The 57671-nt window shown below is 46.0% G+C and carries 53 protein-coding genes and 1 other annotated feature (2 of these 54 cut by a window edge); of the genes, 50 read left to right on the top strand and 3 right to left on the bottom strand.

Annotation, left to right across the window (positions count from 1 at the left end):
* Positions 1 to 638: the final stretch of a PhoH family protein gene (locus tag AC3WU2_RS01480; RefSeq protein ID WP_492450662.1), read on the top strand. The gene continues 694 nt to the left of window position 1, outside the view; 638 of the gene's 1332 nt are visible here — the last part of the coding sequence; the start codon falls outside the window, past its left edge; the stop codon is at positions 636 to 638.
* Positions 639 to 764: 126 nt separating this feature from the next.
* Positions 765 to 2051, top strand: a complete 1287-nt coding sequence (locus AC3WU2_RS01485) for an extracellular solute-binding protein (protein ID WP_492450664.1) — start codon at positions 765 to 767, stop codon at positions 2049 to 2051.
* 26 nt (positions 2052 to 2077) lie between these two features.
* On the opposite strand, the gene AC3WU2_RS01490 is transcribed toward AC3WU2_RS01485, so the two are convergent.
* Complete coding sequence (locus AC3WU2_RS01490; RefSeq protein WP_492450666.1) at positions 2078 to 3160, bottom strand: coiled-coil domain-containing protein; 1083 nt, start codon at positions 3158 to 3160, stop codon at positions 2078 to 2080.
* 101 nt (positions 3161 to 3261) lie between these two features.
* Between AC3WU2_RS01490 and AC3WU2_RS01495 the strand changes: the two genes are divergently transcribed.
* A complete protein-coding gene (locus tag AC3WU2_RS01495) occupies positions 3262 to 4416 on the top strand; it encodes a class I SAM-dependent methyltransferase (RefSeq protein ID WP_492450668.1) in 1155 nt (384 codons plus the stop codon).
* 80 nt (positions 4417 to 4496) lie between these two features.
* On the opposite strand, the gene AC3WU2_RS01500 is transcribed toward AC3WU2_RS01495, so the two are convergent.
* Positions 4497 to 4733: a DUF2626 domain-containing protein gene (locus AC3WU2_RS01500; RefSeq protein ID WP_018756700.1), complete on the bottom strand. Its 237-nt coding sequence runs from the start codon at positions 4731 to 4733 to the stop codon at positions 4497 to 4499.
* Positions 4734 to 5062: 329 nt separating this feature from the next.
* Here AC3WU2_RS01500 and AC3WU2_RS01505 point away from each other — a divergent pair, with 329 nt between their 5' ends.
* The 39 genes from AC3WU2_RS01505 (at position 5063) to AC3WU2_RS01695 (ending at position 48075) form a co-directional block, all read left to right on the top strand.
* Positions 5063 to 5719: an RsfA family transcriptional regulator gene (locus AC3WU2_RS01505; RefSeq protein ID WP_018756699.1), complete on the top strand. Its 657-nt coding sequence runs from the start codon at positions 5063 to 5065 to the stop codon at positions 5717 to 5719.
* A gap of 122 nt (positions 5720 to 5841) precedes the next feature.
* On the top strand, positions 5842 to 6789 hold the full coding sequence (locus AC3WU2_RS01510) for a ketopantoate reductase family protein (protein WP_492450671.1): 948 nt from the start codon (positions 5842 to 5844) through the stop codon (positions 6787 to 6789).
* Between the two features lie 32 nt (positions 6790 to 6821).
* Entirely contained in the window at positions 6822 to 7208 is a 387-nt protein-coding gene (locus AC3WU2_RS01515) for a DUF3397 domain-containing protein (RefSeq protein ID WP_018756697.1), read from the top strand.
* 91 nt (positions 7209 to 7299) lie between these two features.
* On the top strand, positions 7300 to 8979 hold the full coding sequence (locus tag AC3WU2_RS01520) for a peptide ABC transporter substrate-binding protein (RefSeq protein WP_492450673.1): 1680 nt from the start codon (positions 7300 to 7302) through the stop codon (positions 8977 to 8979).
* Between the two features lie 202 nt (positions 8980 to 9181).
* Positions 9182 to 10114 (top strand): ABC transporter permease, encoded by a 933-nt coding sequence (locus AC3WU2_RS01525; RefSeq protein WP_018756695.1) that lies wholly within the window; start codon positions 9182 to 9184, stop codon positions 10112 to 10114.
* Between the two features lie 2 nt (positions 10115 to 10116).
* Positions 10117 to 11064 carry an ABC transporter permease gene (locus AC3WU2_RS01530; RefSeq protein WP_492450676.1) on the top strand — a complete coding sequence of 316 codons (948 nt, stop codon included), beginning with the start codon at positions 10117 to 10119 and terminating at the stop codon, positions 11062 to 11064.
* Between the two features lie 13 nt (positions 11065 to 11077).
* Entirely contained in the window at positions 11078 to 12070 is a 993-nt protein-coding gene (locus AC3WU2_RS01535) for an ABC transporter ATP-binding protein (RefSeq protein WP_492450678.1), read from the top strand.
* Complete coding sequence (locus tag AC3WU2_RS01540) at positions 12067 to 13026, top strand: ABC transporter ATP-binding protein (protein WP_492450680.1); 960 nt, start codon at positions 12067 to 12069, stop codon at positions 13024 to 13026. Before AC3WU2_RS01535 ends, AC3WU2_RS01540 begins: the two co-directional genes overlap by 4 nt.
* Positions 13027 to 13212: 186 nt before the next feature.
* A complete protein-coding gene (gene bshC, locus AC3WU2_RS01545) occupies positions 13213 to 14841 on the top strand; it encodes a bacillithiol biosynthesis cysteine-adding enzyme BshC (protein WP_492450682.1) in 1629 nt (542 codons plus the stop codon).
* 40 nt (positions 14842 to 14881) lie between these two features.
* Positions 14882 to 16150: an adenosylhomocysteinase gene (locus AC3WU2_RS01550; protein WP_492450684.1), complete on the top strand. Its 1269-nt coding sequence runs from the start codon at positions 14882 to 14884 to the stop codon at positions 16148 to 16150.
* A 115-nt stretch (positions 16151 to 16265) separates the two neighbouring features.
* A complete protein-coding gene (locus AC3WU2_RS01555; protein WP_492450686.1) occupies positions 16266 to 17210 on the top strand; it encodes a DUF4349 domain-containing protein in 945 nt (314 codons plus the stop codon).
* Positions 17211 to 17353: 143 nt separating this feature from the next.
* The gene (gene mraZ / locus AC3WU2_RS01560) at positions 17354 to 17785 is read left to right on the top strand and encodes a division/cell wall cluster transcriptional repressor MraZ (protein ID WP_018756688.1); all 432 of its coding nucleotides are present in this window, start codon (positions 17354 to 17356) and stop codon (positions 17783 to 17785) included.
* A gap of 34 nt (positions 17786 to 17819) precedes the next feature.
* Positions 17820 to 18773, top strand: coding sequence for a 16S rRNA (cytosine(1402)-N(4))-methyltransferase RsmH (gene rsmH / locus AC3WU2_RS01565; RefSeq protein ID WP_018756687.1), 954 nt, complete (start codon positions 17820 to 17822; stop codon positions 18771 to 18773).
* Between the two features lie 19 nt (positions 18774 to 18792).
* Complete coding sequence (gene ftsL / locus AC3WU2_RS01570) at positions 18793 to 19152, top strand: cell division protein FtsL (protein WP_018756686.1); 360 nt, start codon at positions 18793 to 18795, stop codon at positions 19150 to 19152.
* Between the two features lie 50 nt (positions 19153 to 19202).
* A complete protein-coding gene (locus tag AC3WU2_RS01575) occupies positions 19203 to 21404 on the top strand; it encodes a penicillin-binding protein (RefSeq protein ID WP_492450690.1) in 2202 nt (733 codons plus the stop codon).
* 73 nt (positions 21405 to 21477) lie between these two features.
* Complete coding sequence (locus AC3WU2_RS01580; protein WP_492450692.1) at positions 21478 to 23415, top strand: stage V sporulation protein D; 1938 nt, start codon at positions 21478 to 21480, stop codon at positions 23413 to 23415.
* Positions 23416 to 23485: 70 nt separating this feature from the next.
* The gene (locus AC3WU2_RS01585) at positions 23486 to 24967 is read left to right on the top strand and encodes a UDP-N-acetylmuramoyl-L-alanyl-D-glutamate--2,6-diaminopimelate ligase (RefSeq protein ID WP_492450694.1); all 1482 of its coding nucleotides are present in this window, start codon (positions 23486 to 23488) and stop codon (positions 24965 to 24967) included.
* 1 nt (position 24968) lies between these two features.
* Positions 24969 to 26369, top strand: a complete 1401-nt coding sequence (locus tag AC3WU2_RS01590; RefSeq protein WP_492450696.1) for a UDP-N-acetylmuramoyl-tripeptide--D-alanyl-D-alanine ligase — start codon at positions 24969 to 24971, stop codon at positions 26367 to 26369.
* A gap of 79 nt (positions 26370 to 26448) precedes the next feature.
* On the top strand, positions 26449 to 27411 hold the full coding sequence (mraY, locus tag AC3WU2_RS01595; RefSeq protein ID WP_018756681.1) for a phospho-N-acetylmuramoyl-pentapeptide-transferase: 963 nt from the start codon (positions 26449 to 26451) through the stop codon (positions 27409 to 27411).
* Positions 27412 to 27415: 4 nt separating this feature from the next.
* On the top strand, positions 27416 to 28849 hold the full coding sequence (murD, locus tag AC3WU2_RS01600) for a UDP-N-acetylmuramoyl-L-alanine--D-glutamate ligase (protein WP_492450699.1): 1434 nt from the start codon (positions 27416 to 27418) through the stop codon (positions 28847 to 28849).
* A gap of 50 nt (positions 28850 to 28899) precedes the next feature.
* Positions 28900 to 29997, top strand: a complete 1098-nt coding sequence (gene spoVE / locus AC3WU2_RS01605; protein ID WP_018756679.1) for a stage V sporulation protein E — start codon at positions 28900 to 28902, stop codon at positions 29995 to 29997.
* Between the two features lie 5 nt (positions 29998 to 30002).
* On the top strand, positions 30003 to 31115 hold the full coding sequence (gene murG, locus AC3WU2_RS01610; protein WP_492450701.1) for an undecaprenyldiphospho-muramoylpentapeptide beta-N-acetylglucosaminyltransferase: 1113 nt from the start codon (positions 30003 to 30005) through the stop codon (positions 31113 to 31115).
* Between the two features lie 187 nt (positions 31116 to 31302).
* The gene (gene murB, locus AC3WU2_RS01615) at positions 31303 to 32208 is read left to right on the top strand and encodes a UDP-N-acetylmuramate dehydrogenase (RefSeq protein WP_379342659.1); all 906 of its coding nucleotides are present in this window, start codon (positions 31303 to 31305) and stop codon (positions 32206 to 32208) included.
* Between the two features lie 16 nt (positions 32209 to 32224).
* Positions 32225 to 33508 (top strand): UDP-N-acetylglucosamine 1-carboxyvinyltransferase, encoded by a 1284-nt coding sequence (murA, locus tag AC3WU2_RS01620; RefSeq protein ID WP_018756676.1) that lies wholly within the window; start codon positions 32225 to 32227, stop codon positions 33506 to 33508.
* A 60-nt stretch (positions 33509 to 33568) separates the two neighbouring features.
* Positions 33569 to 34333 (top strand): cell division protein FtsQ/DivIB, encoded by a 765-nt coding sequence (locus AC3WU2_RS01625; RefSeq protein ID WP_018756675.1) that lies wholly within the window; start codon positions 33569 to 33571, stop codon positions 34331 to 34333.
* 177 nt (positions 34334 to 34510) lie between these two features.
* Positions 34511 to 35755 carry a cell division protein FtsA gene (gene ftsA, locus AC3WU2_RS01630; RefSeq protein ID WP_018756674.1) on the top strand — a complete coding sequence of 415 codons (1245 nt, stop codon included), beginning with the start codon at positions 34511 to 34513 and terminating at the stop codon, positions 35753 to 35755.
* 58 nt (positions 35756 to 35813) lie between these two features.
* The gene (gene ftsZ / locus AC3WU2_RS01635; protein ID WP_018756673.1) at positions 35814 to 36929 is read left to right on the top strand and encodes a cell division protein FtsZ; all 1116 of its coding nucleotides are present in this window, start codon (positions 35814 to 35816) and stop codon (positions 36927 to 36929) included.
* Positions 36930 to 37120: 191 nt separating this feature from the next.
* Positions 37121 to 38050 carry a sigma-E processing peptidase SpoIIGA gene (spoIIGA, locus tag AC3WU2_RS01640; protein ID WP_492450706.1) on the top strand — a complete coding sequence of 310 codons (930 nt, stop codon included), beginning with the start codon at positions 37121 to 37123 and terminating at the stop codon, positions 38048 to 38050.
* An 18-nt stretch (positions 38051 to 38068) separates the two neighbouring features.
* Positions 38069 to 38791 carry an RNA polymerase sporulation sigma factor SigE gene (sigE, locus tag AC3WU2_RS01645; RefSeq protein WP_018756671.1) on the top strand — a complete coding sequence of 241 codons (723 nt, stop codon included), beginning with the start codon at positions 38069 to 38071 and terminating at the stop codon, positions 38789 to 38791.
* 129 nt (positions 38792 to 38920) lie between these two features.
* Entirely contained in the window at positions 38921 to 39703 is a 783-nt protein-coding gene (gene sigG, locus AC3WU2_RS01650) for an RNA polymerase sporulation sigma factor SigG (protein WP_018756670.1), read from the top strand.
* 168 nt (positions 39704 to 39871) lie between these two features.
* Complete coding sequence (locus AC3WU2_RS01655; RefSeq protein WP_379342672.1) at positions 39872 to 40198, top strand: YlmC/YmxH family sporulation protein; 327 nt, start codon at positions 39872 to 39874, stop codon at positions 40196 to 40198.
* A 224-nt stretch (positions 40199 to 40422) separates the two neighbouring features.
* Positions 40423 to 41271: a peptidoglycan editing factor PgeF gene (gene pgeF, locus AC3WU2_RS01660; protein ID WP_492450710.1), complete on the top strand. Its 849-nt coding sequence runs from the start codon at positions 40423 to 40425 to the stop codon at positions 41269 to 41271.
* Positions 41272 to 41278: 7 nt separating this feature from the next.
* On the top strand, positions 41279 to 41971 hold the full coding sequence (locus AC3WU2_RS01665; RefSeq protein WP_379342676.1) for a YggS family pyridoxal phosphate-dependent enzyme: 693 nt from the start codon (positions 41279 to 41281) through the stop codon (positions 41969 to 41971).
* Entirely contained in the window at positions 41971 to 42411 is a 441-nt protein-coding gene (locus tag AC3WU2_RS01670) for a cell division protein SepF (protein ID WP_018756666.1), read from the top strand. The genes AC3WU2_RS01665 and AC3WU2_RS01670 overlap by 1 nt, the downstream gene beginning before the upstream one ends.
* 42 nt (positions 42412 to 42453) lie before the next feature.
* Positions 42454 to 42699, top strand: a complete 246-nt coding sequence (locus AC3WU2_RS01675) for a YggT family protein (RefSeq protein ID WP_040674986.1) — start codon at positions 42454 to 42456, stop codon at positions 42697 to 42699.
* Between the two features lie 7 nt (positions 42700 to 42706).
* Complete coding sequence (locus tag AC3WU2_RS01680; RefSeq protein WP_492450714.1) at positions 42707 to 43486, top strand: YlmH family RNA-binding protein; 780 nt, start codon at positions 42707 to 42709, stop codon at positions 43484 to 43486.
* Between the two features lie 86 nt (positions 43487 to 43572).
* Positions 43573 to 44088, top strand: a complete 516-nt coding sequence (locus tag AC3WU2_RS01685; RefSeq protein ID WP_379342682.1) for a DivIVA domain-containing protein — start codon at positions 43573 to 43575, stop codon at positions 44086 to 44088.
* A gap of 88 nt (positions 44089 to 44176) precedes the next feature.
* Positions 44177 to 44456: a binding site (T-box leader), on the top strand.
* A 61-nt stretch (positions 44457 to 44517) separates the two neighbouring features.
* Positions 44518 to 47613 (top strand): isoleucine--tRNA ligase, encoded by a 3096-nt coding sequence (gene ileS / locus AC3WU2_RS01690; protein ID WP_492450717.1) that lies wholly within the window; start codon positions 44518 to 44520, stop codon positions 47611 to 47613.
* Positions 47614 to 47799: 186 nt separating this feature from the next.
* Complete coding sequence (locus tag AC3WU2_RS01695) at positions 47800 to 48075, top strand: DUF5665 domain-containing protein (protein ID WP_245583798.1); 276 nt, start codon at positions 47800 to 47802, stop codon at positions 48073 to 48075.
* Positions 48076 to 48095: 20 nt separating this feature from the next.
* On the opposite strand, the gene AC3WU2_RS01700 is transcribed toward AC3WU2_RS01695, so the two are convergent.
* Entirely contained in the window at positions 48096 to 48839 is a 744-nt protein-coding gene (locus AC3WU2_RS01700; protein ID WP_018756660.1) for a TraR/DksA C4-type zinc finger protein, read from the bottom strand.
* Positions 48840 to 49050: 211 nt separating this feature from the next.
* On the opposite strand from AC3WU2_RS01700, the gene lspA reads away from it, so the two are divergent.
* The 8 genes from lspA to carB form a co-directional block, all read left to right on the top strand.
* Complete coding sequence (gene lspA, locus AC3WU2_RS01705) at positions 49051 to 49542, top strand: signal peptidase II (RefSeq protein WP_026263894.1); 492 nt, start codon at positions 49051 to 49053, stop codon at positions 49540 to 49542.
* Entirely contained in the window at positions 49539 to 50486 is a 948-nt protein-coding gene (locus AC3WU2_RS01710) for an RluA family pseudouridine synthase (protein WP_492450721.1), read from the top strand. The genes lspA and AC3WU2_RS01710 overlap by 4 nt, the downstream gene beginning before the upstream one ends.
* 122 nt (positions 50487 to 50608) lie before the next feature.
* Positions 50609 to 51862: an LL-diaminopimelate aminotransferase gene (locus tag AC3WU2_RS01715; protein ID WP_492452149.1), complete on the top strand. Its 1254-nt coding sequence runs from the start codon at positions 50609 to 50611 to the stop codon at positions 51860 to 51862.
* Positions 51863 to 52327: 465 nt separating this feature from the next.
* Positions 52328 to 52906 carry a bifunctional pyr operon transcriptional regulator/uracil phosphoribosyltransferase PyrR gene (gene pyrR, locus AC3WU2_RS01720; RefSeq protein WP_492450724.1) on the top strand — a complete coding sequence of 193 codons (579 nt, stop codon included), beginning with the start codon at positions 52328 to 52330 and terminating at the stop codon, positions 52904 to 52906.
* Positions 52903 to 53814 carry an aspartate carbamoyltransferase catalytic subunit gene (locus AC3WU2_RS01725; RefSeq protein WP_492450727.1) on the top strand — a complete coding sequence of 304 codons (912 nt, stop codon included), beginning with the start codon at positions 52903 to 52905 and terminating at the stop codon, positions 53812 to 53814. The genes pyrR and AC3WU2_RS01725 overlap by 4 nt, the downstream gene beginning before the upstream one ends.
* Before the next feature lie 23 nt (positions 53815 to 53837).
* Positions 53838 to 55118 (top strand): dihydroorotase, encoded by a 1281-nt coding sequence (pyrC, locus tag AC3WU2_RS01730; RefSeq protein ID WP_492450730.1) that lies wholly within the window; start codon positions 53838 to 53840, stop codon positions 55116 to 55118.
* 104 nt (positions 55119 to 55222) lie between these two features.
* Positions 55223 to 56353, top strand: coding sequence for a carbamoyl phosphate synthase small subunit (locus tag AC3WU2_RS01735; RefSeq protein WP_379342699.1), 1131 nt, complete (start codon positions 55223 to 55225; stop codon positions 56351 to 56353).
* Position 56354: 1 nt separating this feature from the next.
* Positions 56355 to 57671, top strand: partial view of a carbamoyl-phosphate synthase large subunit gene (gene carB / locus AC3WU2_RS01740; protein WP_492450734.1) — the start only. It continues 1905 nt past the right edge of the window; 1317 of the gene's 3222 nt are visible here — the first part of the coding sequence; its start codon is at positions 56355 to 56357; the stop codon falls past the right edge of the window.

Consider the following 57671-nt stretch of genomic DNA (forward strand, 5'->3'; position numbering starts at 1 on the left):
GGGGCATCAGTGCTCGGAATGCGCAACAGCGAATGGCACTCGAACTGCTGCTCAATGATGACATTCCCCTTGTAACGATTACAGGGAAGGCTGGTACAGGTAAGACGTTGCTCGCACTTGCAGCAGGATTGATGAAAGTGGAAGATGAGCACAAATACAAGAAGCTGCTAATAGCTAGACCTGTCGTTCCTATGGGCAAAGATATCGGGTTTTTACCAGGGGAGAAAGATGAGAAGCTTCGCCCATGGATGCAGCCGATCTATGATAATTTGGAATACCTTTTCGACACGAAGAAAGCAGGGGATATTGATAAAATATTAGTCGGGCTTGGAAGTATTCAGGTCGAAGCATTGACTTATATCCGTGGGCGCTCGATTCCAGGTCAATTCATCATTATTGATGAGGCGCAGAACTTATCGAAGCATGAGGTGAAGACGATTGTCTCCCGGGTCGGGGAAGGTAGTAAAATCATTCTGATGGGCGATCCAGAGCAAATTGACCATCCTTATCTGGATGCGGCGAGCAATGGGCTGACTTATATCGTAGAACGATTTAAGCAAGAAGGGATTAGCGGTCATATTACGCTCGAAAAAGGTGAACGTTCGAAGCTCGCGCAATTGGCTGCTGATTTATTGTAAGGGTAGGGTGATATGATTGAAGTCTCTAAAAGTCTGCCTCGATTTTGAGGCAGGCTTTTTTGTAGGCGACAAATGCGTATAACCTTGCTAGAATAAAAGCATGAAAGTGGGGGCGGTGGAGAGTTCATGTCTAACAAAAGAAATACAATTATGCTCTTTGTTATGTTGCTCTTAATTCTTCTTCTATTAACCCCTATGAATGGTGTTACACCGAATCGAAATACGGAGAAGCGGGAGCAAGATACGAACCAAATTGCGGTTGAGCCATCTGGGGATCCGACAGAACGCGAAGAGAAATTATCGGTTTCGGTGAATCTGGAGCCTGATCAATTTGCGGTGCTGCAGACGATGAATCAGCAATATATGCGTGAACACCAGGTGGTTGTTGAACTTTCAAATACATATCCAGAAGATGCGTACCAACGATATGCAGAACAAGCTATGCTCGGAGATGCCACAGATGTTATGCTGCTGCAGAGTGAATGGGTGAACAAATTTGCTGTCTCAGGATATTTGCTGCCGGTAGACTCTTATTTCTCGGGAGTAGCAGCTTCTGAGCCATTAGATTGGATTATGAATCAAGTGAAGTGGAATGGATACATATGGGGGATCCCCAAAGACGTTGATCCTTATATTCTAGTATGGAACCCTAAGTTATTGAGGGAATTATCGATGGATCAGCTACCGAGCGAGAAGGAGGGATGGATCAACCTTGAGCGCCATTTCGCCAAATTGCCCAATGGTCCATATCTTATGGCGGCAGATCAGAATGATGGATATCAGATATTATCTTTATTGCGAAGATTAGGGAGTACGGGGGACATGTCAACATTGTTGGAGTCACTCCGTCCTCATCTCTATATGACGAAAGATTCGACAACGTTATGGGAAATGATGGCGCGCGGAGAGGTGCTGGCGATAGTATCAACGTTTTCCGCATGGCAGCAGCATCATCATGGAGAACTCAGCATCGAAGCTGTCAATCCGGCGCAAAATGGGAAAAGTTATTGGGCTCGGAGTCAGAGCTTCGTTATTTCTTCAAAAACACGATTGGAGAAGGAAGCGAAGGATTGGATTCAAGCGATGACAACTTCCAAAGCGCAAGAAGAAGTATTTCAAGAGTCAAGGATGCTTCCATCTTTGAAATATATGTATACGCCATCCTCGCTTCCTGCTTTACCAGGAGCAATTCGTGACAGGCTCGCTCAAGTGACAGATTTGGGAATAAAGAACTCACCATCACACGTTCAAGAGATGAAGAAACTGGGGCATGTCTTCGGTCAATACGTTCAGAACCTCGTTCCTATACAAACGCTTGCGATGCAATTGGAGTCGCTTGAGATGGACACGATTAAAAGTGTTGATCCACATGATGAGATTGAAAAGGGGACATCGACTATGGTTAATCCGTAGAAGGTGCCCCCGATTATGTATAACACTTATAAGCTCATTTTCAGTTTGACTTCCAAGGTGCCATCCTCGATCTTTACGCTTGTCGCTTGGATGAAGGAGACGAGTTTGGCAGGATAGAACCCAAGATCGAATTCTTTCTCTAGCGCTTGACGCGTCGTATCTGGAAGTTCAAGACCATTGAATAAAAGATGATCCACATGAAACAGGATGCAATTCTCTGGCGTACTCTCGACGGTATAATGTCCCTTAATTTCGACTTTGATCGCATTGCGTTCACCGTATGCGACGAGCTGGTCTTTCTCGAATCGAAATGCGAAATTTTTGAACATCTCATTTTTATTACGCAAGAATTGATTCAGATCCTCTTCTCGCAGATTGATGGTGTAATTGAGTCCATTAATGACAAGGCTGCCTTCGGTATTCTTAATGAGACTTGGCAAGTCCTGCATTGCATCCGAGAGGGCCTTGAAGTAAGATCGTACTTCATACATACCAATGTTCTGCCAGAAGCTTGTGAGTTCATCAATTAATTTCTTTAACTGCTCCGAGTCCGTACTGTGTGCGAGCTGATCATTTACTTCATTTTGAAGCGCTAATACGCGGGTACGCTGTTTGGTCAGATTCTCGAGAACTTCGGATAGTTTGGTCTGCTTCTCTTGGTAACGGAGCCCGAGCTTCTCGATGTCCTTGTATTCGGAGGCGAAAGTTGTCAGAATATCATGATCCTGCTCCATGATGATGGAGTAGTAGTCATAGACCAGGAAGAACTTCTCAAGGCTATCGAGGGATAAGATCGCTGCAAGCAGTGAATCACGGTCTCCCATATAATATGCACGTAATACTTGTCCGGCTTGCTTGCGTTTGATCTCGATTTGCTCTTTTTTTGCAGATAATTGAGCCTGAATGGCAGATGATTGCTCTTTTAGTGCATCAAGTTCTTTTTGAATACGCTCAATTTCATGATCGATTTCGACAATCGATAGGCTTTTCTCAAGAATTTGTCTGGTATCTTCATCTGTGGGCTCGGCGAGGATCAGAATGGGTTTCCATGTTGTAAATAACAGGACCATACAGAGCAAGCACGCAAGTCCGCGAATCCAATATTTCATCGGGTGTCCCCCTTAGCTTGGTCCATATAAATATATGAGAGTGAAATGAAATCATGACGGATTCACATTAACTTCAGCTTTCGGTAGAAAGGATGTCTCTCTTGTCTCATTATCAAGGAACAGATCAATTAATTCAATATATTCGAGATGAAATGAAAGATAATCCCATGCAGCGCATACCCTTTGGTCGATATATGGAGCTATGTTTATATCATTCAGAAGCAGGATACTATAAGACAGATCGTCCCAAGATCGGGAAGGAAGGCGATTTCTATACCAGCTCGAATGTAGGGTCATTGATGGGGGAAATGCTGGCAGCGAAAATTGCACTTATAATAGAAGAAGAAAAATTTCACAAGGGAAAGAATCAGCAGGTTCGTATAGTGGAATGGGGAGCGGGAACGGGCCGGCTTGGTCTTCAAATCCTTGAGTCACTTGAGATTAGCTATCCTGATATGTATCCCTATATTCAATACACGATTGTGGAGCAGAGCGATTACCACCGTCAGCTATCACAGAATCATTTGAACGCAGCGGGGAAACAGGCAGAATGGTGGACAGAAGCAGAATTTTATGATCGAAAAGATCAAAATCCCATGATCGTCATTGCCAATGAACTGCTCGATGCATTTCCTGTTGAACGGGTACGGTATCCCGGGATGGAACGAGGATGGGGAGAGCTCGAACAACAGTTTGTTCGCTGGGATGTGGAATCAGAGGCATTCGTGAGCCTGTGGAGCGATGCTGCGCCTGAAGTTGAAGAATATGTACAGCAGCATGTGTTAGGACAAGGGGTTCAGCTTCGACCCCAGCAAGAGTTAGAGGTCAATCTAGGTGCGTTAGCATGGATTCGGGACATGACTACAGTGATTCATCAGGGATATTGCATCGTGATCGATTATGGAGATCAGACGAGAGAGATTGCAGCAGCGCACCGGATGAAGGGAACATTGATCTGTTATCATCGGCATCTGGCACACGATAATCCATATATCAACGTAGGGGATCAAGATATTACCGCACACGTGGACTTTACTGCCATGGAATGCGTCGCTAAAGAATCTGGCATTACACGTGCTTTCTACGGTACCCAGAAGCAGTTCCTGATGGAGGCCGGACTGCTCCAGAAGTTACAGGATCATTACACGGCAGACCCGTTCGACCCCATTGCGAAGCGTAACCGAGCGATTAGACAGCTGCTATTGAGTGATCAAATGAGTGAATTGTTCAAAGTATGGGTGGGGCGAAAAGGATAAAATAACCCTAACAAATCTAAATCATAAAAAAACGATCGAACCGATGACGGTTTCGATCGTTTTTGGTATTTGCGTGTAGATTAAAAAGGTAAACCCATTTCAAAGACGGTCCAATAACTGAAACCGGTAAAGGTTACGATCATATATCCCCAGAAAATAAGAATATAGGTCTTTTCGGTGAACTTCAGGTAGCCCAGCAGTACAAAGAATGCAGTCTGCATGAAGAACAGTATTGCCATCTCCATCATATCTCCGGCGAATGCCATGAGCCCAATCATCAATGTGAAGAAGCCTAATACGCGAAACATACGTGCCATTATGTACATCCCCCTCTCTAACGCATCGACCATAATTTTCTAGTCCTATTATATCCTTCGCGATCTGAAGTGTAAATCAGGATTCGTGACGAAATAGCAAACTTTTATCATTATGGTGACATTTATTATTGATTTTTATACTTTGTCAAAAAATAGGTATGAGCCCCTGTTAATTTGGTTATACAAAATAGTAGAAAAAAGATTCTATGAACTCTACCAAGGGCATAGAGATGGAGTAAGCACATTTTTACCCCCGATTTATAAAAGCGGATGGAAGTTAGCTGCTTTGATATCGGTTTATTTTAGAATGTTGTTAGGAGGTTTATTGCATGACTGCCATTAGACAGGATGCATGGAGCGTTGAGGATGATTTGATTTTGGCTGAGGTGACTTTGCGTCATATACGCGAAGGGAGTACACAGCTGGCTGCGTTTGAAGAAGTAGGCGAGAAAATTGGAAGAACATCGGCGGCTTGTGGTTTCCGCTGGAACAGCTTTGTACGTAAGAAATATGAAACAGCGATTCAGAATGCCAAAGCACAACGACAAAAGCGGAATTACATGAAGAAGCAACCGATGATGGTCGAGGGAGCTCATGTTGCATCTCTGATGACGATGGAAGCAGCGGAAGAGACATCCTTTAAACACGAGAATATGAGTGAAGAATCGATATCGATTGATGCGGTTATTCGGTTTCTGCGTCAATGGAAGGGCGCCTATCAAGATGTGGGCCGTCAGATTAAATCACTCGAGAGAGAGATACGCGATAAAGAAGAGGAACTCTTGTATTTACGCAAAGAGAACGAACGTCTCTCCCGTGAAGTTAACGATGTCCAGACAGACTATCGTGTCGTAAATGATGATTATAAAGCCCTGATTCAGATTATGGATCGTGCACGTCGGCTAGCCTTTCTCTCAGAAGAGGAAGAAGAGAACAAGACTCGCTTCAAGATGGATGCGAATGGTAATTTAGAACGAATTGAATAGGTTGGAACGTAAAAAATCCTGAGTATCAGCGTGGTTGAAACGCGATTTACTCAGGTTTTTTGTGTTTTACACGCATCTTTGCTATATATATCTTTATAGTTGGACAAAGAGGAGAAAAAACCATGAACATACATATTGTTGGCGCAGGATCACTAGGGTTATTATTTGCTGGAAAACTAGGCCTTGCTGGGGCAAATGTGACGCTCTATCCACGTACGAAAAAGCAAGCAGATCAATTGAGAGAACAAGGCATCACGGTTATCTCTCATCAGCTTCAAACGGAGCAAAAGGTGTATGGCGTGAATATGAGGGCTTGGGACGAAATATCAGTTGCTTCAATGGTACAAGAAGGCGATTGGATCCTGGTAACCGTTAAACAAAAAAATATTGATGAACCGTTCGTGCAGAAGCTCTCTTTGCTTGCGGGGAAGCATGGAAAGATATGTTGTTACCAGAATGGTGTTGGACATATTGAACGGATGGAGAAGTATATTGAAGCATCGCAGATATATGCAGCGATTACGACGGAAGCTGCACGTCGAGATGCAATTGGAATCGTGACGCATACCGGGAGCGGTGAAACCCGAATTGGACAGATGAGGGGAGTTCTAAATTGGAAAAATATCGAAAATAGTCTTATGGAGTGGTTAAATCGAGCAGGATTCAGCGCGCAGGTGTCGAAAACCATCGATAAGGATGTTTATCGTAAGCTGATGATCAATGCCATCATCAATCCGCTGACTGCGATCATGCGAATTAAGAATGGTGAGTTATTGGACAAGCCGGAGCGTTTGCAGTGGATGAAGTGGTTGTATGATGAGATTGAGGCCGTGTTTCAGGCGAACCATATTCACTTGGGTGCTGACATGTGGGATCAAGTGCAGCATGTCTGTTCTGCGACAGCGGCGAATACGTCCTCGATGCTCAAAGATGTGCTAGCGGAATCGGAGACTGAGATCGAGTGGATTAATGGAAGTATTCTTCGTCTGGCGGCATCGACAGGAATAGAACCAATATATAATCGAGCGGTCTATACGCTTGTGCGTTCTTTAGGAGGGCCATACGCATAACCATCTTATTCTGGAGAGGAGAATCGAGATAGGTGAAGATATTTGGATTTTTATTACAGTTTTTGACCGTGCTGCCCTTCATTCCTTTTATCAGTATATGGTTGATTTATGGATTTATAAATGGGGATAATAAGAAAGCGTTCCGTCTTGCAATGGATGTAACAACCTTGTTCTTGGTGATTGTCGTCGCTACGATGTATAATACGATATTTGGTGGAAGCTTTGGGTTTTACTTGATTATACTGGTGCTCTTGATTGCGGGCGGCCTGCTCGGCGGGGCTCAGAACCGTAAAAGGGGCAAGGTTGACGCGTTGAAATTGGTGAAAACAATCTGGAGGTTGACATTTTTTGTCATGGCCTTTTTTTACATAATATTCCTGATCACGGGCGTTATTCGATATTCTATGCATATTGTCTGATAATTCTTTTAAATTAGACCTAGATTTTTTTGACCAGTGGATGTATACTAATTTTCAATTACTTAAAATATTTTTTTAGGGGGAGTCTAGTTTGAAAAGAAAAAGTTTACTTCTAGTTCTTACTTTGATTGTTGTCCTCGGGACAGTTCTGGCTGGATGTGGAGGCAAAACAGAAAAAAATGAAGCTTCTACAGGTACAGAACAAAAGAATGACTCCGATGCAGCTAAAGTAAGTAAAGGCGGAACATTCCGCATGAACTTGCATTCCGAGCCGCCTAGTTTAGACCCTGCACAAGCGCAAGATAATACTTCGGGCACTGTGCTTAACGCGATCTTCTCTGGTTTAACTGAAATGGACAAAGATGGTAATGCAATTCCAGCGGCAGCAGAGAGCTGGAAAGAAGATGGTAACAAGATCACTTTCAACCTTCGTAAAGATGGTAAATGGAGCAATGGTGATCCTGTAACAGCACATGATTTCGAGTATGCTTGGAAACATGTATTGGATCCGAAGACACAACCGGCACCACCATATGCATACCAATTGTTCTACTTGAAGAACGGTGAGAACTATAATGCAGGTAAAGCAGATGCAGCTTCCGTTGGTGTTAAAGCTGTTGACGATTACACACTAGAAGTCGAACTTGAGAACCCAACTCCTTACTTTATTAGTTTGACATCTTTCTATACGTTTATGCCTGTTCACAAATCGGCACAGACGAATCCGAAGTGGGCAGCAGATGCAAACACAATTATCTCGAACGGCGCGTTCAAAATGGCTGCTTGGCAGCATAACGGCTCCATCGAGCTTGCGAAGAACGAGAACTACTTTGCTGTTAACAAAGTCAACTTCGATAAAGTTCAAATGGCGATGATCGATGCATCCGCGACTGAGCTTAGCATGTATCAAACGAACCAATTGGACTACACAGGCAACCCGACAGGTGAGCTTCCTACAGACCAAATTCCTGTATTGAAGAAATCCTTGCCGAACGAGTTTAAAGTACAAGGTATCGCAAGTACGTATTACTATGTATTCAATAACACGGTTGAACCTTTCGATAACGCTAAGATCCGTAAGGCATTTGCTATGTCGATCGATCGTCAACAAATCGTTGATAAAGTAACACTAGGCGAACAAATTCCAGCATTTGGCTTTGTTCCTCCGGGTATTAAAGGTGAATCCGCTCAATTCCGTGATGAGCATAAAGATTCCGAGTTAATGAAGCCGGATTACGCTGAAGCGAAGAAATTGCTTGAAGAAGGTATGAAAGAAAAAGGTTACACAACGCTTCCACAAATTACATTGATCCACAACCAAAGTGACGGTCATAAGAAAATTGCGCAAGCAGTTACAGATATGTGGAAACAAAACTTGGGCGTAACGGTTAAAGTTGAGTCCCAGGAGTGGGGCGTATTCCTTAAGAACCGTACGAATGGTAACTACCAAATTGCACGTTCTGGTTGGGGCGCAGATTACAATGATCCAATGACATATTTAGATATGTGGGTTACTAAAGGCGGTAACAACGATGCGAAGTTCTCTAACCCTGAGTACGACAAATTGATCAAAGAAGCAAAAGCATCAAGTGATAATAAAGTTCGTATGGAAAACTTTGCGAAAGCGGAAAAAATCTTGATCCAAGATAATCAAGTTATTCTTCCGATTTACTACTACACAACCATTGGTCTTGTGAAGCCGAACCTCAAAGGTATGTTCCATGACTTTAACGGTAGCATCCACTTCAATAACGCTTACTTCGATAAATAAACATCTCAAGATTTAGCACAACATGAAGTGAGGCTAGATTCGGGATATATGAGAAATCGCATATATCCCGAATTTTTTTGAAAATTTAGATTGTATCTTATTTCACAGATATTGGATACACAGTTAGAAACGAATACCGTCCCCTTAAACGACGGCGAGGTCGTTTCGTATGGTCAAAATATTATGATATGGGGGTGTTCGTTTGGCACGGTATGTATTTAGCAAGTTTTTCTTTATGCTCGTTTCAATGTTTGTGCTAGCGTCATTGACTTTTGGTCTTATGAAGGTAATTCCCGGCGATCCCTTTATGTCGGAGAAAGCAGTACCGCCTGAAGTAAAGGCGAAATTATTCGCTCAATATGGACTGGACAAGCCAATCCTAGAGCAATACGGTATCTATTTGAACAATATTCTTCATGGCAATCTTGGTGTATCAATGAAATTGCAAAATCAAGAGGTTACTAAGGTAATCAGTGACTCTTTCAAATATTCGTTACGTCTTGGTCTTGTGTCCATTGTTGTATCGGTTATCGTCGGTGTATCCCTCGGGATGCTGGCGGCACTCAAGCATCGAAAGCTGCTAGATAATTTGGCGATGGTGGTCGCGGTTATAGGGATATCCGTACCAAGCTTCGTGCTTGCGTCCTTCATGCAATATGCATTTGGTGTGAAGTTAATGTGGCTTCCAGTTGCTGGATTGGATGGCCCTCTAACATATATCATGCCGGTTCTAGCATTGTCAGCGCTTTCCATCGCATTTATTGCTCGTTTAACGCGTTCAAGTATGCTAGAAGTGTTGTCAGCAGATTATATCAAGACGGCGAGAGCGAAAGGTTTGACAGCGGGAACGATTCTTCGCAGACACGTGTTGCGTAATGGGATTTTGCCTGTTGTTACGTATATCGGTCCACTGGCAGCCAACGTTATTACGGGTTCGGTCGTTATCGAATCGATCTTCGGGATTAGCGGTTTAGGTAAAGTATTTGTACAAGTTATTACGAACCGTGATTATCCAATGATTATGGGTATTACGTTGTTCTATGGAATTATTTTGATGGTGGCACGGTTTGCTACGGATATTTCTTATGGATTTATTGATCCACGTATTAAATTGCGTTCACGGAAGGAGGGCTAATCGTGGCAGGAAATCAGAGTAATGAAGCGGTATTAAATAACTTAACCCCAGATGATTTTCGTCCTATTAGCCAAGATGATAAAAATAGCGAAATCATTCAGCGTGAGAGTCTATCGGCATGGCGTGATGCGTGGGAGCGTCTACGTGAGAATAAACTGGCCATGTCAGGTCTTACCATTCTAGTTCTTCTTATTATCATGGCAATTTTCGGTCCGATGTTCTCAAGGTTTGATTACTTTACGAATAATCTTGATGCTACGAACCTCCCACCTTCCGGTGATCATTGGTTCGGTACGGACGATCTTGGACGCGATATGTGGGCAAGAACTTGGATGGGCGCACGGATTTCATTGATCGTTGGTTTCTCTGCAGCATTGTCCGATTTGATTTTCGGTGTTCTCTACGGCGGTATCATGGGATATGTTGGCGGTAAAGTGGATGAGTTCATGAATAAGTTCTCTGAAATTCTTTATTCGATTCCTTATTTGCTTGTATGTATTCTATTGCTTGTTGTTATGGAGCCAAGTCTATTAACGATTATTATTGCAATGGCTATTACAGGTTGGATTAATATGGCCTGGATCGTTCGTGGTCAGACGATGGGTCTTAAAAATCAAGAGTATGTTCTTGCATCCCGTTCGATGGGGGCTGGCGCAGGCCGCATTTTGCTTCGCCACGTGATTCCGAATGCGATGGGTCCGATCATCGTAACATTGACATTAACTGTTCCATCTGCGATCTTCGCAGAGGCATTCTTAAGCTTCTTAGGTCTTGGTGTACAAGTTCCAGTTGCATCGTGGGGTTCCATGATTAGTGATGCACTAAGCTCTTGGATGATCTATCCATGGAGAATGTTCTTCCCAGCGATCCTCATCAGTTTGACAATGTTGTCGTTCAACGTCCTTGGTGATGGTCTTCGTGATGCACTCGATCCAAAAATGAAAAAATAGGAGGTGTGTAGGTATGCAACCCATTTTGGAAGTTAAAGATTTAAGCGTGTCCTTTAAAGTCCGCGGCGGAGAAGTACAAGCAGTTCGCGGTGTGAATTTCCAAGTGAACAAAGGGGAAGCGGTAGCGATCGTTGGTGAATCGGGTAGTGGTAAGAGTGTTACGGCACAATCTATTATGCGACTTCTTCCTACACCCCCGAGCTTTGTGAAGAATGGTTCGATCCTTTTCCAAGGTGAAGAGATTCTTAAAAAAACGAATAAAGAGATGGAAGCCATTCGCGGGAAAGATATCGGGATGATCTTCCAGGATCCAATGACTTCATTGAATCCGACGATTACGATCGGGAAACAGATTACAGAAGGTCTGATCAAACACCAGAACGTATCGAATAAGGATGCCAAAGGTCGCGCGATTGAAATGTTACAACTGGTTGGTATTCCGAATCCAGAATCTCGATTCAATCAATATCCACATGAATTCTCTGGCGGTATGCGTCAACGTGCGATGATCGCGATTGCGCTCGCTTGTAATCCATCGCTTCTCATTGCGGATGAGCCGACAACAGCGCTTGATGTTACAATCCAAGCTCAAATTCTCGATGTCATGAAAGATATGCAGAAGAAACTTGGCGTTTCTATTATTCTCATTACGCACGACCTTGGTGTCGTTGCGGATATGTGTGACCGCGTTGTCGTAATGTATGCAGGTAAAGTGGTTGAGACAGGAACGAAATGGGAGATATTCCAGAACCCTCAGCATCCTTACACAAGAGGTCTGCTTCGTTCATTGCCTCGTCTAGATCAGAAGAAGGATGAGCCGTTGATTCCGATCCACGGAACACCGCCTGATTTGATCAAGCCGCCGGCAGGTTGCGGATTCTGTGCGCGTTGTGATGATGCGATGCGGATCTGTGAGACGCAGGATCCGGGCATCACGCAGCTTAGCGAATCGCATGCATCCCGTTGCTGGCTTCTGCATCCAATGGCTAAGGAGGTGCGGGCATGAGTAAACAACCTTTAGTTGAAGTTGATCAACTGATGAAATATTTCAATATTGGGGGCGGTGCGACACTGAAGGCCGTGAACAATATTAGCTTCTCGATCCAGCAAGGTGAAACTTTAGGGGTTGTAGGTGAGTCGGGTTGCGGTAAATCGACTGCAGGCCGTACGATTCTTAGACTTTATGAGCCTACATCAGGACAAGTTCGTTTTGATGGAACGAACATTTATGATTTGTCTGGGTCGAAGCTGAAGGCGATGCGTCGTGAGATGCAGATGATTTTCCAAGATCCATACGCTTCGCTTAATCCGCGTATGACGGTATCCGATATTATTGCGGAGCCGCTCTTGATTCACAACTTGAACGCAAGCCGTGCAGAACGCAAGAAACGCGTTGAGGATCTGCTTGATCTCGTAGGCTTGAATGCAGAGCATGCAACTCGTTATCCACATGAGTTCTCAGGCGGTCAACGTCAACGGATCGGGATTGCAAGAGCACTTGCTGTAAATCCGAAGTTCATTATCTGTGATGAGCCGATCTCTGCACTGGACGTATCGATTCAAGCGCAGGTTGTTAACTTGCTGCAAGATTTGCAGCGCGATCTCGGATTAACGTACCTGTTCATTGCGCATGACCTTTCGATGGTTAAGCATATCAGTGACCGGGTTGCGGTTATGTATCTGGGTAAAGTGGTTGAGCTTGCAACGAGTGAAGAACTCTATGCGAATCCACAACATCCTTACACACGTGCGCTATTATCTGCGATTCCTATTCCGGATCCAGCGGTAGAAGCGACGAAGGAACGTGTTGTGTTAAAAGGCGATCTTCCGAGTCCGATCAATCCGCCAAGCGGTTGTCATTTCCGTACGAGATGTCCGATGGCAACAGAGAAATGTGCTTCGGTTGAGCCAGAATTGGTAGAGACCAAATCAGGTCATTTCGCAGCTTGTCATTATATTTAATGTTTTGAATATAAGGTTGTTTATGGATGTCTTCTATGGCATTTGTAAGCAGCCTTTTTTTGGTGTTTGCTCTTCGTTCCTTTGACGAAATGACCATTCGTTGTGTACAATCAAAGAGAATCACTTTCAAAAAAATAGTGGCTTGTTTTTTGGGGTCCAATATAAATCGAAATGGAGGGGCTGGACGTGAATGTAGTTCAAGTACCCATGAAAGTCAATCAACCTTTATCAGATACATATATGAAGGATTACGAGCAGGTTCGTGAACTGTTCGATTATAATCCGGTATCTGAGCAGGATTGGCATGCAAGAGCAGCTTGGTTAGATGAGACATGTAAATTGCGTGCAGATCGCAAAGAGCTCGTAAGACGATTACGCGCTTATAATGCAGAGAGAAATCCGCATGCTGCGGTGTCTGCGGCATTGAATCAACTAGAGCAGGATGACGCGCTTGTCGTGGTAGGTGGTCAACAGAGCGGTCTATTTACAGGTCCTTTACTTGTAATCTATAAGGCGCTCACGATCATTCAGACAGCGCGGATGGCGACTGAACGGTTGAATCGACCGGTAGTACCAGTATTCTGGATCGCAGGGGAAGACCATGATTTCGACGAGGTGAACCATACCTACGTATTGTCGCCAGAACTTCAAGTTCAGAAGATTCGGATCGATCATCCGACAGGCGTTAGATCCATGGTGAGTGATGTTGTCGTACCTTCGGAATCGTGGCAGGCAGCTATCCACCAATTAAGCGATCTGCTCCCGAATACGGAGTTTAAGGCAGATCTTGTGGAACAACTGAACGCATTTGCAGCGGTATCCGACACACTCAGTGATTTCTATGCGCGGATCTTCGGCATGTTGTTCGGGGAAGCAGGCCTTGTGTTGATCGATTCCGCGGATCAAGCGATTCGGTCCATTGAGGTGCCAATGTTCGAGCGTATAATCGATAAGAATGATGAGCTAGAGAAAGCGTACTTCCACTCTGAAGAGGATGTAGCGAAGCATGAGTTCACTGCACAAGCGGACGTCACTGCAGGGAATGCGAACTTGTTCTATATTCATGAAGGCACCCGAGTGCTGTTGCACAAAGAGAACGGACGATTTATGGACCGCAAAGGGCTAGTGTCCTTTAGCCGCGAGGAATTAAGAGCAACGCTTGCTTCGCATCCTGAGCGGTTCAGCAATAATGTGCTGACACGTCCGCTGATGCAGGATTATTTATTCCCTGTTTTATCGGCTGTACTGGGCACGGGTGAAATTGCGTATTGGGCACTGACGCATCGCGCTTTCCATACAGTTGGATTCCGAATGCCGATCATTGTGCCGCGGATGTCGTTCACGTTTGTAGAAGGTACAGTACAGAAACAAATGACGAAGTATGACCTAACATTCGATGATGTCGTTGAGCGATTTGCTGAACGTAAAGAAGCATGGCTGCATGCGCAGGATACACTAGGTCTGGATGCGGACTTCGATCATCTGAAGCACCAGTTGGAATCCATGTATCAGCCGATTCTAAGCAAATTGGCTCAGATTCAAGCAGGACTTGGCAAACTCGGCGAGACGAATAAGCAGAAGGTCATGGAACAGGTTGAATTTTTACAGAATCGGGCTGTTCATGATCTCGCGAAACAGAATGAGACTGCACTAAGGCACTGGGACCGTATTCATAGTTCCTTAATTCCCCTTGGCAAACCGCAGGAACGTGTTTATAATATCTTTGCGTATCTTAATCGATATGGAAACACATGGATATCATCCCTGTATGAGATTCCACTCGATCTAACGGGTCAACACCGTGTGATTTCTTAATCATATCGCAGGCATCATATCCACTGTAGGAGGTAAGCGAATGAGTAATGCAGCACAGAACAGTATTGTAAAAGATATGTCTTTGGCACCAGAAGGGCATCTAAAGATCAGTTGGGTAGATGCACATATGCCTGTACTGAACAGCATTCGCGAGCAATTTGAGAAGGACCAGCCTTTCAAGGGATTAAAGGTAACGATCTCCCTCCATTTGGAAGCCAAAACGGCTTATCTGGCAAAGGTCGTTCAAGCAGGTGGTGCGGAAGTTACGATTACGGGCAGCAATCCACTATCGACGCAAGACGATGTCTGTGCGGCCTTGGTTGAGGACGGGATTACCGTATTCGCGAAATACAATCCAGATCCGCAAGAATACAAAGAACTCTTGATTAAAGCGCTAGAGACGAAGCCGGATCTGATCATTGATGATGGCGGCGATCTGGTTACGATTCTGCATGCGGAGCGCCCAGATTTGCTCGCGACAGTTCGTGGTGGTGCAGAAGAGACAACAACAGGAATTTTGCGCTTGAAAGCATTGGAGAAAGAAGGCCAATTGAAATTCCCGATGGTTGCTGTTAACGATGCATTCTGCAAATATTTGTTCGATAACCGCTATGGTACGGGTCAATCCGTATTTGACGGTATCAACCGTACGACGAACCTCGTCGTAGCAGGGAAGAACGTTGTAGTTGTTGGGTACGGCTGGTGCGGTAAAGGTGTTGCCATGCGTGCAAAAGGACTCGGTGCGAACGTTATCGTGACGGAGATCGATCCGATTAAGGCCGTAGAAGCCTTCATGGATGGGTTTACGGTATTGCCAATGATCAAAGCTGCGAAAGTTGGAGACTTATTCGTTACCGTTACAGGGAACCGTGATGTGATTCGTGGAGAACATTATGATGTGATGAAGAATGGTGCAATTCTCTCGAATGCAGGCCATTTTGATGTCGAAGTGAACAAACCGGAACTAAATGAACGTTCGACTTCTGTGCGTACGGTTCGCCGTAATATTGAGGAGTTCCATCTGAAGGACGGACGTAAAATCTATTTACTCGCAGAAGGACGCCTTGTGAACTTGGCAGCAGGCGACGGGCATCCGGCTGAGATTATGGACATGACATTTGCACTCCAAGCGCTAGCGCTTCGTTATGTGAATGAGCAATATGAGCAAATCGGTAATCAAGTGCTGAATGTGCCGTATGAGACGGACCAAGAAGTTGCGCGTTTGAAGCTTGGATCCCTCGGCATTCAGATCGATTCATTATCCGATGAACAGCGTACTTATTTGGATAGCTGGGCAGATCACGAGTAATCATTGAGTTTATTTTTATAAAATATGTTTTTGGAGCAACCTCCTTGTGGGACATCGCGTCTATTGGTAAATGGTGTAAAATACACCTCGCGATAACCAATAAGGGGGTTGTTTTGTGCGTAAAAGATTGATAAAGAGATTGAGTATGGTATTACTCCTGTGTATGGTCTTCATCAGTGTTGCGACCGCATGCAGCAGCGCTTCAAAAAGTGAAGATCTTAAGTCGACCAGTCTTCATTCGGAATCCGCAGCAGATCAATCGACAGCCGTGGCAACGGAGGAAGCGAAGGCAGATACGGTTGGCGCAGGTTCTTCGAAATCGGCAATTGGTGCAGGCGGAGAAGGGCCTTTATCGGGTTCGACGGATCAGCGTAAACTAATCTACCAAGCCAATGTAACGATGGAAGTGAAGAACTATGGGAAGGCACAGACAGAGCTGCAGAACAAAATTCAGCTTGTTGGAGGCTATTTGCTTCAGTTCTCTGATCAAAAAAGCGACTATGAGCTCGGTGGTAATTTCACCTTTAAAGTGCCTGCGAATGGGTTCATGGATTTCATGCAGCAGCTTGGGAAAATGGAACATACAAAATACGAGCGTCAATTGCAAGGGCAGGACGTCACGGAAGAATATGTTGATTTGGCGTCAAGACTTAAGGCCAAACAGGTCGTCGAGAAACGGTTGCTCGGATTTATGGATAAAGCAGTCAATGCAGGTGACTTATTGAAGTTCTCCTCCCAATTAGCGGAAGTACAGGAACAGATAGAACAAATTCAAGGACGGATGCGGTACCTTGATCAGAATGTTGCGTACTCGACAATTAGCCTTAGGTTATATCAGCCCATTGAGTCTACTGACCCAGGTTTGCTGGCCAAAGACAAGACTTTTACAGAGCGCATGGGGATCACTTTGGAGAAAAGCTGGGATGCGGTCGTTACTTTCTTCCAAGGACTAATCCTTGTCCTGATTGCGATTTTCCCTTTTATTATTATATTATTGATCTTAGCCATCCCTCTCTTGTACTACTATCGCAAGCAGAAAAGAAAGAAAATAGATCTATAGAACCTTGAATAATTAAATATTGTTCAATTATAAAAAATCCTGCATTCATTGCAGGATTTTTGTTATGAATGGCGAAATAGTATGACTGAAGTGGTGGAAAGTGGTGCGAAGTGGGAGATTCGGGGGAAGAGGTGGAGCGACAGATGTTTATGGGGGAATATCAACATACGATTGATGACAAAGGTCGGATGATCATTCCTTCTAAATTTCGTGATGCTCTTGGAGCCTCCTTTATCGTCACTCGCGGTTTAGACCAATGTCTATTTGTTTATCCACGTTCGGAGTGGGAAGTGCTGGAGCAGAAGCTTAAGGCGTTGCCGCTCATGAAGTCGGATGCTCGCGCGTTTACGCGGTTCTTTTTCTCAGGGGCGACAGAATGTGAATTGGACAAACAGGGCAGGGTAAATATACCGAATAATCTGCTTCAATATTCCAAACTCGATAAAGATTGTGTAGTGCTCGGGGTATCCAACCGGGTGGAGATTTGGAGTAAAGAACTATGGGAGAATTACTTTGATCAATCGGAGGAATCTTTCAACGAAATTGCTGAGAAACTGGTTGACTTTGATTTTTGAATGCATGAGATTTGCTAGCTAGGAGGGCTTATATTTGTTTCATCACATCACGGTATTAAAAGAAGAGGCTGTACTAGGTCTCAACATCAAGCCCGAAGGTATCTATGTGGATTGTACATTAGGCGGAGCGGGTCACAGCGCGGTCATTGCCTCGCAGCTCACGGCGCCCGGTCTTTTGATCGCACTCGATCAGGATGATATTGCACTCGCGAATGCCAAAGTAAAGCTTGCACCTTATGAAGATCGTGTTCGATTAATTAAGACGAATTTTCGATATATAGAAGAAGTGCTACGTGATTTGCCGGAAGTTCCGAAAGTCGATGGAGTACCGCAGGTTGACGGGATCTTGTTCGATTTGGGTGTGTCTTCACCACAATTGGATGAGGCGGATCGAGGATTTAGTTATAACCATGATGCTCCGCTTGATATGCGGATGGATCAAGATGCCATGCTGACGGCCCATGACATTGTAAATACGTGGTCCGAACAAGAGATTGCGAAGATCCTGTTTGAATACGGGGAGGAGAAATTCTCACGCCGGATTGCGAAGAACATTGTAGCGGCTAGACAAGCTGCACCCATCGAGACAACAGGTCATCTTGCAGAGCTTGTAAAAGAAGGAATCCCAGCTGCAGCAAGACGTACAGGGGGCCATCCTGCGAAACGCAGTTTCCAAGCACTGCGGATTGCTGTTAACGACGAGCTTGGCGCTTTTGAAGAGGCGTTGAACAAGACGGTACGTTGTCTCGCTCCTGGCGGGAGAGCATCCGTTATTACGTTCCATTCGTTAGAAGATCGAATTTGTAAGCAAACTTTTGCGCAGTATATCGAGAAATGTACGTGCCCTCCAGATTTTCCAATGTGTGTATGCGGCAAAAAGGGGACGTTGAAGTTAGTCAATCGGAAGCCGTATATCCCAAGTCAACGCGAGCTGGATGATAATCCGCGATCCCGCTCAGCCAAATTACGCATTGCGGAAAAGTTATAGTAATGGGGGAGTATAGTCAATGGCATATGTTCGTGGGAATTTAGCGCTAAAAGAAAAGAAAATCCAACGCACTCCGGATCGGTATCGCGAGACGACGAAAGTTGTATCGCGGAAGGGGTTATTATCCACGCAGGAGAAGCTGCTATACTTGTTCACCATTGTCGTATGCTCCCTTGTTGCTGGTGTAATTATCTGGCGCTATGCGCAAATCTATGATTTGAACATGCAAATGCAGAAGATGAGTCGTGAAGTGCAAGTGATGAAGAAGGAAATTGCCGTGCTCAAGACGGAGAAAGAAAAATTGTCGAGTCCAGCGGCTATTTATGATCGAGCTGTAGCACTTGGCTTTCAGCCCAAGTCCAAAAAAGCGGGGGATTGATTAACTCGAGGTCGTAGGTATAACTCGACTGCGGATGAAGGGAATGTTAGATGATGGTAAAAAGAATACGAATACGCACCATGTTTATCGGAGGATGTATTACCATCCTCTTTTTTATTCTATTAGTGAGAATTTTCTGGGTTCAGGTGGTAGATGCGTCATTCTTGACAGAAAAAGCGAAAGAAACGTGGTCGACGACCGTTAAGTTGGATGCTGTTCGTGGAACGATATTCGACCGTAACATGAATACATTGGCTGTAGATGCACCGGCTTATACCGTTGCTGTGAATCCGAAGCGAATTCATGATCTGAAGTTGGAAGAACCCATCGCTGCCAAGCTGAGTGAAATATTGAACAAACCGCTACCTGAAGTCATGGCATTGGTGACGGCGAAGAAAAAAGATGGTACTTATTATGATCAACGTGAAGTCCGTGAGGAAGGCTGGAAGATTGATCAAAATCTTGCGGATAAGATTAATGCTTATACCGGTGAACTTCGAGACAAAGTTGGGAAAAACGCGGATGTGGGCATTTACCTGTTGAAAGAGACGAAGCGCTTCTATCCGAACGATTCGTTAGCTGCGCATTTGCTCGGATATACCGATAAGCAAGGCAAGGCGGTTACGGGTCTCGAGGCTTTCTTTGACAAGGACTTAGCAGGAATCGATGGTTCCATTTCTTATGATCAGGACCGCAAAGGCTACAAACTACCTTCAGCGGACGAAATATATAAGCCGGAAAAAGATGGCAAAAATTTGGTGCTGACACTTGATCAGAATATTCAGCATTTTACCGAAGAAGCGTTAAAGGAAGTATACAACAAGTATCAACCCATTAGCGCAACGGCAATTGTAGCTGACCCGAGTACGATGGATATTCTTGCGACTGCTAATATGCCGAACTACAACCCGAATAAATATTGGGAAACAAAGAATCAAGCGAACTTCTATGATCATTCCATTAAATCGGTCTATGAGCCAGGTTCAACATTCAAGATCATTACACTTGCTGCTGCGGTACAGGAGGGGTACTTCAACCCGAACGAAACATACATGTCGGGACAAATAAAAGTGAGCGGATGGCCTAAGCCACTTCGTGACCATAAACGCGGAGGTTGGGGTGAAATTACATTCTTAGAAGGGTTGAAGCGTTCGAGTAACGTCGCCTTCGTCAAATTAGGGTATGAACGATTACAGAAAGAAAAGTTGGGCAAATATTTCGAAGATTTCGGTTTTGGACAGAAAACAGATATCCCATTATTCGGGGAACGAGCAGGTACAATGCGTCTGGATTCGAATGTTGATGTAGCGACAGCGTCGTTCGGGCAAGGTGGCGTTGTTGTTACACCAATCCAGCAGGTTGCTGGTGTTGCTGCTGTTGCGAATGGCGGGAAGCTTATGGCACCGCGTCTTGTCAAAGAAATCATTGATCCAACAACCAACACAACGACCAAGATTGAACCGACGATGGTCAGACAGGTCATATCACCAGAGACTTCACGCAAAGTGGGGGAATATTTGGAACAGGTTGTATCGGACCAGAAGATCGGTACAGGTAAGAGTGCTTACATTGAAGGTTATCGAATCGCAGGTAAGACAGGAACAGCGCAGAAACCGAAAAAAGGTGGAGGATATGAAGCGAATAAGTATGTTGTATCCTTTATCGGGTACGCGCCTGTCGAAGATCCAAAATTGTTAGTTTATGTTATTATTGACGAGCCGAATGACCAATACGTAGGCGGTGGTTCAGCAGCTGGACCTGTTTTCAAATCCATCATGAGTCAGTCTTTAAGATATTTGGGTATCGAGCCAAGTAGTAAACCGAAGCAAGAGACAGAAGACGAGACGAAGAGTGAGGGAAAACCAGCTAAACCTGTCGCCATTGTCCCAGATGTATTGAAGCTGAAGATCGCAGAAGCGAAAGAGAAATTGACGAATCAAGGCATTACGTTTGATACGATAGGCAAAGGAAGTAACATTGTGCGTCAGGTTCCTGATGCGGGGACGCCGTTAGCGCAAGGAAATCGGGTCTATCTCATTACGGAAGACCCCAAAAATATTACGATGCCTGATATGAAAGGCTCGTCGCTTCGGGATGTGCTTGAATTCTGTACCTTGCTCGACATCTCTTATACCATTACAGGGGAAGGATATGTTGTGAGCCAAGAGACGACGAAAGACGGCGATAAAATGCATGTGAACTTCAAGCTTGAACCGATGACGGGTGCGCCGAGTGATCCTCCACCCAAATAGCTTGTTCTAACCCCTGTTTGTCCTGAATAGTCTTGTTATGAAACCATTCATGATGGACAGGGAGGGGTACGCTGTGAAAAGTTCGGGTGTCACCGTACGACGCAGAATTATGTTGTCATTATTAATCATAACCGTAGGATTTGCTGCCTTGATGGGCAGGCTAGGGTTTGTGCAATTGTATAAGGGAAATGAGCTCTCCAAAGAGGCCGAGGATTTGTGGCGTCGTGAAATTCCGTTCTCTGCAAAACGTGGAGAGGTATTGGATCGCAATGGCGTTCGCCTCGCATACAATATTAGCTCACCGAGCATTCTGGCCATTCCTGTTCAAATTAAGGACAAGGAGGCCACAGCAGCAGCGCTAGCGAATGTGCTCGGGACATCAAAAGAGACAATGCTTAAATATGTATCGAAAAAAGGCTCATTTATCGTCAACATTCAGCCGGCAGGCCGTAAAATTACGCTAGAGAAAGCACAGCAAGTTCGCGATCTGAACTTGAAAGGGATCGTCGTCGCGGAGGACAATAAAAGGTACTATCCTTTTAACGAATTGGCAGGTCAAGTGCTAGGAATTGTCGGGCTCGACGGCGGTCTTACAGGTGTGGAGAAGATCTATGATGACAAGCTGCAGGGGCAACGGGGAAATGTCTCCTTCCTGTCTGATGCAGCAGGGCGGCAAATGCCGAATTCCTCTGAGAAGTACACCGAACCGCAAGATGGATTGAATTTACAATTGACACTGGACAAACATCTACAGACAATAGTAGAGCGGGAACAAGATCAGGCGATGGCCCAATTGAACCCGAAATCGATTACGACGATCGTGATGAACCCGAAGAACGGGGAGATTCTAGCGATGTCGAGTAAGCCAGGTTATGACCCGGGAAATTATCGGGAATACGCACCGGAGCTCTATAATCGCAATCTATCGATTTGGAGCACCTTCGAGCCAGGTTCAACGTTCAAGATCATCACGCTAGCTGCTGCGGTTCAAGAGAAGAAGGTCAATCTTAAGTATGATCATTTCTATGATCCGGGGTATGTCGATGTGAGTGGGGCCAAGCTTCGCTGCTGGAAGAAGGGCGGCCATGGAAGCGAGACCTTCCTGCAAGTCGTTGAGAACTCTTGCAACCCTGGGTTTGTAGCGCTAGGTCAACGTCTTGGCAAAGAAAAATTGTTCGAGTACATAAAGAATTTTGGCTTTGGCCAAAAGACGGGGATTGACCTGAATGGTGAAGCAACAGGAATTCTCTTCAAATTATCACGTGTTGGCCCCGTTGAGCTTGCGACGACTGCTTTTGGACAGGGGGTATCGGTGACTCCGATTCAACAAGTCGCAGCGGTCGCAGCAGCCATTAATGGCGGGTATTTGTATCAACCTCATGTTGGGATGCGATTAATTCAGCCGGAGACAGGGACGGTACTTCAGAACATGGAGTCCCAGCCTGTCCGACAAGTGATATCTGAGGAGAGCTCCAAGATCGTCCGTGAAGCGCTCGAAAGTGTTGTTGCCAAAGGTACGGGGGGTAAAGCTTTTATCGATGGGTATCGTGTTGGCGGTAAGACAGGAACAGCTCAGAAAGTTGTTAATGGACGTTACTCGCCGAACGAGCATATTGTATCATTTATTGGCTTTGCACCTGCGGATGACCCACAATTGGTCGTCTATACGGCAGTAGACAACCCGCAAGGGATTCAATTTGGGGGATTGATCGCTGCGCCGATTGTTCGCAACATTATGGAAGATGCGTTACAATATATGGGCGTTCCGAAACGTAAGGATCAGATCGCACATCCGTATAAACCCGATGAAATACCGCTCGTAACGGTTCCGAATATGAAGGGGATGACATTGGAAGATATCTATCAAGATATGAACACCAATTTCAATCTCGCGAAATCAGGCACGGGTAAGGTTGTCGTTGCCCAAGCACCCAAACCGGGCGAGCGCGTGGAGAAAGGCTCCACCATTCGGATTTACATGGGAAGTGAAGCAGCATTGCCGAATGAGTAGTTAAATTTAAAAATGAATGCATTGGAATGCAAGTTCGTAACAATTAAGGAAAAAAATGGAGGGATTAGACATGTTGGTGAAGGAGCTCGTGTCGCGGTTAACAACTGCACAAATAGAAGGAGACGGGGACATTCAGGTGACGGGGATCCAGACGGATTCACGCAAGGTGCAACCGGGGGATTTGTTCATTTGTTTGCCTGGCCATACCGTCGATGGGCATACATTCGCTGACAAAGCTGTTGCCCAAGGCGCTGTGGCGCTGGTGGTAGAGCGTAAGCTTGATCTACCGCTCCCGCAAATTATTGTGAAGGACAGCAGGTATGCGATGGCTGTTTTTGCAGATTATTTCTACGGATCGCCAAGTAAGCAAATGAAAATGATCGGTGTTACGGGTACAAATGGCAAAACAACGACGACCTATCTCATCGAACGGATCTTAGAGGATGCTAGTTTCCATCCAGGTATTATCGGAACCATTCAGATGCGATATGCCGGTAAGAAAATGGAGATGAGCCGTACGACGCCAGAAGCTTTGGAATTGCAGCAATCGCTGCATGCGATGATTGAGGCAGGTACGGACGCTTGCGTGATGGAGGTTTCATCCCATGCACTACTGCAAGGACGTGTCAAAGGATGCCGTTTCCGTACCGCAATCTTTACGAATTTAACGCAGGATCATTTGGACTATCATAAGACGATGGAAGAATATAAAGCAGCGAAAGGGCTCTTGTTCTCGCGTCTAGGCAATGATTTCCCTGAATCGCCGGATCAGCACGCCTATGCCATTCTAAATGCTGACGATGCTGCGAGCGACTATTTCCGTTCGCTGACTTCAGCTGAGGTTATTACATATGGTGTGGATCAGCCATCAGATGTTCAGGCAAGTCAGATTAAGATTACCTCCCGAGGAACTCAGTTCCATGTCACTACATTCCGTGGCAGCGCGGATATAGAGCTGCAGATGGTTGGTAAATTCAATGTCTACAACGCGCTGGCTGCGATCAGTGCAGCATTGGTGGAAGGCATTTCTCTAGAGCAGATTAAAGCAAGTCTTGAATCAATTGCTGGTGTCGATGGGCGTGTTGAAGCAGTGGATGCTGGTCAACCGTATGCTGTTATTGTTGATTATGCGCATACACCGGATGGACTTGAGAATGTCCTCAAGACGGTGAAGGAATTCGCTACAGGCCGAATTCTTTGCGTATTCGGATGCGGAGGCGACCGTGATCGTACGAAACGTCCAATTATGGGCCGAATCGCTGCGGAATATTCCGATCATGTCCTCGTTACATCCGATAATCCGCGGACGGAGAATCCCGATCTCATTTTGAAAGACATCGAACAAGGAATCATGGATTATACATCACGCCAGTCGTCCTATGAGCTAATTGTGGATCGTAAATCAGCCATACAAAAGGCTATTGAAATGGCAAGCTCTCACGATGTAGTATTGATTGCGGGGAAAGGGCATGAAACCTATCAGATCATCGGTCAAGAATCTTTCGACTTTGATGATCGAGAAGTTGCTAAAGAAGCGATAAGGGGCCATTAATGTGATTACAAGAACACTACGCGAGATTGCAAATGCATGCGGCGGGAGACTGTCGGATATCCAATATGAAAATTTACAGGTTCACGCCGTCGAGATCGATACCCGTAAACTCCATGAGGGCTGTTTGTTTGTCCCCTTTGCGGGGGAACGCTTTGATGGGCATGATTTTGTCGGCGAGGCGCTTGCACAAGGCGCACAGGCAGCATTCTGGCCTGAACATCGCGAGCATCCTGAAGTGAATGGGGCATTGATTCTTGTCGATGATCCATTGCTCGCGTTGCAGCGTCTGGCTGCGAGCGTGCTTCGGGAATCGGGTGTACGTGTTGTCGGGGTGACAGGCAGCAACGGCAAGACGACGACGAAGGATATGATTGCTGCTGTGCTCAGTGCGAGGTATAAGGTTCATAAGACGAATGGAAATTACAATAACCATATCGGCTTACCGCTAACGATACTTCAAATGGACGCAGATACGGACATTATCGTGCTTGAGATGGGAATGAGTGGTCGCGGTGAGATTGAACTGTTATCGTCAATCGCATGTCCTGAAGTTGCAGTCATTACGAACATCGGTGATGCACATCTTCTCCAACTCGGCTCTCGTGAAGAGATTGCTAGAGCGAAGCTCGAAATTATTAGCTCTTTGCGTGAAGGTGGTCTGCTCGTCTCGAATGGTGATGAACCATTAATCGCTCAAGTGCTGAAGGAAGCTTCGACCATACAGCCGAAGAAGATGTCGCAGGTTCGTTTTGGCTTTGAACAAGAAAATGACATCTATGCAACAGGTATTATGCTGAACGCGCGGGGGACGATTTTCACAACGTCTACTTCGGATCAGGCGAGCTACTTCATTCCGCTGCTTGGTCAGCATAATGTGTCCAATGCACTGGCTGCGATGGCTGTCGCGAGATATTTTGATGTTCCTGAAGAGGAAATGGATGCGCAGCTACGGAATCTGGTTGTTACAGGGATGCGCACTGAAGTGATTGAAGGAGTAACAGGTCTAACGATCATTAATGATGCGTACAATGCAAGCCCGACAGCCGTTCGAGCAGCGTTAGAGCTGTTTGATCTCATGAGCGGTTTCCGTCAGAAAGCGGTCGTGCTGGGGGATATGCTCGAATTAGGTCCGGAAGAAGTGAATTTGCATCGTCTGATTGGTCATGAATTTGAAAGAATGAAAATAGATTACTTGTATACCTATGGACCACTTGCTGTGGAAATTGCATCGGCTGCATCTGCTTATATGCCTGCGGAGCGGGTAAAAGCATTCCAAGACAAGGAAGAGCTCGTACAAGAGCTAATATCTGTATTAACACCGCGTGATCTTGTCCTGGTTAAAGGTTCTAGAGGGATGAGACTGGAAGAAGTGGTACGATCGCTAAGAGATACCGCGTTATAATAGTTGTAATTTCTGATTCATGAATGGTTGTTATCGCAAGGATGTGCGGTTTTGATCGTATTTTAGGAGTGTGACGGTAGTGGACTTTAAATTGGTATTACTTACGATCGGGGTTTCTTTTCTGTTAGCGGTTATTGCAGGACCATTATGTATTCCGCTATTAAGAAGGTTGAAATTCGGTCAGCAAATTCGGCAGGATGGTCCCCAAGGGCATTTGAAAAAAGCGGGTACGCCGACGATGGGCGGCATTATTATTCTACTTGCTTTTACACTTAGCTTCTTGAAGTTTTCCGTGATGAATACGGACTTTATTGTTCTGCTTGTGGCAACACTAGGATTTGGGCTTGTTGGATTCCTTGATGACTATATTAAAATTGTGTTCAAAAGATCACTCGGTTTAACAGCAATGCAGAAGTTGTTCGGACAACTGCTCTTTGCTGTCATTGTATGTGCGCTATTAATTTCGAACAATCATAGTACAGTCATTGCGATTCCAGGTACCTCAGTGGCATGGGATTTCGGATGGTTCTACTATGTATTTATTACGTTAATGATGCTAGCGATCAGTAATGCGGTTAACTTCACCGACGGATTAGACGGCTTGTTGTCGGGTGTTAGCGCAATCGCATTCGGCGCTTTTGCGGTTATTGCGATGCAAGTCGAAGGACATGCGTCTGCGATAGCGGCCGCAGCGATGATTGGAGCTGTTCTTGGCTTCCTCGTATACAATGCGCATCCTGCCAAAGTATTTATGGGCGATTCCGGCTCCTTGGGCATCGGAGGCGCGATTGCGGCGATTGCGATTTTGACGAAAACCGAACTGTTGTTTATTATTATCGGAGGCGTATTCGTCATTGAGATGTTGTCCGTTATTCTTCAAGTCGGTTCCTTCAAACTAAGAGGTAAGCGGATTTTCAAGATGAGTCCGATCCACCATCACTTTGAATTGTCGGGCTGGTCGGAATGGCGTGTCGTCATTACGTTCTGGATCGTAGGCCTGCTGCTTGCAGGGCTTGGACTTTATATCAACAAGGGGTTGTAGTGCAATGTTGTTACCGGAAGCATATCGAGGCCAAGACGTCGTTGTTCTTGGTCTTGCCAAAAGCGGCTTACAAGTCGCGAAAGTTCTCGCCTCATGGGGCGCGAATGTGATCGTCAATGATAAGAAAGACCGAGACCAGAGTCCCGAAGCTGACGAACTAGAAGCTTTGGGCATTTCTGTTATTTGTGGAGGACATCCGGATGAGCTTATTCATCCCGGTGTGGCCCTCGTCGTCAAAAATCCCGGGATTCCCTATAGCGTTAAGCCACTACAGCAAGCGTTGCAACTCGGTATTGAGATTGTGACGGAGATTGAAGTCGCTTCTTACATATGTGCTGCGCCGATTATTGGGATTACCGGCTCAAATGGGAAAACAACAACCACCACTTGGGTGGGTAAAATATTAGAACACGCAGGGAAGCACCCGATCGTCGCTGGGAACATCGGTACACCGCTTGTCCAAGCTGTGGCGAAGGCAACGGCCGAGAATCGCATGGTTGTAGAGTTAAGCAGCTTTCAATTGAAAGGTACGAGTGCGTTCCATCCGCATATCGCATGTCTGCTGAATGTCGCAGAGACCCATCTGGACTATCATGGTTCAATGGACGATTACATTGCATCCAAAACGAAGATATTCGCGAATCAGACAAACTCTGACTTTGCAGTGCTCAATATGGATGATCCGGTCTGCCGTAGACTTGCTGCTGAAGTCTCTGCAAGAGTACTACCTTTCTCGGGCAAGGAACGCCTTGATTTCGGCGTATACGTTGAACCGCCATATTCGAATGATTCAGATGCCGATGCGAGCGAAGGCGTGGCACGTCATGTCGTCTACCGAGAGCAAGATGCGCAGGTGCATACCATTATCGAAGTGGACCACATCGGGATTCCAGCAAGATACAATGTTGATAATGCGTTAGCAGCTTCAGCAATTTGCATCGCAGCGGGAGTGAGTCCTTCGGAACTGAGAGTCCCGCTTGCCGATTTCCACGGGGTGGAGCACCGCTTGGAATTTGTCGGGAAGAAAAATGATGTTACCTATTATAATAATTCCAAAGCAACGAATACGATTGCAACGATAACGGCGCTGCAAGCATTCCAAGAAGATATAATTTTGATCGCAGGGGGGCTAGACCGTGGTCTCGATTTTCACGATCTGATTCCAGCTCTTCATGCACATGTCCGTGGAATTGTCACTCTTGGCGAGACACGTGAGAAGTTAGCGCGTGTTGCGGAAGAAGCGGGGATATTGGATATTAAAACCGTCGATACTGTGGAAGATGCGGCGGAGACGCTGCGCAACGCCGTGGTGCAAGCTGCTCAGCTTGCTAGACCTGGAGACATCGTGCTCCTCTCCCCGGCATGCGCTAGCTGGGACATGTTTGCTTCCTATGAACAGCGTGGACGAATTTTTAAAGAGGCCGTGCATAATCTTTAATAGGGGGGCATGTTCAAGCCCTCACATTTAAATGTAAGGGTGTGCCTGCCATGTCAAAAACTCGTTCCGCGCCAGATATTTGGCTGATCTTCTCGATCCTCGCTCTGCTCGGCATCGGAATGGTGATGGTGTACAGTGCCGGAGCTGTTGTGGGATTCCACGCACACGGCGACTCGTTCTATTTTGTGAAGCGCCAGTTGCTATTTGCCGTACTTGGATTAATCGCGATGTATTTTACGATGAACACAGACTATTGGGTTTGGAAGAAATATGCGAAGGTGGCATTGCTCATCTGCTTTGCATTGCTCGTCATCGTGTTAATCCCGGGTATTGGGGCTGTACGGGGAGGTGCTCGAAGCTGGCTTGGAATAAGCTCCTTTGGAATCCAGCCCTCTGAGTTTATGAAGCTAGCAATGATCCTGTTCCTATCGAAGCTGCTCGCAGATCGTCAGAAGGAACTTGAGTCGTTTGTACGAGGTTTGCTTCCGCCACTTGGCATAATGGGGCTTGCTTTTGGACTTATTATGTTACAACCCGATCTTGGTACGGGTACGGTGATGGTCGGAGCCTCGCTTATTGTTATTTATTCGGCAGGTGCGCAAATTCGGCATCTGGTTTCTCTAGCGATGGTGGGGGTCGTGGGGTTTGTTGGTCTTGTCTTGGCTGCGCCGTATCGGCTTGCCCGAATTACATCCTTCCTAGACCCTTGGAGTGATCCGCTTGGAGCTGGGTACCAGATCATTCAATCGCTGTATGCGATTGGGCCAGGAGGATTCGTTGGACTCGGTCTAGGCATGAGCCGCCAGAAGTACAGCTACGTACCGGAGCCGCAGACGGATTTTATTTTCTCGATCCTGGCGGAGGAACTTGGGTTTATTGGCGGGATGACAGTCTTATTATTATTTCTTATTTTAGTCTGGCGCGGGATGCGCGTAGCGATGACGATATCTGATCCGTTCGGAAGTTTCCTTGCGGTGGGAATCGTTGGAATGTTCGCTGTGCAAGTCATTATTAACATTGGTGTAGTTATTGGACTGATGCCGGTTACGGGCATTACATTGCCTTTAATCAGCTATGGGGGTTCTTCTCTGACGTTAATGCTGACCGCGTTAGGCATTTTACTCAATATATCCCGTTACGCGAGGTGAGTGTCATGCGAGTTGTACTCAGCGGCGGCGGCACCGGAGGGCATATCTATCCGGCTGTTGCGATTGCGAGACAATGTCAAGCAGAACATCCAGATACGAAAATTTTATACATAGGGACAACGAAGGGGCTTGAGAGCACGTTAGTTCCGAAAGAAAATATACCATTCGAATCCATTGAAATTACAGGATTCCGCCGGAAGTTATCGCTTGATAACGTCCGGACAGTATTACGTTTCATCCAAGGGGTTAATCGTTCGAAGAAATTGCTCCAGCAATTTAAACCAGACGTTGTGATTGGAACGGGTGGATACGTATGTGGACCGGTCGTATACGCGGCTTCGAAGCTGGGCATTCCAACGCTGATTCATGAACAGAATGCCATTCCTGGACTTACGAATAAATTTTTGAGCCGCTATACAGATACGGTAGCACTAAGCTTCCCAGAATCCAAGGAGCATTTTGGTAAAGGCAAACATGTTCTCTACACGGGTAATCCGCGTGCAACGGCAGTCTTTAAGGCCAATCGCTGCAAAGGTTATGACGTGCTAGGGATCCCTGAAGGCCGGCGAGTTGTGATGGTTGTCGGTGGGAGCCGTGGGGCGAGAGCGATCAATGATGCGATGGTTCAGATGGCACCTGTGCTTGCACGTCTATCAGATGTGCATTTCGTCTATGTAACTGGAGAGAGTTATTATGCAAGCACGAAGGAGCGCATCGAGCAAGCGGTGAATCCCATGCCAAAGAATCTACAGGTGCTGCCGTACATTCATAACATGCCGGACGTACTGGCTGCGACATCTCTTGTCATCGGCCGATCTGGTGCATCGTCTCTTGCGGAGCTGACAGCATTAGGGATCCCATCCATACTTATTCCTTCACCGAATGTAACGAATAATCATCAAGAAGCTAACGCGCGTTCCTTGGAGCGGGCGAATGCGGCAGAAGTGATCTTAGAGAAGGATTTAGATGGTGAGCGATTGTTCGCTCGCGTAGAAGCTATTATGAGAGATAAAATTCGGTTCGAGCAAATGTCGCAAGGTGCGAGTTCCCTTGGCCAACCGGATTCAGCAGAAATCATTGTTCGTGAATTGCAGCGTTTAGCGCAGAACAATAAATAAATACAACGAGAATTTGCACACAAGAGAAGAACTTAGGCGATTGTCACACTCCCCCTCAGTCTGACATAAGATACTCTATAATCGTGACAGACATTCATGAGTTCCGGTTTATTCACACCGATTTGGAGTCGTATTCATGCCTGATGACGCTTCTCTTATTGAGATGCATAGAAGGAGGGTTCATTAGATGCAGCCGTTTATAACAGAATTAACTTCCGCGAACGTCGGTAAGGTGCTCTATAATGAGCCGTTAGCGAATTATACGACTTGGAAAATCGGAGGGCCTGCAGATGTCCTCATCATACCGGGCGGAAAAGAACAACTGGTGAAAACGGTCAAGCTGCTGCATAAGCATGGGATTCCTTGGACCCCTATTGGTAAAGGATCCAATATGCTCGTGACCGACAAAGGTATCCGAGGTGTTGTGATCAAGTTAGGTGAAGGAATGGATCACATCCAATTTACCGGCGATGAGGTTCGTGTGGGCGGCGCTTATTCTTTTATCACACTCAGCATTAAGGCGGGAAAAGAAGGCTTAGCGGGCTTGGAATTCGCAGGGGGCATTCCAGGAACGGTTGGCGGCGCTGTATACATGAATGCTGGAGCTCATGGATCAGATGTGTCACGTATATTAAAGGAAGCTGAGATTGTACTGGAGACCGGGGAATTGGTACGGTATACCACTTCGGAGATGCAATTTGCTTATCGACACTCCATCTTACAAGAGGTGAAGGGAATTGTTCTTGAAGCAACCTTCCAGCTCGAGCATGGAGATCGGAAAGAAATCGCGGCCGCTATGGCATCGTACAAAGAACGTCGAAGAAAAACACAGCCTTATCAGTTGCCATGCTGTGGCAGCGTATTTCGAAATCCGCCGAATGATTTCTCTGCGAGACTGATTCAAGAAGCGGGCTTGAAAGGTTATCGTGTTGGGGGCGCTGAAGTCTCGACGTTACACGCCAATTTCATTGTGAATACCGGGCAAGCGACAGCTAGAGATGTTCTCACCCTAATCGAGGAGATAAGGCAGACGATCCAGTCGAAGTATGGGATTTCGTTAGTGCCGGAAGTGTTGGTCGTGGGTGAGCGGTAAACTCGGAGGTGATACATTGGACAAATTGGTGATTGAGGGAGGGAGACCCCTATCAGGAACCATTCGTATCCATGGAGCGAAAAATGCCGCATTGCCGATTCTTGCAGCAAGCCTTCTGACGCGTGGAAGAATACAGCTTCATAATGTTCCGAAACTGCTGGATATTCAGGTCATGCTGCAAATCTTAGAGGATATTGGTTGTGAGACGCAGCATATCAACGATACCGTTGTTATTGATACAACCGAAGCGAATTCCTCGCATGTTCCGGAATCCTTAATGAAGCAAATGCGGTCTTCCATATTTTTGATGGGTCCGCTGCTGGCTCGTTTTGGGGAAGTGCAGATATATCAGCCTGGGGGCTGTGCGATCGGCGAGCGTAAGATTGATCTGCATCTCTGTGGACTTATGGAGCTCGGTGCTCAAATATTGCAGACGGATCAACGCATTATTTGCAGGGCGGAACAACTGATAGGCGCGAATATCCATTTAGACTTCCCTAGCGTTGGCGCGACGGAGAATATTATGATGGCGGCTGTCTTAGCCAAAGGCACGACAGTCATAACGAATGCGGCAAGAGAACCGGAAATTGCTGATTTGCAGAATTTCTTGAATCGGTTAGGCGCCCGAATTATCGGGGCGGGAACAGATACGATCACAATTGTGGGGGTTGAGGAACTGACACCTTGTTCATACGAGGTGATCCCGGATCGCATTGTCGCGGGGACGTTTATGATCGCTGCAGCAGCCACCAGAGGCAATGTCACGCTAACGCATGTAAATGCATCGCATTTAACATCTCTAATCCATGTATTAAGGCGTGCCGGTGTTGAAGTGGCAGTAGACGATGATATAATACAAGTAAGCAGTAAGGCGAGACCTATCGCTGTTGAACGTATCGTGACTTCGCCTTATCCGGCATTTCCAACCGATTTACAATCTCAGATTATGGTACTGCTGTCGTTGTCGGACGGATTTAGCATTATGAAAGAGACGATTTTCGAAGGTCGATTCAAACATGTCGACGAGCTGACACGAATGGGTGCGGACATCCGAACAGATTTGAATTCTGCTTTTATCCGGGGTGTGAACCGATTGTTCGGAGCAACGGTTGAAGCAACGGATTTACGCGCAGGGGCAGCGCTTGTCATTGCTGGATTGGCTGCGCAAGGGAAGACAATTATCGAACAAGTGCATCATATCGACCGCGGCTATGATCAGATTGAACGATTGTTCTCAAGTCTTGGGGCAACGATATATCGTGAATCGCAAGTAGCAAGGCAGCTTGACTTTGCAAATTAACCGCCTTCATCCCCTTCGCGAGTGCTGGAGGGGATCGAGGCTTTTATAGGTGGTATAGAAATGGTTAAGCAGCTCCCCGTATTAAAAGAGAAAAAAGTAAAGAAGAACACCAGCAGAAAGCTGCTTCTTATTCTGCTACTTCTTTTTGTCGTCATTCTAGCTGTTCTATTCTTTCGTTCGTCCGTGAGCAAGATTTCAGAGATTCAGATCACAGGTAACGATATGGTAGCAAAAGAAGAGCTGATCCTGAAAAGCGGACTTCATGTGGGAGATCAGTTTTTTGGGACAAGCAAGGGAACGATCCGCGATCGGATTCGAGAACTAAAGGCCGTTGAAGACGTAAAGATTGAACTTCAATTCCCGGGTGTCATCCATATCGATGTTCAAGAATTTCCAACGGTAGCGTATCAAATATCACAAGAAAACGGGCAGATTGCAGGTATACTTTCTAATGGGACGAATGTCTTGCTGCAGAAGGATCATATCCTCGTAGAGAAGCCAATTCTAACCCAGTGGAAGTCGGAGGATCCGCTTCTTGCACAACTGTGTAAACAGTTAGCGCTTATCCCTGATGAGCTGCTCACCGATATTTCTGAGATTATCCCCGACCCCACGAAAGCTTACCCGGATCGCATCAAGATGTATACCCGTTCACAGTTCGAAATTACTACATCCATTTCCTTATTAAAGGATAAGGTAGAGTATTTGAATAAAGTGATCGAGACACAGCAACCGGGTCAGATTACGATGCTAGCAGCAGATACGTATAAGCCGTTTGACCGCGTAACGTCGGACATTGAACAGGAAAAAGAGACTACTCAATAATGTGAAAAAATGTTAGAATGGTAGTTATAGTTTTGACCTCCTTTTTTTAATTTTGGTAAACATTTACCAATAAAAAAATTGTAGAAAAAAGAGGGAATACATAAAATTTGTTGAATATGTACAGAGTGTCATACAATGTTACTATTATACTTAGGTAGAAATAGGAGGTGCCACAGATTGAGCAACGGTGACATCATTGTTAGTTTGGACATCGGTACATCCAAAGTTCGAGCTATTATCGGTGAAATGAACAATGGAACCTTTAATATTATTGGAGTTGGATCTGCCGACTCGGAAGGTATTCGAAAAGGAGCAATTGTAGATATTGACCAGACGGTACAGTCGATTCGCAATGCTGTCGATCATGCAGAACGTATGGTTGGCATTCAAATATCGGAAGTTTTTGTCGGAATTTCAGGAAATCATATTGGGCTTCAATCGAGTCATGGCGTAGTTGCTGTGTCCAATGAAGATCGTGAGATCGGTGATGAAGATATTGAACGGGTGTTAAAAGCTGCGGAAGTGATTGCTCTCCCACCTGAGAGAGAGATTATTGACGTGGTTGCCAAACAATATGTTGTTGACGGGCTTGAAGGTATTCAAGACCCACGAGGCATGATTGGCGTACGCCTGGAAGTTGAAGCAACGATCATTACGGGTGCGAAGACAGCGATACATAACTTACTTCGATGTGTTGAAAAAGCAGGCTTGAAAGTAAAAGATCTAGTGCTAATGTCACTAGCAGCTGGGCAGTTAGCATTGTCCAAGGACGAGAAGACGATGGGATCTATTCTTGTCGATATCGGTGCAGGCGCGACGACCATTGCCGTATTCCAGAATGGGGCTATGATCGCAACTTCAACCTTGCCAATTGGCGGCGAATTCGTCACCAATGATATTGCCTACGGGCTCCGTACATTGACTGACCAAGCGGAGCGCGTGAAGCTGAAGTTCGGATGTGCTTATGGCCCGGATGCAGCTGAGGATCAAGTCTTCAAAGTCATTCGGATTGGCAGTAATGTCGAGAAAGAATTCTCCCAATTAGATCTAGCGGCGATTATTGAACCTCGCGTTCAGGAAATCTTCCAAATGGTGCGTCAAGAGGTTAAGAGATTAGGATATAGCGAGATGCCAGGCGGATATATCTTAACAGGTGGAACGGTATGTATGTCAGGCGTGTTAACAGTTGCCCAAGCGGAACTGGAAGCGACTGTCCGCATTGCGGTTCCTGATTTTATCGGTGTGCGTGACCCTGGCTACACGAGCGGTGTTGGTATTATTCATAGTGTTATTCGTACGGTTAGAATGCGTAATGCTTCGCCTGCGAAGAAAGCTGCGAATCGTCCCAAAGCGCCGAAGAGTGAGGAAGAAAAGCCGGGAATTTTTGATCGTATGAAGAAATTTTTTGAGGATTTCATATAAGATGTCAGGCATGAAGATATCCTGGGCAGTCTAGCGCAATGAGGGGGAGATGAAGATTATGTTGGAATTTGATTTTGAGATGGACTCGTTAGCCCAAATAAAGGTCATTGGCGTGGGTGGCGGCGGTAGTAACGCAGTCAACCGAATGATTGATAATGGCGTCAAGGGCGTAGAATTTATTACTGTAAATACCGATGCTCAAGCGCTTCATTTGGCAAAATCCGAGCATCGTTTGCAAATTGGTGATAAATTAACACGTGGACTTGGAGCAGGTGCGAACCCTGATGTGGGGAAGAAAGCTGCTGAAGAATCCCGTGAAGCGATTATGAATACACTGCGCGGTGCAGACATGGTGTTCGTTACTGCGGGTATGGGTGGCGGAACAGGTACGGGCGCTGCTCCAGTCATTGCTGAAATCGCTAGAGAATGCGGTGCATTAACTGTTGGGGTCGTAACACGTCCTTTCTCGTTCGAAGGCCGCAAACGTTCCACGCAAGCAGAGCTCGGTATAGAAGCACTGAAAGAAAAAGTAGACACACTTATTGTCATTCCGAACGATCGCCTATTGGAGATGGTGGATAAGAAGACACCAATGCTTGAAGCATTCCGTGAAGTCGATAACGTATTGCGTCAAGCGGTACAAGGTATTTCTGACTTGATCGCTGAACCAGCGTTAATCAACCTTGACTTTGCAGACGTGAAGACGATCATGACGGAACGCGGCTCTGCATTGATGGGGATTGGCGTTGCGAATGGAGAGAACCGCGCGGCCGAAGCTGCGCGCAAAGCGATTATGAGTCCACTTCTCGAGACCTCGATCGAAGGTGCTCGTGGTGTCATCATGAACATCACTGGCGGTATGAATTTATCCTTGTATGAAGTCAATGAAGCGGCTGAAATTGTTATCTCGGCATCCGATCCAGAAGTAAATATGATTTTCGGTGCGAGGATTGAAGAAGACATGAAAGACGATATCAAAGTAACAGTCATCGCAACAGGGTTCGAATCTAAACCGGTTAACATCCCTGGTCGCAGACCTGTGACTGCTGCACAACCGGAAGAGGCTCCAGAGACTCGTTCTGCAAGTCAATTGCGTCCATTTGGCAATCAGCCGGCGGGCGATCAATTGGATATTCCGACTTTCCTACGCAATCGTCCTCGTAATAATGATTAATTTCTTCTATTAGAGTCCATTTTACAGAATCCAAATTCTGTGAGATGGGCTTTTTTTTATTCATATCATTCCTCGAATTGTTTCTTCGACAAAAAAAGATGCACAGCTTCCCCATGTTTAGACAGACTTTGAATATGAGGTTTAATATACTAGTTTCATCCGTTGCCAAGTTCGATGGATAGGGTGAGGCGGTGAAGCGACTGGTTGTATATCTTGATCTCATTTTTCTCATGAATTTGCTCATTGATGGTGCATTATTATGGACAACGGCCTGGATGCGGAAATTAAAACCACGAATCTGGCGCTTGATCGCAGCGTCAATTCTAGGTGCTTCTTATGTCGTGATGATGTTCGCACCTGCATTATCTTTCTTGTTTACGTTTCTGATTAAATTCATGATGTCTTTGGGAATGCTCTGGATTGCATTTGGTTTTATCAGCCTACAAAACTACTTACGCAATATGGCTGCATTCTATGTCATAAATTTTGTGGCAGCGGGAGGCATACTAGGGCTCCATTACTTGACGCAGAATTCTGGCGATGTGTTAAATGGCATCTGGTTCTCGCACTCCGGTGGATTTCAATTTAACTTGAAAATTGGGTTTTGGATTATTGCAATTGGACTTCTCATGACATTCCTCTTATACCGTATGGTGATACGCAGCCGCGCGAACAAAGAGGCGATGACGCAATTTCTCGCACAAGTAGAGGTCTGGATCGATCAAGATCAGTCAAGCTGTGTCGGACTCATTGATACGGGAAATCAACTTACAGACCCATTAACGCGAAGCCCTGTCATTGTGATGGAGGCAGGACTTTGGCTTAATGCTTTTCCCGAAGGATGGATTGATCGGCTTCGTGATCTCTCTGCAGATCAATGGATTATGGAAATGCAAGATGCATCTGTTCCATGGCAAGATCGACTCCGAATGGTTCCTTATCGCGGGGTGAATCGTGGTAGTACACAGTGGATGATCGCGGTTAAACCGGATAAAGTCGTCCTAACCCATGGGGGAACCACCACAGAATGTACGAAGGTATTGATCGGGCTTGATGGCGGTAAGCTGTCGTCGGATGGCAGTTATCAGGCGATTTTGCATAGCGCGCTATTTCATCATTAATGTCTAGGAGGAGACGGAATGCTCTTAAAACTGAAATTGACAATGCAATTGAACTATTACCGGTTTCTTTTTTTGCTAGGGTTGAAGAGCGAAGAGATTTATTATATTGGCGGCAGCGAGGCCCTTCCTCCACCACTTACGCGTGAGGAAGAAGAATATTTGCTTACGAGACTGTCATCAGGTGATACGGCGATCCGGGCGATGCTGATCGAACGCAATCTGCGACTTGTTGTATATATCGCGCGCAAGTTCGAGAACACTGGCATCAACATTGAAGATTTGGTCTCGATCGGAGCGATTGGTCTCATCAAAGCCGTCAATACGTTCGATCCTGACAAGAAAATTAAGCTAGCGACTTATGCATCACGGTGTATAGAGAATGAGATTCTGATGTATTTACGTCGTAATAGCAAGATCCGTACCGAGGTATCTTTTGACGAACCGCTTAATATCGATTGGGATGGGAACGAGCTCCTGCTTTCTGATGTCCTTGGGACAGAGAACGATACGATATACCGGAATATCGAGGAACAGGTGGACCGTAAACTTTTACATAAAGCATTGGATAAACTATCGGATCGTGAACGTGTCATCATGGAACTGCGGTTCGGATTGACCGATGGGGAAGAGAAGACGCAGAAGGATGTCGCGGATATGCTCGGCATCTCCCAGTCTTACATTTCACGGCTGGAGAAGCGAATTATTAAACGGCTGCGAAAAGAATTTAATAAGATGGTGTAACCTATATCGGGCGCGGAGTAGACGTCGAAATGGGTCGAAGACGTGTCGAATCGTAACCTGAAAAAGGAATAAAAAAACAGCCCACGGAGATAATGTACATTAATGTTTCTCCTTGGGAGGTTGTACACGATGACCCGAAATAAAGTCGAGATTTGTGGTGTGGATACTGCTAAACTGCCAGTTCTAACGAACGCGGAAATGCGCGAATTATTCGTCGCCTTACAACAACAAAATGAACGAGCAGCAAGAGAGAAATTAGTGAATGGCAATCTAAGGCTCGTGCTAAGTGTCATTCAACGATTTAACAATCGTGGGGAATTTGTTGACGATCTGTTTCAGGTCGGCTGCATCGGTCTGATGAAAGCAATCGATAATTTCGATCTTGGTCAGAATGTTAAATTCTCTACGTATGCCGTGCCGATGATTATTGGTGAGATTCGGCGATATCTTCGGGATAATAACCCGATCCGTGTCTCACGCTCGCTTCGCGATATTGCGTATAAAGCGCTTCAGGTCCGCGACAGCTTAACGAATAAGAACGCGCGTGAACCGACGATCTTCGAAATCTCAGAGGCGCTGAACGTCCCGAAAGAGGATGTTGTATTTGCTCTAGATGCCATTCAAGATCCGGTATCGCTATTCGAGCCGATCTATCATGATGGCGGAGACCCGATTTATGTGATGGACCAGATCAGTGATGATAAGAATAAGGATGTATCTTGGATTGAAGAGATTGCACTTCGTGAAGCGATGCGCAAACTGAACGATCGTGAGAAAATGATCTTATCTATGCGGTTTTTCGAAGGGAAGACTCAGATGGAAGTGGCAGAGGAGATTGGCATATCCCAGGCACAGGTATCGAGACTTGAGAAATCGGCCATTAATCAGATGCAGAAGCATGTCAAATCGTGAATCTCTTGTTGCATGCAAAGTCCTAACGTGAATTCGTTAGGGCTTTTTTTGAAGCTTGTGTGCAGCTACGGTTTTCTTTTGAGGATCAGGACATTTTACGTCTTTTCCACATATATTTAGGATATATGGATTCGAACCCTAAAATTAAAAGATTAGTGGTGATGATGGGTGAAGATATCGGATTTTCAGACGAAGGATGTTATTAATATTGTGGATGGGAAGAAGCTCGGGCAAATCTCGGATCTCGAGCTGGATTTGCGTCAAGGGCGCATCAACTCGATTGTCGTGCCGAACTATAATAAATTTCTTGGTCTATTTGGCGGTGGCAACGACCTCGTAATCCCTTGGCGAAATATTGTGAAGATCGGCGCGGATGTTGTCCTTGTCAAAATGGAGGAGACACGGGTCACCAAACAGGACGAATATGAGCCGGCTTCAGACCGATACGAGCGGCTAGACCCGATGATGCGAGAGACACGATCTTACCCTAGTTAGTTCGTGTTCAAAAAGTCGGGTTTTCAGCACCTAAGAGTTTTCGGAGAAAACTGCTTCGTAAGCGTCTGCTTAGGTTGTGAGAATCTGAAGAAGGATGATCGCAAGATTCGATGTCGAATACGCTTCATGAAATACTTCGTGATCAAAAGACGACTTTTGAACAACCTCTAGTTAGTGAAAAGTAGTGCCGGCATATGGTACACTAGGGTTGAGGTGAATGAACAATGGAACCATTCGTACAACAGACTAGACCATCAGCACCTGCTCTATTTATGCTGGAACCTTGGGTATCGAAGGGATCAGATATTACAGCAGGTTTTTCTTCGAAAAATGGCGGTGTCAGCAGCGGCCCGTATGACTCCTTAAATTGTGCCTTTCATGTTCATGACCGGGATGAAGATGTCATCCGGAATCGGGAAGCGATTGCGGATGTGCTGCAGCTTCCATTCGAGGCATGGACTTGCGGTGAACAAGTGCATAGTAATCATGTGTTTGAAGTCAAAGCGGAACATCAAGGACTAGGACGTATGACAAGAGCGTCGGCTATCCAAGATACGGATGCATTGATTACAAATGTACCCGGCGTGTGGCTGACCTCTTTTTATGCTGATTGCGTTCCGTTATACTTCTGGGATCCTGTAGTGCGAGCAGTGGGGCTAGCCCATGCAGGCTGGAAAGGGACGGTATTAGAGATCGCCGGGAAGACGATTGAGAAGATGGGGGAGGCTTACGGCTCAATCCCAAGCAATATACGTACTGCGATTGGCCCTTCAATTGGCGCCTGCTGCTATGAGGTGGATGAGCATGTCATGCAGCATGTAGTGAATTTAGCGCATACGTTCTCGCTGACAGATCAAGACCTTCCAATTTATATTGCAAAGCCGAACGGGAAGTTTATGCTTGACTTGAAACAATTTAATCGACAGATTATGATAAAAGCAGGAATTTTACCGACAAATATCGAATGTTCTACGTGGTGTACAAGTTGTCAAGAGGAGGATTTCTTCTCACATCGACGCGATCAAGGGAGAACAGGTCGAATGATCAGCTGGATCGCAATAGAAAAGGAGTGATCTTCGCATGGCATTGCAAGAGCGAATCGAGCTCGTGGAACAGCGCGTGAATGAAGCATGTCGGCGTAGTGGCAGACTGCGTGAAGATGTACATATCATTGCAGTAACGAAATATGTATCACTCGCGATGACAGAATCCGTGCTGAAGCATGGATTAGAGCATATTGGTGAGAACCGTTGGCAGAATGCTGAAGAAAAGTGGAATGCGTTAGGGAATCAAGGAACCTGGCATTTTATCGGTCATTTGCAGACGAACAAAGTGAAAGATGTCATAGGCAAGTTCGCTTATATTCATTCATTGGACAGGCTGTCGCTTGCGAAGGAATTGAATAACAAAGCGGAAGCGCTACAGATGGATGTGAATTGCTTCGTCCAAGTGAATGTCTCTGGAGAGACATCGAAATATGGACTTGAGCCGGAGCAGTTGGTTCCATTCATCAAGGAAATGCAAGCATACCCTCGAATTCATATCGCCGGACTGATGACGATGGCGCCATTCGAGTATGAAGCAGAACAGACACGACCGGTCTTTCGCGGATTGCGAACTCTACGGGATGAGCTTAACCAGCTTGCAATCACAGAAGACCCCATTCAACACCTTTCCATGGGTATGTCCAATGATTTTGAGGTGGCAATTGAAGAGGGAGCAACTTGGATTCGACTCGGCTCTATTTTAGTAGGGGATAAGGAGGAAGTGTAATGGGCGTTATGAATCGATTTATGAATTTTCTGGGACTGCAAGAGGAAGAAGAAGTGGTCGAACGGGAGAAGATAACGCACGAAGAGGAACAAGAAATTGAAACCCCGAGCTTTGAATCACGTAAAAATGTAAAAGCAAGTAATGTGGTCAGCATCCACTCGCAGAAAAATGCCAAGGTGGTGCTCTATGAGCCACGTTCGTATGACGAAGCGCAAGAAATTGCAGACCATCTGCGTTCTCGCCGTTCTGTCGTTGTGAACTTGCAGCGGATTCGCAAAGACCAGGCGATGCGTATTATCGATTTCTTGAGCGGGACGGTCTATGCTTTGAATGGGAACATCTCGAAGCTTGGCATCAATATCTTTATGTGCACACCGGACACCGTTGAAATTCAAGGCGCAATCTCCGAAATCTTATCCGAGGAACAAGACTATAGCTAAAAGAGGTGACTGATTTTGGGGCAAATTGATTACTACATTTCCATGATTGGACAGATTTATTTATACATGATCATCGTGTATGTATTACTCTCTTGGGTGCCTAATGCGCGCGAGAGCTTTGTCGGGAATTTGCTTGCGAAGCTGGTCGAGCCGTATTTGAACCCGTTTCGTAAAATTATTCCGCCAATCGGAGGCATGCTAGACATTTCACCGGTTGTTGCGTTGTTCGTTCTGCAATTTGTCATTCAGGGTATCATTGCAGTCGTTCATTTCATTATCCCAGGGTGAACCTTCTATGAGTGACATTTACAATCATTTTCATCCGGATGAGAGGCCTTTTGTAGACCGGGCGTCGGAGTGGGTTACCAATGCAGGGGAATATCATGAGGCCAAGCTCACCGATTTTCTAGATCCAAGACAAGCTTTCATCGTCCAGACCTTGGTGAATCGGCATCCGGATGTTGCAGTAAGATTTGATGGGGGATACCCTGAGGCAGAGAGACGCCGCGCCTTCATCGCTCCGGATTATCGGCATTTGGAGAGCGAGAAGATGGGACTGGCCGTACTCTCCGTGACTTCTGGTGACCAGAAATTCATCGAACTCGATCATGGCGATTATATGGGCTCTATTCTAGGGCTCGGTATGAAGCGGGATAAGATCGGGGATATTCATGTACTCCCATCCGGATGTCATTGTATAGTGGAAGAGGAGATTAGTAATTATATCAATATACAACTTCGCCAAGTTCACCGGATTCAAGTTCAGACCGAAATTTTTCCGATCGAAAGTCTGCAGACAAGCACTTCACGATTGGAGGAGATGAACTTGACGGTGGCTTCTTTGCGCCTAGATGGGATTGCGAGTGATGCCTTTCGGATCAGTCGTACGAAGATTGTGGTACCCATTAAGGCGGGCCGTTGTCGTGTCAATTGGAAGGTTGAGGAGGATCCGTCGAAGCCGCTTAAAGTGGGGGACGTTGTTTCTATGCAGGGCTTAGGCCGTTTTAAAGTTCTTGAGATCGATGGCGTAACGAAAAAGGGCAGGAATCGTGTGAAAATCGGTAAATTCGTGTAGATCGATTGCAGGAATTTTAGAGTTCTTGTCGAAATGAATAGGCAATAGAAACAAGGTTTGTTGACTTTATTGGAGGTGCAGAGAGGATGCCGTTAACCCCGTTAGACATACATAATAAAGAGTTTGGCCGCAGACTGCGCGGATATGACGAAGATCAAGTGAATGAATTCCTTGATCAAGTAATTAAGGACTATGAGTCCATTATTCGTGAGAATAAAGAACTGCAGAACCAAATTTTCTCCCTGCAAGAGAAATTAGATCACTTCTCGAATATCGAAGAGACACTGAGTAAGACAATCATCGTCGCACAGGAAGCGGCAGATGAAGTGAAGCATAATTCGAAGAAGGAAGCGCAGCTGATTCTTAAGGAAGCTGAGAAGAACGCGGATCGCATTGTGAACGAATCCTTAGTGAAGTCGCGTCGTATTGCGCTGGAAGTGGACGAGCTGAAGAAGCAAGCGTCCATTTATCGTGCACGTTTCCGTACGTTAGTGGAAGCCCAATTGGAATTGCTTAGCCAAGACGGATGGGAAGCGTTAGAGAACCGGAACCAAGATAATCTCCTTGTTGAGCGTGAGCGGGAGGCGAATGAAGTCTATTAAGATATATGCCTTGATGAATGGCTTCGATGATGGGTTTGACAATTCGGAGCAAAGAGGATATATTATCTTGTAATATATTTTATAAAATGTATGTTCGTTGATGGGAACAGTATGTCAGATCCATGTTCACCAGAGAGTTGGCGGTCGGTGCAAGCCAGCGGACAGGATTGGCGGAAGATCATCCCGGAGAAGCGAAGCTGAACCGTATACCGAAGTAAGCTGAGCCGGTCTTTCCACCGTTAACAGGAACCTGCAGTGGTCTGAGTAATTCGGGTATTGCATGACGAAGGTGCCGTTCTGATGAATGCTGATTCATAGCACTCACAGACGGAACAAGGGTGGTAACGCGAGCGAACCTCGTCCCTTTTTGGGGATGGGGTTTTTTGGTGTTTATTTTTATTATCTGTAACGAAGAAAGGGTTGTAAGCCATGCGTAAAATTGATGTCAAAGAAAAGGCCCGCACACGTGAACTGCGTGTACTTGGCAAATGGAACGAAGAGCAGACATTTAAAAAATCAATCGAGAATCGTTCGGGTAAACCGAACTTCGTATTCTACGAAGGACCACCTACAGCGAATGGTAAGCCGCATATTGGACACGTATTGGGTCGCGTAATCAAAGACTTTATTGGCCGTTATAAGACGATGTCAGGTTACCGTGTTGTTCGTAAAGCAGGTTGGGATACACATGGGTTGCCGGTTGAACTTGGCGTAGAGAAGCAGCTTGGCATCTCCGGTAAGCAAGAGATCGAGAACTACGGTATCGAAGAATTCGTGAAGAAATGTAAAGCGAGTGTATTCGAGTATGAGAAGCAATGGCGTGAATTAACGGAAGGGATTGCATACTGGACAGATCTCGATCATCCGTACATTACGCTTGAGAACAATTATATTGAGAGCGTGTGGAACATTCTGTCCACGATTCACAAGAAAGGACTTCTCTACCGCGGACATCGCGTGAGCCCGTATTGCCCATGCTGTCAGACGACGCTGAGCTCTCATGAAGTGGCGCAAGGATATGAAGATGTGAAAGATCTATCGGCAACGGTGAAATTCAGATTGAAGGATCAAGAGGAAGCAATTCTCGCTTGGACGACGACACCTTGGACATTGCCTTCGAACGTAGCACTTGCTGTGAATCCGGAGATGGAATATGTCAAGGTGAAGCAGGACGGCGAAGTACTCATCGTAGCGAAGAACTTGGTAGAGAAAGCGATCAAGGGTGAATACGAAATCGTAGCAACCGTCCTTGGTTCCGATTTGGTTGGTCTCAAATATACGCCGCCAATGCCTTACGTTAGTGTTGAGAACGGTCATTTCGTGATCGCTGGAGATTTCGTTAGTGATACGAGCGGTACAGGGATTGTTCATATCGCACCAGCACACGGGGAAGATGACTATCGTGTATCCCGTCAGAACAATATCAGCATGCTGAATGTGGTGAACGCATCGGGTCGCTATACGGATGAAGTGACAGATTTTGCAGGACGTTTCGTGAAGGATTGCGATATTGATATCGTTAAAATGTTGTCGGAACGCGGATTGCTCTACTCCAAAGAGAAATATGAGCATAGCTATCCATTCTGCTGGCGTTGTAAATCACCACTCCTCTACTATGCGATGGAGAGCTGGTTCATTCAGACGACAGCGGTGAAGGATCAGTTGATCGCGAACAACAATGGTGTAGACTGGTACCCTGGTCATATCCGTGAAGGACGTTTTGGTAAATTCCTTGAGGACCTCGTGGATTGGAACATCAGCCGGAATCGTTACTGGGGTACGCCGCTTAACGTATGGGTATGTAATTCATGCCGTGGCGAATATGCACCGAACAGCCATGCAGACCTTCGCGCGAAATCGGTATCCCCGATTGCTGAAGATCTTGAATTGCATAAGCCTTACGTCGATGAAGTGAAATTACATTGCCCGCATTGTGATGGCGGCGTGATGGAACGGACTTCCGAAGTGATCGACGTATGGTTCGATAGTGGATCGATGCCGTTCGCACAGCATCATCATCCATTCGAGAATGAGAAGGAATTCGAAGAGCAGTACCCTGCAGATATGATCTGTGAAGGGGTCGACCAGACACGCGGTTGGTTCTACAGTTTGCTGGCTGTATCCACGTTGTATAACGGGAAAGCACCTTACAAAGCGGTTATATCGACGGGTCATATCCTAGATGAGAACGGTCAGAAGATGTCGAAGAGTAAAGGGAACGTTATCGACCCATGGGAAATCATCGACGAATTCGGAACAGATGCATTCCGTTGGGCGTTACTATCCGATAGTGCGCCTTGGAACACGAAACGCTTCTCGAAGCAAATCGTGGCTGAAGCGAAATCCAAAGTGATCGATACCATCGTGAATACACATGCATTCTTGGCGCTCTATGCCAATATTGATCAATATGATCCTGCAGCACACCCTGAGCGTTCGTCGCAGAACAAGTTGGATCGCTGGATCTTGTCCCGTTTGAACAGCTTAATGCAGCTCGTTAGCAAAGGGCTTGAAGTGAATGACTTCTTGAACCCTGCGAAAGCGATCGAGACTTTTGTGGATGAGATGAGTAACTGGTATATCCGTCGTTCGCGTGACCGCTTCTGGGGCAGCGAAATGACAGAAGATAAAATTTCAGCGTATCAAACGCTTCGTAACATACTCTTGAACCTGTCCTTACTCATCGCACCGTATGTGCCGCTCGTTGCGGAAGAAGTATACGGCAACCTTGGCGGTACGAAGGAAAGCGTGCATTTGGATGATTATCCGCAAGCGAATCCTGCGTTGATCGATGCACAGCTGGAGCAAGATATGGAGACGGCACGTCAAATAGTTGAGCTTGCGCGTAACGTTCGTAACGAGACGAGCATTAAGACGCGTCAACCGCTGTCCGAATTGATCGTATCGATGGATCGTGCATTTGACCTTGCGGGCTACGAAGCGATCATCAAAGATGAGATCAACGTCAAAGAAATCCGCATCGAGACAAGTGATAACGGCTTCGTCGACTTCAACTTGAAGCTGAACTTGAAAGTAGCGGGTAAGAAGTACGGTAAGAATGTTGGAGCAATCCAAGGGTACCTGAAGGGATTGGACGTAGCAGCTGCGCGTGACATTGTCGAGCAAGGTAAGTTAGCATTCGTCTCAGCAGAGGGCGATACGCTTGATATTACGAGTGGAGAGCTGCTGATTGAGAAGCAAGCCAAAGAAGGCTTTGCATCGGCTTCAGGCTATCAAATTACTGTCGCACTTAACACGGATATTACACCGGAATTGGAGCAAGAAGGTTGGGTACGCGAGGTCGTTCGTGCGATCCAAGACACACGGAAGAAGCTTGATCTACCTATCGAGAAGCGCGTAAATCTAACGTTACGTGTTGATGAGGAGCTCCAGGCTGCCATTACCGCATTCGAACATGTTCTTCGTGAGAATGTGTTGGTGGAAGAAGTTCAATTCGGTGAAGTTAGCGGTATGGAGAACGTGGAACTTGGTGAGAAATCCATAGGAATTCACATCGAGAAATAATTACCGGTTTTCCGGGCATAATGAAATAGCAAGCATGAAACAAAGGCGAGCTCAAGTTAGCGATTGAACATTCTGCTAGCGCTTGAGCTCGTTTTTTGTTTATTTTCATTATGGAGTGTGAGACGGTTGTCACGTGTCCAGAACGATGAGCAAGAATTAAATCACTTGGAGAAAATACTGGAAAAGATGCATTTGCAAATCGATGCGATTGCACAGAGCATGGAACAGGCGCGTATTGCGGAATATACAGAGCTGCTGCTCAAGCCTTGGCGGTTAATTTGGTTGAATGTTCTCTCGGGAATCGCGAAAGGGGTCGGGATTGCGATTGGATTTTCCGTATTCGCAGCAACGATCGTCTATATCCTGCAGTGGTTGAACCTATTGAATTTACCGATTGTTGGTGACTATATCGCTGATTTGGTTCGTGTAGTACAGCGACAACTCGAAGGAAAAACGTATTAGCACTGCAGGTGCTTAAATGACTAATCCTCGGTAACGACAATATCCGGTTCTAATAACGGCTCACCTTCGTGTTCTTCAAGGTACTTATGATACTGCTTGTTACGAACGACGGATACATTTTGGCCAAATATATCGGTTGCAATGAAGCTTTCGTAAGATTCGACGAAGCCATCCAATTCATCCGAAGCTTCAATAGCCATTTCATCATAATCATCAACATTGTTGCCTTCCGCCATCGCCGGTGTATTGGAGGTTCCCCAGCTCTCGACAATTTGCCAAGCATCCTCGCCGTCAAATCCATTCTGATCTTCTTGGTCATCGAGACTTGTTCGTCCGAATGGTGGATTGAGGAACTGCTCTTCGATCGGGCGATTCTCAGATAAGGCTTGTTCTGGCGAATGCTGGACACAATAGAGCGTATAAGGGATGGCCTGTAACCGGTCAAAAGGGATTGGTTTGCCGCATTCATGGCATATGCCATAATCGCCTTGCTCCATCTGTTCAAGCGCCATATTCACACGAGCTAACCGTCGTTCTTCATTTTCGAGCAGGGCGATGTCCTTACCGCGTTCGAACATTTCGGTACCGAGATCTGCAGGGTGGTTATCGTTGGTGGACAGCTCGCCTGTGTTGTCTCGCATAGACTCGGCTAATCCGAGGTGGCTGCTCTGATCGAGTCGTTGTTCAAGATCCTTTTTCATCCTGTGAAGGGCTTGTTGAAGTGATCTGAATTGGGAAGAAGATAAGTGCGATTTCTGTGACATCGGTAATACCAGCTCCTTAGTGAGAAGTGATCCCTTGCTCAGCTTAGCTATGATGAAGTTAGGTTGTGCGGGAAGCGGGTTTTTTAACGGCGGTAATTATTGTGCGGGGATATTGGACGATTACTTTTAGGCTATGCTACAATAACGAAGGACAAGAGAAGCCGACTCGCGGTGACTCGTGTCTATAGATCAGATCGGGGTGACTTACAAAGTGATTTATTTTCTAATCGGACTTATTGTGCTTATTCTAGACCAAGTAACGAAATGGATCATTGCTACGAAATTAACAATCGGGGATGAGATTAGTGTTATAGGGAACTTCTTTCTCATTACATCGCATCGGAATCGCGGTGCGGCATTCGGGATTTTGCAGGAGCAGCGTTGGTTCTTCCTGATTATTACCACAGTCGTCGTCTGCGCGATTGTCTGGTATATGCGCCACGTTCGTAAAACGGGCAGTGTAGCACTATTAACGGGTCTAGGTATGATTCTCGGAGGAGCGATCGGCAACTTTTGGGATCGTGCTCTGCATGGGGAAGTCGTCGATTTCTTATTATTTAACTTTGGTAGCTATTCGTTCCCAATTTTCAATATTGCAGATTCGGGTATCGTGATTGGGGTCATTCTGGTCTTAATCGATTCCTTATTCTTTAGCAAAGACAAAGAAAAAGAACTTCCGATACAAAGTGAGGAACAGCAATGAGTGAACAGCAAGAGCAAATGGGTTTAGAGGCTGACGTTCAGGAATGGACGGTAACCGCTGAAGATCATAAGGAACGTATTGATAAGTATATTACCGAGTCTATAGAAGATAATGTATCTCGTTCGCAGATCCAGCTCTGGATTCAGGATGGACATGCACTAGTCAATGGACGGGCAGTCAAATCGAATTATAAGTTGGCTGAAGGAGATCGTATTACCCTAACAATCCCTGAGGTATCGCCGGTGGATATTGTGCCGGAGGACATTCCATTAGATATTGCATATGAAGACCGTGATGTGGTCGTTATCAACAAACCCCGCGGTATGGTTGTTCATCCTGCGCCAGGGCATTCCTCAGGGACGGTCGTGAATGCATTAATGTATCACTGCAAGGATCTATCCGGGATTAACGGCGAGCTGCGTCCAGGTATCGTGCATCGGATTGATAAGGATACTTCAGGTCTGCTGATGGCCGCCAAGCACGATCAAGCGCATGCTTCATTAGCTGCTCAGCTTAAAGATCATTCCGTGACACGCAAATATATTGCCATTGTGCATGGGAATATTGCGCATGATCATGGGACGATCGATGCACCGATTGGACGGGATGCGGGCGATCGCAAGATGTACACCGTGACGGATAAGAACAGCAAGCATGCCGTAACGCATTTTCTCGTGCTTGAACGGTTCGGGGACTATACGATGGTTGAATTGAAGCTCGAGACCGGTCGTACGCATCAAATCCGTGTCCATATGAAATTTATCGGTCATCCGCTTGTCGGGGATCCAATGTATGGTCGCAGTAAAGGAATGCAAATGGACGGACAAGCCTTGCATGCAGCAGTTCTTGGGTTCGTGCATCCAATGACAGAGAAATACTTGGAATTTGAAGCGCCTTTACCAGCAGATATGGAGCATTTACTGGATCGGCTTCGCACGCGTTAACGAGAAAGTACAAATGTTCAGAAGAAAAATCCATTCCTTTTGGGATGGATTTTCTTCATTATTAGTCAGGAGTGAGGTATATGATAAGATACGAGTTTTTCTTTTAAAGGAGAGGTAAGATGATGACGATTGAACAATATCAAGAAACGTATATCCAGAAGAGCTTCGCAAGCCGTATTGGCGGTGAAAACTATGGTAAAGATACAGCAATTTATAAATTCGAGAAGATCAAGCGTGCTAAGGCCGCAGCAAGAAAAGCATTTCCAGATGTTGAACTCATTGACATGGGCGTAGGAGAACCGGACGAAATGGCGCCAGCAGGTATCGTGGCGAAACTCGCGGAAGAAGCGGCCAAGCCAGAAAACCGTGGTTATGCGGATAACGGGATCGCGGAGTTCAAAGAGGCAGCGGCTCGTTATTTGAAGAATGTATTCCAAGTGGAAGGCATTCATCCTGAGACGGATATCGTACACTCGATTGGATCAAAACCAGCGCTCGCTATGCTGCCTTCATGCTTCATTAATCCAGGTGACATCACGATTATGACTGTGCCGGGATATCCGATTTTAGGTACACATACGAAATATTTAGGGGGTGAGGTCTATACTGTACCGTTGTTGAAAGAGAACAATTTCTTGCCGAAACTAAATGAAATTCCGGAAGACATCGCGCGTCGTGCGAAGCTCCTATATTTGAACTATCCGAACAATCCAACGGGCGCGAGCGCTACAGTTGAATTCTTTACCGAAGTGGTCGGGTGGGCGAAGAAAAACGATGTTGTTGTCGTACATGATGCGCCGTATGCAGCTTTGACCTATGACGGATTGAAGCCGCTTAGCTTCTTATCTGTTCCAGGTGCGAAGGATGTAGGCGTGGAGCTTCATTCCCTCTCGAAATCGTATAACATGACAGGATGGCGGATTGGGTTCGTTGCAGGGAATCCATTGATTGTGAAAGCATTTAGCGATATAAAAGATAACAATGATTCCGGTCAATTTATCGCGATTCAAAAAGCGGCGGCATACGGGCTAGATAACCCGCAATTAACAGAAGAGATTGCTGCAAAGTATTCGCGTCGTCATGATCTGCTCGTTGCGGCATTGAATGAGATCGGATTCACAGCAAGCAAGCCAAAAGGCTCCTTCTTCTTGTATGTAGAGATGCCTAGAGGCATTAAAGGTGGACAGCAATTCGAGACAGCGGAGGACTTCTCACAGTACCTTATCCGTGAAAAACTAATCTCCACTGTACCTTGGACAGATGCAGGACACTTCGTACGTTTCTCGGTTACGTTCATTGCGAATGGCATCGAGGACGAGAAACGCGTGATTGAAGAAATCAAGCGCAGATTAACGGATGTTGAGTTTGAGTTTTAACTTAAATAAAAATCGAAAAATCAGCTTTTCAGTACCTAAGAGTTTTCGAAGAAAACTTGCTTCGTAAGTATAAGCTTAGATTGCGAGAACCCGAAGAATGAGGACACGAATGTAGGCGAAACCTACATGAGTACCGGAGTTCGAGGGTGAACGCAAGGTTCGATGTCGAAATCGCTTCCTGAGGAGCATCGTGATCAAAAGATGATTTTTCGACAACCATGTTGACAAGTGAATAGTAAAGTGGGATAATTCTTGTTAAATGAATAGCACCTTTAAATCAGTCCCGTGAGGCTGGCAAGGTAAACGTCTAAGAAGGATGATTCTACTGAATCGTCCGTCCTGTTCCGCGTATGAACAGACGGGTCGGTAGGGCATGCTTCTATATGAGAACGACTAACGACAACTCCTTGCTTTCGGGCAAGGAGTTTTTTTGTTGGGGTGCTAAGCGATGAAGGAGGCAGCGAAATGACGAATGCAGAGGAAATTGTCATTATGGATGAGACAGCGATCAGACGGGCATTAACTCGGATCGCCCATGAGATTCTGGAGAAGAACAAAGGCATTGAGAATTGTGTACTCGTCGGAATTCGGACGCGGGGCGTGTTCCTCGCAAGAAGGATTGCGGAACGAATCAGTGAGATCGAAGGTACGACAATCTCGATTGGTGAGCTCGATGTTACTTCTTATCGCGACGATCTCTTGAATGAAGATGGCGAGGCGAACACGAAGACAAGCGAGTCGAAGTTCCAAGAACCTCCGCAAGCATTCCCGATTCATAACAAAAAGATCATCCTGTTCGATGATGTGCTTTACACCGGACGCACGATTCGCGCAGCCATGGATTCGATCATGGACAAAGGAAGACCGCAATCGATACAACTCGCCGTCCTCGCAGATCGTGGACATCGCGAACTTCCGATTCGAGCGGATTTCGTAGGTAAGAACGTACCGACATCCAAAATGGAAGAAATCAGCGTTTCATTGCAAGAATATGACGGATTAGACCAAGTATCCATCATTCAACATAGGGGGTCATTCGAATGACATTAACAGCATCGAGCATTAAAGAACGCAGTTTGTTGGGATTACATGACTTAAGCAAGAACGAAATTGAATCCATCCTAGACCGGGCGGCATATTGGGAAGCCCAGCCTAACAAACTGAACCCCGTGTTGAAAGATCACTTTGTTGCAAATATGTTTTTTGAGAATAGTACGAGAACACGGTTTTCCTTCGAAATGGCTGAGAAACGTCTTGGTGCACAAGTGCTGAACTTCGCAGCAGCGGCATCGAGCATGGAGAAAGGCGAATCCATCTACGATACGGTACGGACCCTTGAGTCGATGGGCATTGATGCAGGCGTCATTCGCTTGAAGCCGATCGGTGTTCTCCCGCAATTGGCTGCGAAATTGAGCATCCCGCTCATTAATGCAGGGGATGGCAACAACGAGCATCCAACGCAAGCATTACTCGACTTGTACACGATGCGTAAGCAATTCGGTAGCCTACAAGGTTTGAATGTATCGATCATCGGAGACATTCAGCACAGCCGTGTAGCACGCTCGAATCTGTGGGCATTGAAGAATTTCGGAGCTACAGTGAACTTCTGCGCACCAGAAAGCATGCAAGCACCTGAACTTGCTGAGCATGCAACGTATGTATCGATGGAAGAAGCGCTACAAGCAGATGTGGTCATGATGCTTCGCGTACAACTTGAGCGTCACACGAACCGCATGATGAAGTTCGCGGATGACTACCGTGAACAGTATGGATTGACGGTCGAGCGCGCAGCCCGCATGAAACAGCATGCCATCATCATGCACCCAGCACCAGTAAATCGTAACGTTGAAATTGATGATGAACTTGTAGAATGTGAGACTTCACGGATCTTCCCGCAAATGTCGAACGGCGTACCGATTCGCATGGCGGTTATGGAACGGGCATTTAAATAGAAGCAGAGGGGACGGGTTGACAGATGGGATTGATCATTAAGAACGCAAACGTATTGAATGCAGCAGGAGAATTGGAACTAAAGGATATTACGATTGAAGATAACCGGGTAACCGGAATCATAGATGCAGGATCAGAGGTTGAAGTAAGCGGTGAAGTCATCGATGCAGCGGGCAAACTGGTTGCCCCTGGATTTATCGACATGCATGTGCATTTAAGAGAGCCAGGATTTGAACATAAAGAAACGATTGCGACGGGAACACGTTCCGCAGCAAAAGGCGGGTACACGACAATCGCATGCATGCCAAATACACGCCCAGTCATCGATACACCTGAGACGATCAAATTGGTCCTCGATAAAGCTGCGACAGAAGGTATCGTCCGCGTACTGCCTTATGCAGCGATCACGAAGAATGAATTAGGTCGCGAGTTAACAGACTTCGCAGCGCTCAAAGAAGCGGGTGCCATCGGATTTACAGATGATGGTGTCGGCGTACAGAACGCACAAATGATGAAGGATGCGATGACCTTAGCGGCTTCCATGAATATGCCGGTCATCGCGCACTGTGAAGATGAATCTCTTGTGGTTGGCGCGGCAGTGAATGAAGGAACTTTTGCGAAGAAACATGGTCTGAAAGGCATTCCGAATGAATCCGAGGCGATTCATGTTGGTCGCGACTGCTTACTAGCTGAAGCAACAGGCGTACACTATCATGTGTGCCACGTGAGTACAGAGCAATCGATTCGCTTGATTCGCCAAGCGAAGCAGTTCGGTGTGAAAGTAACCGCTGAGGTATGCCCGCATCACCTCTTGTTGTCGGAAGAAGATATTCCGAGTATGGATGCGAACTGGAAGATGAACCCGCCACTTCGTTCTCCGCGTGATGTACAAGCTTGTATCGAAGCGCTGGAAGATGGAACAATCGACATGATCGTTACGGATCATGCACCGCATAGCCAAGAAGAGAAAGCCAAAGGGATGCAGCTCGCACCATTCGGAATCGTAGGATTTGAGACGGCTTTCCCACTGCTATATACGAAATTCGTCGCAACAGGCAAATGGACATTAGACTTCCTCGTAAAACGTATGACTGCGGATCCAGCACGAGTATTCGGACTTGAGACAGGGAAACTTGAAATTGGAGCCATCGCAGATATTACGATCGTAGATTTAGAGTCTGAGCAAGCCGTAAATCCAGAGACATTCTTATCCAAAGGACGCAATACGCCATTCACAGATTGGCAATTAAAAGGTTGGCCTGTAGCGACAATCGTCGATGGTAAGCTGGTTTGGTCAGCAGAATAATAAATTTTTCATAAATATAGCTCGTATGTAGCTATGCATAAGTATGCAAAATAAAGTATAATTATCATGTTAGGTTTTATTTTACTCGAAGGGTTGTGTTACGAATGCAAGCAAGATTGTTGTTAGAAGACGGCACACTGTTTACTGGGAAAGCATTTGGTGCAGAGGGACAGTCGACAGGTGAGGTTGTATTTAATACAGGGATTACAGGGTACCAAGAGGTTATTTCTGACCCATCCTACTGTGGACAAATCGTTACTATGACACATCCATTGATCGGAAACTACGGGATTACACGTGACGATTTCGAGTCCATCCGTCCATACATTCATGGCTTCGTCGTACGCCGTCATGAGCCGGTGCCTAGTAACTGGCGTGCACAATATACGTTAGATTCTTTATTGAAAGAGTACGGCATTGTGGGGATCAGCGAGATTGATACACGGATGTTGACACGTATCCTACGTAATCACGGAACAATGAAAGGAATTCTGACAACGGGTAATATGCCTGTAGAAGAGTTGAAAGAAATGTTAGGTGTGTCTGAGATGATGCGCGACCAAGTGGCACGTACTTCGACCAAAGGTTCCTTTAGCAGCCCTGGCGACGGCGAGCGTATCGTATTGATCGACTATGGCGCGAAGAGCGGGATCTTACGCGAGTTAACGAAACGCGGATGTGATGTGGTGGTTGTGCCTCACGATACAACAGCAGAAGAAATTCGCAGACTGAAACCAGACGGTATTCAATTGTCTAACGGCCCTGGGGACCCGAAAGATGTACCGCATGCCGTTGCAACGATTAAGGAATTGCTTGGTGAGTACCCAATCTTCGGCATTTGCTTAGGACATCAATTGTTCGCACTCGCTTGCGGCGCAGATACGACACGACTTAAGTTCGGTCACCGTGGTGGTAACCATCCGGTTAAAGAGCTTGCATCGAACCGCTGCTTCATTACTTCGCAGAATCACGGCTATACGGTGCTTGAGGACTCCATTATCGGTACAGAGCTCGAAGTGACACACATCAATAACAACGATAAGTCCATTGAAGGATTAAAACATAAGAAATACCCAGTATTCACGGTTCAATACCATCCGGAAGCTGCACCAGGACCTTACGATAACAGCTACTTGTTCGATCAATTCATTGAGATGATCCGTGAACATAAAGCTGCAAATCCAAAGGCACCTCGTCAAGCTGAAATCGTCGCTGCCATGAAAGGAGATCTATAATATGCCTAAAAATACTGAACTGAAGAAGATTCTCGTCATTGGTTCCGGTCCGATTGTGATCGGGCAAGCAGCAGAGTTCGACTATGCTGGTACACAAGCTTGTCAAGCACTTAAAGAAGAAGGTCTCGAAGTTGTCTTGATCAACAGTAACCCAGCCACCATCATGACAGATACGAACATGGCTGATAAAGTATACATCGAGCCGATTACGCTTGAATTCGTAACGCAGATTATTCGTCAAGAGCGTCCAGATGGATTGCTTCCAACGCTTGGCGGACAGACAGGTCTGAACATGGCGGTTGAACTTGCGAAGGCAGGCGTACTTGAGCGCGAGAACGTGAAATTGCTCGGTACACAGCTGACAGCGATTGAGAAAGCGGAAGATCGTGACTTGTTCCGCGACTTAATGCGTGAGCTTGAGCAGCCTGTGCCTGAGAGTGTAATCGTAACTTCAGTGCAAGAAGCTGTTGATTTCGCAAATGAAATCGGCTACCCGATCATCGTTCGTCCTGCTTATACACTCGGCGGTACAGGCGGCGGGATTTGTGCGAATGAAGAAGAACTGCTTGAGACGGTTGCTTCAGGGATTCGTTACAGCCCTATCAACCAATGTCTCATCGAGAAAAGTATTGCAGGAATGAAAGAAGTCGAATACGAGGTTATGCGTGATGCGAACGACAACTGTATCGTCGTATGTAACATGGAGAACTTCGACCCGGTTGGCGTACATACCGGCGATAGTATCGTCGTTGCGCCAAGCCAAACCTTGTCTGACCGTGAATATCAAATGCTGCGTTCCGCATCGCTTAAGATCATTCGAGCATTGAATATTGAAGGCGGATGTAACGTGCAGTTCGCGCTAGACCCGCACAGCTTCCAATACTATGTCATTGAAGTAAATCCGCGTGTCAGCCGTTCTTCGGCACTCGCTTCCAAAGCTACGGGCTACCCGATTGCGAAGATGGCAGCGAAAATCGCAGTAGGTTATACATTAGATGAACTTATTAACCCGGTTACGGGCCAAACTTATGCATGCTTCGAGCCAACACTGGACTACATTGTAACGAAGATTCCACGTTGGCCGTTCGATAAATTTATCTCCGCGAACCGTAAACTCGGCACGCAAATGAAAGCAACAGGCGAAGTCATGGCGATTGGCCGGACATTCGAAGAATCGATTCACAAAGCAGTTCGTTCCCTGGAGATCGGTGTGAACCGCATCTACTTGAAGGATGCTGAGACGCTGGATGAAGCAACGCTGAACCTACGTCTTGAGAAGCCGGACGATGAGCGTATGTTCTTGGTGGCAGAAGCTTTC

It is taken from the genome of Paenibacillus sp. EB106-05-06-XG162 (assembly GCF_058791655.1).

Excerpts from the sequence above, each read along its gene's own strand:
- AC3WU2_RS01700 (WP_018756660.1), bottom strand. The coding sequence starts at position 48,839 with ATGTCACAGAAATCGCACTTATCTTCTTCCCAATTCAGATCACTTCAA.
- AC3WU2_RS01735 (WP_379342699.1), top strand. The coding sequence starts at position 55,223 with ATGCAAGCAAGATTGTTGTTAGAAGACGGCACACTGTTTACTGGGAAA.
- AC3WU2_RS01490 (WP_492450666.1), bottom strand. The coding sequence starts at position 3,160 with ATGAAATATTGGATTCGCGGACTTGCGTGCTTGCTCTGTATGGTCCTG.
- AC3WU2_RS01625 (WP_018756675.1), top strand. The coding sequence starts at position 33,569 with ATGGTTAAGCAGCTCCCCGTATTAAAAGAGAAAAAAGTAAAGAAGAAC.
- pyrC (WP_492450730.1), top strand. The coding sequence starts at position 53,838 with ATGGGATTGATCATTAAGAACGCAAACGTATTGAATGCAGCAGGAGAA.
- AC3WU2_RS01575 (WP_492450690.1), top strand. The coding sequence starts at position 19,203 with ATGATGGTAAAAAGAATACGAATACGCACCATGTTTATCGGAGGATGT.
- AC3WU2_RS01680 (WP_492450714.1), top strand. The coding sequence starts at position 42,707 with ATGAGTGACATTTACAATCATTTTCATCCGGATGAGAGGCCTTTTGTA.
- AC3WU2_RS01695 (WP_245583798.1), top strand. The coding sequence starts at position 47,800 with ATGCATTTGCAAATCGATGCGATTGCACAGAGCATGGAACAGGCGCGT.
- AC3WU2_RS01550 (WP_492450684.1), top strand. The coding sequence starts at position 14,882 with ATGAGTAATGCAGCACAGAACAGTATTGTAAAAGATATGTCTTTGGCA.
- AC3WU2_RS01585 (WP_492450694.1), top strand. The coding sequence starts at position 23,486 with ATGTTGGTGAAGGAGCTCGTGTCGCGGTTAACAACTGCACAAATAGAA.
- AC3WU2_RS01485 (WP_492450664.1), top strand. The coding sequence starts at position 765 with ATGTCTAACAAAAGAAATACAATTATGCTCTTTGTTATGTTGCTCTTA.
- pyrR (WP_492450724.1), top strand. The coding sequence starts at position 52,328 with ATGACGAATGCAGAGGAAATTGTCATTATGGATGAGACAGCGATCAGA.
- spoVE (WP_018756679.1), top strand. The coding sequence starts at position 28,900 with ATGTCAAAAACTCGTTCCGCGCCAGATATTTGGCTGATCTTCTCGATC.
- AC3WU2_RS01500 (WP_018756700.1), bottom strand. The coding sequence starts at position 4,733 with ATGGCACGTATGTTTCGCGTATTAGGCTTCTTCACATTGATGATTGGG.
- AC3WU2_RS01715 (WP_492452149.1), top strand. The coding sequence starts at position 50,609 with ATGACGATTGAACAATATCAAGAAACGTATATCCAGAAGAGCTTCGCA.
- AC3WU2_RS01510 (WP_492450671.1), top strand. The coding sequence starts at position 5,842 with ATGAACATACATATTGTTGGCGCAGGATCACTAGGGTTATTATTTGCT.
- ftsZ (WP_018756673.1), top strand. The coding sequence starts at position 35,814 with ATGTTGGAATTTGATTTTGAGATGGACTCGTTAGCCCAAATAAAGGTC.
- AC3WU2_RS01535 (WP_492450678.1), top strand. The coding sequence starts at position 11,078 with ATGCAACCCATTTTGGAAGTTAAAGATTTAAGCGTGTCCTTTAAAGTC.
- murG (WP_492450701.1), top strand. The coding sequence starts at position 30,003 with ATGCGAGTTGTACTCAGCGGCGGCGGCACCGGAGGGCATATCTATCCG.
- sigG (WP_018756670.1), top strand. The coding sequence starts at position 38,921 with ATGACCCGAAATAAAGTCGAGATTTGTGGTGTGGATACTGCTAAACTG.
- murB (WP_379342659.1), top strand. The coding sequence starts at position 31,303 with ATGCAGCCGTTTATAACAGAATTAACTTCCGCGAACGTCGGTAAGGTG.
- AC3WU2_RS01710 (WP_492450721.1), top strand. The coding sequence starts at position 49,539 with ATGAGTGAACAGCAAGAGCAAATGGGTTTAGAGGCTGACGTTCAGGAA.
- murD (WP_492450699.1), top strand. The coding sequence starts at position 27,416 with ATGTTGTTACCGGAAGCATATCGAGGCCAAGACGTCGTTGTTCTTGGT.
- AC3WU2_RS01665 (WP_379342676.1), top strand. The coding sequence starts at position 41,279 with ATGGCATTGCAAGAGCGAATCGAGCTCGTGGAACAGCGCGTGAATGAA.
- AC3WU2_RS01505 (WP_018756699.1), top strand. The coding sequence starts at position 5,063 with ATGACTGCCATTAGACAGGATGCATGGAGCGTTGAGGATGATTTGATT.
- AC3WU2_RS01685 (WP_379342682.1), top strand. The coding sequence starts at position 43,573 with ATGCCGTTAACCCCGTTAGACATACATAATAAAGAGTTTGGCCGCAGA.
- ileS (WP_492450717.1), top strand. The coding sequence starts at position 44,518 with ATGCGTAAAATTGATGTCAAAGAAAAGGCCCGCACACGTGAACTGCGT.
- AC3WU2_RS01540 (WP_492450680.1), top strand. The coding sequence starts at position 12,067 with ATGAGTAAACAACCTTTAGTTGAAGTTGATCAACTGATGAAATATTTC.
- ftsL (WP_018756686.1), top strand. The coding sequence starts at position 18,793 with ATGGCATATGTTCGTGGGAATTTAGCGCTAAAAGAAAAGAAAATCCAA.
- sigE (WP_018756671.1), top strand. The coding sequence starts at position 38,069 with ATGCTCTTAAAACTGAAATTGACAATGCAATTGAACTATTACCGGTTT.
- AC3WU2_RS01675 (WP_040674986.1), top strand. The coding sequence starts at position 42,454 with ATGATTGGACAGATTTATTTATACATGATCATCGTGTATGTATTACTC.
- AC3WU2_RS01725 (WP_492450727.1), top strand. The coding sequence starts at position 52,903 with ATGACATTAACAGCATCGAGCATTAAAGAACGCAGTTTGTTGGGATTA.
- mraZ (WP_018756688.1), top strand. The coding sequence starts at position 17,354 with ATGTTTATGGGGGAATATCAACATACGATTGATGACAAAGGTCGGATG.
- pgeF (WP_492450710.1), top strand. The coding sequence starts at position 40,423 with ATGGAACCATTCGTACAACAGACTAGACCATCAGCACCTGCTCTATTT.
- AC3WU2_RS01670 (WP_018756666.1), top strand. The coding sequence starts at position 41,971 with ATGGGCGTTATGAATCGATTTATGAATTTTCTGGGACTGCAAGAGGAA.